Below are 57671 nucleotides of genomic sequence, written 5' to 3' on the forward strand. Positions count from 1 at the left end.
ACATTTCGAAGAGGCGCTGAAGGAAGCCTACGCGGCGGGCCTGCTGGGCAAGAACATCCAGGGTACCGGCATCGACGTGGACATTTACGGCGCGCTCGGCGCCGGCGCCTACATCTGCGGCGAGGAAACCGCCTTGATGGAGTCGCTGGAAGGCAAGAAGGGCCAGCCGCGCTTCAAGCCGCCGTTCCCGGCCAACTTCGGCCTGTACGGCAAGCCCACCACGATCAACAACACCGAGACCTACGCCTCGGTGCCGGCGATCCTGCGCAACGGCGCGGACTGGTTCCTCAATCTCGGCAAGCCGAACAACGGCGGCCCGAAGATTTTCTCGGTCTCCGGCCACGTCAATCATCCCGGCAACTTCGAGATCCGCCTCGGCACCTCGTTCAAGGACTTGCTGGAGATGGCCGGCGGCGTGCGCAACGGCAACCGGCTGAAGGCGGTGATTCCCGGCGGCTCCTCGATGAAGGTGCTCAACGCCGAGGAAATGATGGCCAGCACCATGGACTACGACTGCCTGCAGAAGGCGGGTTCGGGCCTGGGTTCCGGTGCCGTGATCGTGATGGACGAGACCACCTGCATGGTCAAGGCCTGCCACCGCATCGCGCGCTTCTACAAGGCCGAGTCCTGCGGCCAGTGCACGCCATGCCGCGAAGGCACCGGCTGGATGTACCGCGTGCTCAGCCGCATCGTGGAAGGCAAAGGCACGCAGGACGACCTGCATCGCCTGAAGGCCATCGCCGGCCAGATCGAGGGCCACACCATCTGCGCGTTCGGCGAAGCCGCCGCGTGGCCGGTGCAGGGCTTCCTCGCCAAGTTCTGGAACGAATTCGAATACTACGTGCAGCATGGTCGCTCGATGACTGAAGACCAGCTTGCCGCCAACCGTGGAGTCGCTGCATGAGTGCGCAGCCCACCAGCACCGCCCCCGACGTCGTCAACATCGAGGTCGACGGCAAGCCCGTGCAGATCCGCAAGGGCGCGATGATCATCGAGGCGGCCGACGCCATCGGCATCGCCATCCCGCGTTTCTGCTACCACCGCAAGCTCCCGATCGCCGCCAACTGCCGCATGTGCCTGGTGGACGTGGAGATGGGCGGCCGCCCGATGCCCAAGCCGCAGCCGGCCTGCGCCACGCCGGTAGGCGAGGGTATGAAGGTCACCACGCGTTCGGACAAGGCGCTGAAGTTCCAGAAGGACGTGATGGAGTTCCTTCTGATCAACCATCCGCTGGACTGCCCGATCTGCGACCAGGGCGGCGAGTGCGAGCTGCAGGACGTGGCCCTGGGCTACGGCCGCAGCGTGTCGCGCTACACCGAGCGCAAGCGCACCATCGCCGACGAGAACATCGGGCCGCTGGTCGCCACCGAGATGACCCGCTGCATCCAGTGCACGCGCTGCGTGCGCTTCACCAGCGAGATTGCCGGCACCTACGAGCTCGGCGGCATGAGCCGCGGCGAGAACCTGCAGATCGGCACCTACATCGGCAAGACGGTGGAGACCGAACTGTCGGGCAACATCATCGACGTCTGTCCGGTCGGCGCGCTGACCAACAAGCCGTTCCAGTTCCAGGCGCGCGCCTGGGAGCTGGTGGCCAAGCCGTCGGTCGGTTACCACGACGCGCTGGGTTCCAACCTGTGGCTGCACACCCGCCGCGGCGAGGTGCTACGCACGGTGCCGCGCGACAACGAGTCGATCAACGAGTGCTGGCTGTCCGACCGCGACCGCTACAGCCACCAGGGCCTGTACGCTGCCGACCGCATCGGCCGGCCGGAAGTGAAGCGCAACGGCCAGTGGCAGCAGACCACCTGGGAAGACGCGCTTTCCGTCGCCGCCGAAGCGCTGAAGGGCGTGCCGGGCAGCGAGCTGGGCGTGCTGGTGCACCCGGCCACCACGAACGAAGAAGCCGACTTGCTGCTGCGCCTCGCGCGCGGCCTGGGCAGCGCCCACGTCGATCACCGCCTGCGCCAGCTCGACTTCGCCGACAACGCCGTGGCCGCCAGCTTTGGCCTGCCGGTGGCCGAGGTGTCGCAGGTGCGGGCCGCGTTGCTGGTCGGCTCCGACCTGCGTCGCGAGATGCCGCTGCTCAATCACCGCCTGCACCAGGCCGCCAAGCAGGGCGCCAAGGTGTACGCGGTCAACCCGGCGGCGTTCGAGTTCAACTACAAGCTGGCCGGCGCCGCGATCGTGCCGCCGCAGGGCATGGTCGACGCGCTGCTGGCGCTGGCCCGCGCCGCCGTGGCCGAAGGCGCCGCCGCGCCGGCCGCACTGGCCGATGCGATCAACGCCGCGGCCAGCGATGAGGGCGACCATGCCGCCATCGCCGCGCTGAAGGCGGGCAGGGCGGTGGTGATCCTCGGCGAAGCCGCGGCCACCCATCCGGAAGCCTCGTGGCTGCGCGCGATTGCGCGTTTCATCGCCACGGCCACCGGCGCCGGCTACAACGAACTGCCGGTGGGCGCGAACGCGATCGGCCTCGGCCAGCTCGGCGTGGTGCCGGGCAACGGTGGGCTGGACGCACAGGCCATGCTGGCGCAGCCGCGCAAGGGCTATGTGCTGTACGGCGTGGAGCCGCCGCACGATTTCGCCGATGGCGCGCAGGCGCTCAACGCTCTGCGTGGCGCGCAGCAAGTGGTGGCGTTCAGCGCCTACGCCAGCCCTGCGCTGCGCGAGGTAGCGGACGTGATCCTGCCGATCGCGCTGTTGCCGGAAAACGACGGCACCCTGGTCAACGTGGATGGGCTGGCGCAGGCGGTGCAGGCCGGTGCCAAGGCGCCGGGCGAAGCCCGTCCGGGCTGGAAGGTGCTGCGTGCGCTGGGTGGCTTGATGAAGCTCGCCGGCTTCGAGTTCGACGACCTCGCCGGCCTGCGTGACGGCATCACGGCGCGTGGCGCCACGGCACGTGACGCACTGGCGACGCGCAAGCCGGCCGCCGGCCTCGCCCGTCTCGCTACCTGGCCGATCTACCGCGGCGACGCGGTGCTGCGCCGGGCCAGCGCGCTCAACGCACATCCGCTGAACCGTGCGCCGGCCGCTCGCATCAACGCGGACGAAGCCGCGCGTCTGGGTCTGGCCAACGGCGCCCCGGTGCGCGTTGGCGACGCCTCGCTGCCGGTGGCCATCGATCGCAGCGTGCCTGACGGCGCCGTGTGGATCGAGGCCGCGCAAGACATCACCGCCACGCTGCCGCCCTACGGCGCAGTAATCACCTTGAGCAAGGCGTAAGGCACATGGGCGAACAGCTACTCAACCAGGTCGTCTGGCCGGTCATCCACATCCTGTGCGTCGTGCTGCCGCTGGTGGTCACGGTGGCGCTGTACGTGTGGTGGGAGCGCAAGGTGCTCGGCTGGATGCACGTGCGCATGGGGCCGAACAAGGTTGGTCCGTTCGGACTGCTGCAGGCCTTCGCCGACGTGACGAAGCTGCTGCTGAAGGAAGTGATCCTGCCGAGCAAGGCGAATCGTGCGCTGTACTATCTCGCGCCGTTGCTCGCGCTGATACCGGCGCTGGCGGCATGGGCGGTGATCCCGTTCGGCACCAAGCTGGTGCTGTCGAACGCGAACGCGGGCCTGCTCTACCTGCTGGCGATGACCTCGCTGGGCGTGTACGGCATCATCCTCGCCGGCTGGGCCTCCAACTCGCGCTACGCACTGCTCGGCGCCATGCGCTCGGCGGCACAGGTGATCTCCTATGAGCTGGCGATGGGCTTGTGCCTGGTCTGCGTGCTGGTGCTGGCCGGTTCGCTGAACCTCACCGACATCGTCAACGCGCAGGCCGGCGGCAAGGGCATCTTCAGCTGGTACATGTGGCCGCTGCTGCCGGTGTTCGTCGTCTATTTCATCTCCGGCGTGGCCGAGACCAACCGCGCCCCGTTCGACGTGGCCGAGGGCGAGTCGGAGATCGTGGCCGGCTTCCACGTGGAATATTCCGGCTCGGCGTTCGCGCTGTTCTTCCTCGCCGAGTACGCCAACATGATCCTGGTGAGCTTCCTCGCCTCGATCCTGTTCATGGGCGGCTGGCTCAGCCCGTTCCCGGAGAGCTGGGGCCTGATCGGCCACGGCGGTTTCCTGTGGCTGATCGCCAAAGTCTTCTTCTTCGCCTTCCTGTTCCTGTGGTTCCGCGCGACCTTCCCGCGCTACCGCTACGACCAGATCATGCGGCTGGGCTGGAAGGTGTTCATTCCGATCGCGATCGTCTGGGTGCTGGTGGCCGGTTGCATGAAGTACTACGGCATCGCGGGGGTCTGAGGTTCCGATGAAACGCGTAATCAGTTATTTCAACAGCCTGCTGCTGGCCGAGCTGCTCAAGGGCATGGCGCTGACCTGGCGCTACATGTTCAGCCCGAAGTACACGATGCGCTACCCGATGGAGCACATCCCCAAGTCGAACCGCTTCCGCGGCCTGCATGCGCTGCGCCGCTACGCGAACGGCGAGGAGCGCTGCATCGCCTGCAAGCTGTGCGAGGCGGTGTGCCCGGCGTTGGCGATCACCATCGATTCCGCGCCGCGTGAGGGCGACGGTCAGCGCCGCACCACGCGCTACGACATCGACTTGTTCAAGTGCATCTTCTGCGGCTTCTGCGAAGAGAGCTGCCCGGTGGATTCCATCGTCGAGACGCATGTGCACGAGTACCACTTCGAGCACCGCGGCGAGAACGTGGTGACCAAGCCGCAGCTGCTCGCGATCGGCGACCGCTTCGAGGCGGAGATTGCCGCCGCCCGTGCGCAAGACGCAGCCTACCGCTGAGGACGGAACGCCATGATTGATCCGAATCTGTTCCAACTCGCCTGCTTCTACGCATTCGCTGCCGTCACGGTGGTCGCGGCGCTGGCGGTGATCACCCTGCGCAACTCGGTGCACGCGGTGCTGGCGCTGGTGCTGACCTTCTTCAGCACGGCCTGCATCTGGATGCTGGCCGAGGCGGAATTCCTCGCCATCGCGCTGATCGTGGTCTACGTGGGCGCGGTGATGGTGCTGTTCCTGTTCGTGGTGATGATGCTGGACATCGACCAGGAGAAACTGCGCGAGGGCTTCGTGAAGTTCCTGCCGGTGGGCCTGGTGGTGGCCGTGGTGATGCTGGTGGAGATGATCGGCCTGATCGGCGTGCGTGCGATGCATGCGCAGACCATGGGCGCGAACCCGGCCGGCGACTCCAATACCGCATGGCTGGGCAAGGCGTTGTATACGCAGTACCTGCTGCCGTTCGAGATCGCCGCGCTGATCCTTACCGTGGGCGTGATCGCCGCGGTGGCGCTGACCCTGCGCGAGCGCATCGGCGTGAAGCGCCAGTTGGCCAGCCAGCAGGTCGCGATCAATCCGCGCGACCGCGTGCGCGTGGTGAAGATGGCGGCCGAGCGCCCCGCCGATGCAGCACCGGCTCCGGAGTCCAAGCCATGATTACTCTTTCGCACTTCATCGTGCTCGGCGCGATTCTGTTCTGCATTGCCGTCGCCGGCCTGTTCATCAACCGCAAGAACGTGATCGTGCTGCTGATGGCGATCGAGCTGATGCTGTTGGCGGTGAACATCAATTTCGTGGCGTTCTCCCGCTTCGGCCACGACGTGGCGGGGCAGGTGTTCGTGTTCTTCATCCTCACCGTGGCCGCGGCGGAATCCGCGATCGGCCTGGCGATCCTGGTGCTGCTGTTCCGCAATCGCAGCACGGTCAACGTCGCCGAAATCGACAGCATGAAGGGTTGATCCGATGCCTTTGTCCACTTCAATCCTGCTGATCATCGCGCTCGCGCCGCTGGTGGGCTGTGTGCTGGCCGGTTTTCTCGGCAAGCAGATCGGCCGCGCCGGTGCGCACAGCGTCACCATCCTCGGCCTGCTGATTTCCTGCGGCCTGTCGTTCTACGTGCTGTACCAGCTGGTCTGGGGCGGCGCGCCGAACTTCAACCAGAACCTCTACACCTGGTTCGAGATCGGCAGGTTCAACGCCAGCGTCGGCTTCATGATCGACCGCCTCACCGCGATGATGATGGTGGTGGTCACCTTTGTGTCGCTGCTGGTGCACGTCTACACCATCGGCTACATGCACGAAGATCCGGGCTACCAGCGCTTCTTCAGCTACATCTCGCTGTTCACCTTCTCGATGTTGATGCTCGTGATGAGCAACAACTTCCTGCAGCTGTTCTTTGGCTGGGAAGCGGTGGGCCTGGTGTCGTACCTGCTGATCGGCTTCTGGTTCAAGCGTCCGACCGCGATCTTCGCGAACCTCAAGGCCTTCCTGGTCAACCGCGTGGGCGACTTCGGCTTCCTGCTGGGCATCGCCGCGGTGCTGTACTTCCTCAACACGCTGGACTACGCCACCGCGTTCGCTGCGGCGCCGTCCCTGGTGGGCAAGACGCTGGCGATCACCCAGAACGTGCAGTGGGATGCCGCCACGGTGATCTGCATCCTGTTGTTCATCGGTGCGATGGGCAAGAGCGCCCAGGTGCCGCTGCACGTGTGGTTGCCTGATTCGATGGAGGGCCCCACGCCGATCTCCGCGCTGATCCATGCGGCGACGATGGTGACCGCGGGCATCTTCATGGTGGCGCGCATGTCGCCGCTGTTCGAGCTGTCGCAGTCGGCGCTCAGCTTCGTGATGGTCATTGGTGCGACAGGAGCCTTGTTCACCGGCCTGATCGGCATCGTGCAGAACGACATCAAGCGCGTCGTCGCGTACTCCACGCTGTCGCAGCTGGGCTATATGACGGTGGCGCTGGGCGTGTCGGCCTACGCCGGCGCGGTGTTCCACCTGATGACCCATGCCTTCTTCAAGGCGCTGCTGTTCCTCGGCGCGGGCTCGGTGATCATCGCCATGCACCACGAGCAGGACATGCGCTACATGGGCGGCCTGCGCAAGTACATGCCGATCACCTGGATCACCATGTGGATCGGTTCGCTGGCGCTGGTGGCGGTGCCGTTCACCTCGGGCTTCTATTCGAAGGACGCGATCATCGAGGCAGTCGGCGAGTCGCACCGCTGGGGTGCGGGCTACGCCTACTTCTGCGTGCTGGCCGGCGCCTTCGTTACCGCGACCTACACGTTCCGCCAGATGTACCTCACCTTCCACGGCAAGGAACGCTTCACCGTGGTGCACAACCACGGCCATGGCCACCACGTCGAACACATGGACGACCACGGCCACCACGAGCAGGGCATCATGCACGAGACCCCGAAGGAGTCGCCGTGGGTGGTCACGCTGCCGCTGGTGCTGCTGGCGATCCCGTCGCTTCTGGTGGGCTTCTTTGCCGCCAAGCCGATGCTGTTCGGCGGCTGGTTCGGCAGCGCGATCCACGTGAACGAAGCGAACGACGTGCTGGGTGAGATGGGCAAGGAGTTCCAGGGCGCCGTGGCAATGGCCTTGCACGGGCTCAACCCGGTCGGACCGTTCGGCCTGGTGCTGCTGGCCTTCGCGATCACCACCTACATCTACCTGTTCAACCCGGCCGTGGCGGACAAGCTGAAGAAGGCGCTGAATCCGCTTTACCAGGTGCTCAACCACAAGTACTGGTTCGACGCGGTGTACTTCGTGCTGTTCGCCCGCGGTGGCGTGAAGCTGGGCTGTCTGTTCTGGAAGGCCGGCGACGCCGCGGTGATCGACGGCGTGATGATCGACGGCACCACCGCCATGACCCGCCGCATCGCCTCGGGCATGCGCCGGCTGCAGTCGGGTTACCTCTACCAGTACGCCTTCGCGATGATCATCGGCCTGATCCTGCTGCTCGGCGGGTACTGGCTGTTCGGTCCCATGCTGGCTGCGCAATAAGGGAAGCAAGCACTCATGTTCAATCACTTGCTCAGCCTGCTGATCTGGCTGCCCATCGCCGGCGCCGTGCCGGTGTTGCTGGCCGGCTCCGCCCGTCCCAATGCCGCGCGCTGGCTCGCGCTGCTGTTCATGGTGCTCACCTTCGTGGTGAGCCTGTTCCTGCTGCCGCAGTACGACGCCGCGCAGGGCGGCATGCAGCTGGTCGAGAGCCACCTGTGGATCGCCTCGCTGAACGTGCACTACGGCCTGGCCGTGGACGGCATCTCGGTGGCGCTGATCCTGCTCACCACCATCGTCGGCATCCTCGTGGTGGTCGGCGCGTGGGAGGTGATCCAGAACAAGCCGCACCAGTACATGGCGGCGATGCTGGCGCTAGAAGGCCTGATGATCGGCGTGTTCTGCGCTACCGACGCCTTGCTGTTCTACGTGTTCTTCGAGGCGATGCTGATCCCGATGTTCATCCTCATCGGCATCTGGGGCGGCCCGCGGCGCGTGTATGCGACGCTGAAGTTCTTCATCTACACGTTCCTCGGCTCGATCTTCATGCTGATCGCGCTGCTGTACCTGTACCACAAGGCCGGCACGTTCGATCTGCGTACGCTGGCGGCGCTGCCGCTGAGCTTCACCGAGCAGGCGTGGGTGTTCTTTGCCTTCCTGCTCGCGTTTGCGATCAAGGTGCCTATGGTGCCGGTGCACACCTGGCTGCCGGACGCCCACGTGGAGGCGCCGACCGGCGGCTCGGTGGTGCTGGCGGCGGTGATGCTGAAGGTCGGCACCTACGGCATGTTGCGCTTCATCCTGCCGATCGTGCCTGATGCCGGCAAGCACTTCGCCTGGCTGGTGGTGTTGTTGAGCCTGATCGCGATCGTCTACATCGGCTACGTGGCGCTGGTGCAGGAGGACATGAAGAAGCTGGTGGCGTATTCATCCGTGGCGCACATGGGCTTCGTCACCCTGGGCATCTTCGTCGCCTTCATGCTGGCGCGCGGGCTCGGCGACGTCGACTCGGCGCGTCTGGGCATGCAGGGTGCGATGGTGCAGATGATCTCGCACGGCTTCGTCTCCGGCGCGATGTTTACCTGCATCGGCGTGATGTACGACCGCCTGCACACCCGCATGATCAAGGACTACGGCGGCGTCATCAACGTGATGCCGTGGTTCGGCTTCTTCTACGTGCTGTTCGCGATGGCCAACTGCGGCCTGCCGGGCACCAGCGGTTTCGTGGGCGAATTCATGGTGGTGCTGGCCAGCTTCAAGGCCAACCCGTGGATCGCGCTGTTCGCCGCGTTCACCCTGATCATCGGCGCGGCCTACACGCTGTGGCTGGTCAAGCGCGTGCTGTGGGGCGACATCCACAACCCGCACGTGGCGGAGATGAAGGACATCAACGGCCGCGAGACCTTCGTGCTGTTTGCCTTCGCCGCGCTGACGGTGGCGCTGGGCGTCTGGCCGGAGCCGCTGATCCGCCTGATGGACAGCTCGGTGACGCAGCTGGTGCAGCAGCTGGCCATCCACAAGATCTGATCGGGATAGAACATGATTACCTTCAACGACATCCTGGTCCTGTTGCCCGAGTTCTACCTGGTGGCGGCGGCGTGCTTGCTGCTGCTGCTGGATGCCTTCATGAAGCCGGAGCAGCGTGGCTGGCTGCACTGGCTCTCGATCCTCGTGCTGCTGTTTGCCGGCTACATGGTGGTCGCGGGCCAGCCCGACGTCACCGTGACCGCGTTCGGCGGCATGTTCGTGCGCGACCAGGCCTCGGAAATCCTCAAGGCGTTCGCGTTGCTGTGCACCGTGCTGGTGTTCATCTACGCGCGGCCGTACCTGCTCGAGCGCCGGCAGTTCGTGGGCGAGTTCTACACGCTGATGATCTTCGCGGTGCTCGGCGTGATGCTGCTAGTGTCGGCCGGCAATCTGGTGATGATTTACCTGGGCCTGGAACTGCTGACGCTGTCGTCGTACGCGCTGGTAGCGCTGAACCGCGACTCCCCGCTGTCCTCCGAGGCGGCGATCAAGTACTTCGTGCTGGGCGCGCTGTCCTCGGGCATGCTGCTGTACGGCATGTCGATGGTGTACGGCGCCACCGGTACGCTGGACCTGGCCCAGCTGCACGGCGCGGTGCCGCACAGCGCGATGCCGCACCTGCTGGTGTTCGGCCTGATCTTCATGCTGGTGGGCATTGCCTTCAAGCTCGGCGCGGCGCCGTTCCACATGTGGATCCCGGACGTCTACCAGGGCGCTTCCACGCCGGTCACCACCTTCATTGCTTCCACCTCGAAGCTGGCCGCGTTCGGCATGGCCTGGCGCCTGCTTGAAACCGGCCTGGGCGACCTGTCGCAGCACTGGCAGCTGATGCTGTCTGCAGTCGCGGTGCTGTCGATGGCGATCGGCAACCTGGTCGCGATCGTGCAGACCAACCTCAAGCGCTTGCTGGCCTACTCGACCATCTCGCACATGGGCTATCTGCTGATGGGCCTGGTCAACGCCGGACCGGAGGGCTACGCCTCGGCGATGTTCTACGCGATCAGCTACGCGCTGATGAGCACGGTGGCGTTCGGCGTGATCCTGGCACTGGCCCGCGCGGGCTTCGAATGCGAAGAGATCGCGGACCTCAAGGGCCTGAACCAGCGTTCGCCGTGGTTCGCCGCGCTGATGGCGCTGGCGATGTTCTCGCTGGCCGGCGTGCCGCCGCTGTTCGGCTTCTACGCGAAGTACCTGGTGCTGCAGGCGGCCATCGATGCGCACATGCTGTGGCTGGCGCTCACTGGCGCGGTGTTCGCGATCATCGGCCTGTACTACTACCTGCACGTGGTCAAGGTGATGTATTTCGACAAGCCCGTCGAAGGCGGCGCCGACCAGCCCACGCCCGATACGTCGATGCGCGTGGTGCTGTCGCTGAATGCGCTGGCGCTGCTCGTGCTGGGTGTGTACTGGGGCCCGCTGCTGGGCTGGTGCCGCCACTCGTTCGGTCTTGGTTGAGGAATTCCATCGAACGATTCGATGGAAATTCCGATAGCGACGCTTGCAGTCAATCGCAGGTGTCGCTACAATCTCCGGATTCTGATGCGGGGTGGAGCAGTCTGGCAGCTCGTCGGGCTCATAACCCGAAGGTCGCAGGTTCGAATCCTGCCCCCGCTACCAGCTTCGAGTGACAATCCGATGCGGCGATCTCTGCGAAGAGGTCGCCGTTTTCGTTTGCGCGCACGACGTACGAGTGGCACATTCGCCGTTGCCCGATGGATCTATTTGACCGATCTGGAAAGCCGGTACCACAGGTATTGGCCGAGGGTAGGGTGGTACCAGAGCCTGGACGGAGCAACGCCGTCGCGGCTGACCAGGGTGCCGTCCAGGACGTCGCGCAAGGCCTTCTTCATCAGCGGGATCCCCGCGGCAAGCTGATGCAGCGGGTAGGTATTGAATCCGTCGCTGCCCTCGGTGTGGATCCGCTGCTGGTACAGCACGCCGCCGGTATCCACGCCGGCATCGACCAGATGGACGGTGACGCCACAGTTCTCGCTATCGCCGTGGACCAGCGCCCAGTAGCCGCCATGCACGCCGCGGTAGCGCGGCGTGATGCCGGCGTGGGTGTTGATGAAAGGGCGGGGGATACAGCCGATCACGCTGCGCGAAAGGATGCGCGTACCGTTCACGACCACGGCATCGGGTTTGAGCTTTTTCAGCAGGCGACGCACCGCTGCCGTGTTGACGCTCTCCACCCGGTGGAGGATGCCTGCGGGAGGCAACCTGGCCTGCAATCCAAACCGAAGGATCAACTCATCGACGCGGCGATGCTGCAGCCGCGCCAACAGCCGGTTGAACAGAAGGAAGGCGAGCTGGCCGGTGACCGTGAGCAGGCCCAGCATGCGCAGGCGGTGCCGGATCATCGCCCGCGCCGACGGCTTCTGCTCCACCACGACGGCGAGGACGTCGACCTCGGCCGCCAGCGCGTTGTACATGAACCAGGAGCTGGGTCCATCGCCGCATAGCATGACGATGCGTGGAGTTCGCTGGTTCATCCTGCAACCAACGCTTCGGTGAGTTCGGCCATGCCCAGCGAGCGCATGCCTTCATGCTCCCGCAGGTATTCGAACTCCTCGATCACCCGCTCGAGGAAGCCGATGTTCTGGTCGATGTCGACACCGAAATTGTGCGGGTGCCACCACAAATGGAATACCTCGTGGTGCCGGGCTGCATGGCGCATCGCACGCGTGATCCGGCGTAGCTTCAACCCCTCCAGCCAGGCAAGCCGCGGGTTATAGGGACGCAGGAAACGGCTGGCCGGAAAGTTGAACGGCAGCTCGCCGGCGCAGCTCTCCAATGCATACGTGTGATGCCCGCTGAGATTGACGTAGCTGTCGAACAGCCGGCCCATGCGACGCACGGCGTTCTGTCCGCCGCGATCGGTAGCGGCGTAGAGCCAGCCGTTCTCGTTGCCGCGATAGGCGGTGATGCCGTGTTCGGCCAGCACGGCCAGATAATCGGGATTCCACTGGTTGCGGGGAAAAACCAGGCTGCGTGGGACGAGTCCGCGCGCCGCCGCGATGCGGATGGCCGCCTCGAGGTCGGCGCGGAACGCCGTCATCGATTGGCCGGCTTCGCGGCAGTAGTAGTGCGAAAACGTGTGGCTCGCCACTTCCTGTCCCGGCGTCGAGGCGATCAGTTCGACCAGCTCGGGTGCGAAGTGATAGCGCTCATCGAGGTCCACCGATTGTTCCAGATAGCGGTACGGGCATAGCGCAACGTTCTCGTAGCCGGGTCTTTCGGATGGGGCAGCCAGCAGCGCCGCGCCGCGATCCCGGCAGAAAAGGAGGCCCACTGTCGCCCATGTGGCGTGAACGTGATGCTGCTCGAACAGGCGCAGCATGCGCGGGATGGCCTGCCTGACGCCATCCAGACGATGGCGGAATGAATCGAGGCTGCGGGTATCCCGCACGCCCCAATACAGCTCGAAGTCGATGGAGATGACGAATGTGCTGGCGTTCATTCCAGCTCCGGGCCGATACATGTCCTGGAAGCGTAGCAACTTGCAGGTGAACGGGAATCCGCCGGCCGTGGATCCACCCGACACATGAGCTCGAATGAATACGTGGTGTCACCGAAGTTGCCGCAATCGCCCCGTCGGGAACGTATGTCATAGCCGGCAGGCGCGCCGTGCGCCCGGATGGGCGGGGGATGTGTGTTTCGCCGGTCAGCGAGTCTGTGCGCCAGGGCAGGGCTTTATGCGGGTCTTCCGGTGCCCGGCACCGAGACAGGCCCGAGCGAGGAAGGTCGTGTCGCCGGAATGCCGTGGGATCAGTGGAGGATGCCCATATGAAACATCGCCCAGCCGGCCACCGCGCTGATCGTCAGGCAAACAAAGAGCCAGAATCCCCGGGAATTTTTCCCCCAGAATGGCTTGTTCTCGTTGTTTTCCATGTGGTCTCGCATCCGTAACAGGCAGCTGGACAGTCAGCTGAGGACTCTCAACTGAAGCCAGTATCGTGCCAAACGGGAGCGTTGGCGCGGATCGCGCGCGCCGGCCGGAATTTCCGGCATGGATTTGCGATCGGGGTCGCGGTTTGTTGCGAGTGCCACGGGCAGCGGCGAGGCGCGGCCCACCCCGGTTTGACATGTGCATTCCCGGGAGGCGCGACGCGCCCCGAACGCGTGCCGCAGGCGTCGGACCAGTGGTGGCGCAGTGAGTCAGCCAATGACAAAAATTGCCAGCAAGAGGCCGGTGTCGGGGCTGCGGCGGATGCATCCGCCGCGGCATCCGGCGTGAGGTTCGGAGGTCGAACCATCTCAAGATTTTTACGCGCCGGATCCAGCGCTGGCGCGCAACAGCGGGGCGCGATGACGATGGGGATCATCCGGGTTTTGCTGCATGAAGCATGCGCGATTCGCTGCATTTTGCGCGCAGTCGAGCGTGCAATGAGGTGTACGGTTTCTAAACGCGATTGTCGCAAGTGATGTATTTTTCACGCCATATGTGGCATTTCTTTCTTCCCCCTCCAGCGGCTGATTTCCGCCGCGGCTATTAAACGATCAGATTCAGTTGACCACCCCCCGATAAGCGAATTCGCTATTCGGTGCATGGATCGTGTGGTCGAAAATCCGGATTCGCAGAATTGCGCGTGCCGCTGGTTGGCGGCTGCAGATGTGGCCGGCAGATTGCATCCACGAGGACCTTTTGATCATGAAAAAGACTTGCGCCTTTGTTGTTCTTGGATCGGTGCTGCTTGTCAGCGGCTGCGTATGGGCGCCTGGGCAGGAAATGTCCGAAAAAGGCCTGGTTCGCGGCACGCCATCGGATAACAGCCAAGTCCAATTGGTGACGATTACCCCGCAGTTATTGGCGGAAAAGCAATCGCCGATAATGAACGCATCGGTACCGGAGGCGCTGCTTTCGTATCAACCAGGGGCTTACCTCATTGGGCCGGGCGACTCGCTATACATCACGATCTGGGATCATCCGGAGTTGACATCGCCGGCGGGCGCACAACAGCAAACAGCGGCGAACGGGCGCCTGGTGCGTTCGGACGGCACCTTGTTCTATCCCTATGTGGGGTCGATCAAAGTGGCGGGAATGACGATCGAACAGGTGCGTCAGACCATTGAGGGCAAGATCGCGAAATTCGTGGAGAAGCCGCAGGTGGACGTCAGCATCGTCGGCTACAACAGCCAGCACGTGACGTTCCAGGGCGCCTTCATGAAGACGGACCCACAGTCGATCACCTCGGTCCCGCTGACCTTGGGGCAGGCGCTTGGAACGGCGACCATCAACGCCGACCAGGCCAACATGTCCAACCTGATACTGAACCGCGACGGCCACGACTATCACCTGGATCTGGCCGCCTTGTACGACAGTCGGGGCTTGGCGAAGGACATCTACCTGAAGCCAGGCGATCGCCTGTTGCTCGGCTACAACGATTCCGAAGAGGTATATGTGATGGGCGAGGTCATGCGCCCGCAGGCGGTCACCTTCAGGGCGCTTCCTTACGTGACGCTGACCCAGGCGCTGGGTCGCGTCGGAGGCCTCAATCCAGTCACTGCCAATGGCAGGGCGGTCTATGTCATTCGTGGGGCGAGCGATCTGGAAAACGCCCCGGCCAAGGTCTTCCAGCTTGATGCCCGTTCACCTTCGGCGTTTGCGCTTGGAGACGACTTCAGGCTGAAGCCGGGCGATGTGGTGTTCGTGGGTGCGGCCGGCATAACCCGCTGGAACCGTTTCCTGAGCCAGTTGCTGCCTTCGGCGACGCTGGTTACCAGTGCTGCTGCCGCGAATTACAGCGCAACCCACTGATTGTCATTGCAAGTCCGCGCCATGGCCAGGTGCCATGGCGCGTGTGAATCCCTGTCGCCGTCGCATGCACGCCAAACAGCGCGTGATGGCGACGGGAGATATCAGGTCATGCAACATGGTCGTGACCATTGAGGTCATGACAACGACCTGTATGTGGCGGATACGCCAATTCAATCGCAGATGCATTTGAAATGCCTGTTGCGATTCTCATTGAAAATGAGTGTCCGGCTCAATGGCGAGTCGGCGTCTGCTGGAACAATTATTTAGGCGATTGACGTGGAATTGTGCTGAAAATTGATTCAAGGAACAGCCAGTTTTTACGGAACGTAATTTGAACATTCGATTCATGTGGCGCTCATATAAACGGGTTGTGGCTGAATAGATATTCGCGCTGTACCAGAATCGACATCCAAAAGTGATAGGTTCAAAAGCCTGACGTTAGCGCCATGTTTTCCACGCACTCATTGTCGAGCCGACGGTTGGTCCGGGATTGATCCAGGCAGGAAAAAGTATCCGTCAGGCGAATCCACTCTCCGGAGACGTAAGCCAACGAGGCATTTGCCGATTGTTGGTCGAACCACTCACACATTGAGCTCGCTCGGACCTTGGGGGATTCGATCGAGACAGGTAGGAGGCTAAAGTCCCATGCAGGAACTGCGATTGCTCCTCGATGGTTTGATTGCCGCGTGCACATCAGCTGTAGCCATCGTCGTTATGCGCCGGGTCGCCATGGTGCTTGGCTTGGTAGATCGTCCCGATCAGCGCAAGCAGCATCTTGGCGAGGTACCGCTGGTGGGCGGCCTGGCGATTTTCATGGGACTGATCGTGGGTGCGGCCTGCTACGGGGCCTTCCGGAAGTTCGAAGGGACCTTGCTTGAAACTGCCGCCGTGCTTGCCTTGCTTGGTGCGCTGGACGATCGCTTTGGCCTCAGCGTGCGGGATCGCCTGTTGACCCAGACCATCGCGATACTGACGGTGATCGCCAGTACCGGCGTCTACGTCCACACGCTGGGGCAGATCTTTGGCCACGAGGTGGCGCTCGGCTGGCTCGGCGTGCCGGTAACGGTGATCGCCGTCATCGGCCTGGTGAATGCGTTCAACATGATGGACGGCATCGATGGCCTTGCCGGCAGCCTGACCCTGATCAGCATTGCCGCCGTCCTGCTGTTCGCCTTGCCCACGCCCTTGCACCGGGTCGTCGCATTGCTGGCCTTGCTCGGCGCGGCGACGCTCCCTTACCTGGCCGCAAACCTCGGCTTCATGGGCGGAAAGATTTTCCTCGGCGACGCCGGAAGCACGCTGGTCGGCTATCTGCTGGCCTGGGCGCTGATCCGCATGAGCCAGATACCCGAAACGCATTTGTCGCCCGTCGATGTGTTGTGGTGCGTGGCGCTGCCGGTGTGCGACACGCTTTCGGTGATGTACCGGCGCATGCGCGAAGGCCAGTCGCCCTTCAGGCCGGATCGCGGCCATATCCACCATATGCTGCTGGGGTCCGGCCTGAGCCCCCGCGCCACCTTGATGGCGCTCGTCGTGCTCGCCATGGCGCTCGCGTCGATCGGCGCCATTGTCAGCGGCGTGGTGCATTCGGCAGGGGCCAACCTCGCGGTGTTTTGCCTGATCCTCGGCCTGTACATGGTGATGACCAGGCGCATGTGGCTGCGCCAGGAAGCGCGCCGGCAGGACGAGAGCCGCAACGAGCGGCATACCCTCTCGTCCGGTTTCGCCGTACCGCGGAGAGAGCATGCGTGCGAGACAAGTGGTAGCGGAGCCAAGGTGCTCCGTTCGGCGGAACATTCGAATCGCCAGTGAGTCTACGCGGCAAGCCCTGAGGCAAACCCGCAGGAGTCCAAGATTCGTTAGTGCGGGGAAGGCGGGAGCGTTGCAATCACCGCCGCCCGCGCGGTGCGGTCATCTGAGCCCTTCGAGCTGGATCGTCGCGCCGTTCGCGATGTTCCGTATGTCGTCCTCGATGTCGTTGGCGTATTCGATGGAGCGCTCCACCACCAGATGGCCCCGGCTGATGCGCATCTGGTTGCTCGTACTCAGGAACGACATGGCGGCGGCGCCCGGCGCCGCGTTCGCGCTGCGCCTTATCTTGTTTCCGGAGATGATCACCGCCTCGATCTCCCTGGAGTTGTCGGGCGTATTGCCCTCGGCGAAGTTGATGCAGGAGCCGTGGATGTCGACGAAGACATTGCCCGCGCATACCAGCCCGTTGGCGCCAAGCACCCCGATCGCACCCATCTGCGGGCGTATGGCGATGAAGGTGTTTCCGGTGATGATCGTGTCGATGGCGTTTTCGCTGGTCCGGTAAGCGAAGGACCCCAGCCTTATCGCGTCGCCGCCCGGGCCGGAACCCGGTGGCGAACGCTGGAAGGTGCAGCCGCTGACCTGCGTGCCGCTCAAGCCATTGACTGCGATGTCGACGCGAACCGAGTTGAGGAAGTGGCAGTTGCGCACGGTGAGGTTGTCGGCCACGTCCGCGGGAGCCTTGGCCCTTGTCGCGGTATCGATGCCCCAGTAGCAGTTGGTGAACTGGCAGTCGGAAACGAGCCAGTCATGGATATTGTCGCCCGCCTGGTGCCCATTGAAGAAGGTGATGCCCGCGGTGTTCACCGTATCGATATCGATGAACTTGCAATGGGCGATGGTCACGTCGCGGTACACGCTCCAGTTGTGATCAGGCTCGAAATCGATGCCGCCCACCGAATGCGACAACTTCGCGTTGCCGATGTTCTGGAAGACGCAGCCTTCGACGGTCAGGTGGTCGCAGTCGATGATGGACAGGCCGTTGCGGTTGTCCTTGACCGCGCCGTCGAACAGGCAGTTGCGCACGACGATGCGCTGGTTGTGGCGTTCGGTGTTGTGGAGCGTTCCCGATCCGACGTACATGCCGTCGCCGCGGAAACCGTAGAACGTCACCCGCTCGACGGTCATGTCCGAAGTGGCATTGACGGCCAGCAGGTAGAAATACTGCTGGTAGCCGAACTCCGCCACCCGTCCGTTGAGCTTCAGGTCGTGCAGATGGATGTTGCGCATGTTGCCCGCCGGATCGCTGCTGCCACCATCGCGGACGTAGGTGGCGAGCATGAATTCGCAGCTCGGCGAACTGTCATACGCCTTCAGCTCGCTGGCATTGCCCTCGCCGCACAGCTCGATGCCGGACTTGAGGCTGAGCTGTCTTACGGGATAGACCCCGGCCGGCACGAATACCTTGCGTCCAGCCATGTCGATGGCCGCCTGGATGCCACTGGTGCAGTCGTGCGAGCTGTTGCCGTTGCGGATGGCGGCGTGTTCCGCCGCGGGCAGGAAGTCGAGGACATTCGTTACTTGCGACGAGGATGGCATGGCACAGTCTCCGGTCGTGTGCGGTTTCCGCGGCGCTGCCGCGATTCCTATGGATTCCCGGTCGATTCCATCGCGGATGGATGCGGCTCTCCGAACGGCACATGGCGTGTGTTGCGCCAGGCACGCATGGCCCGGCAGATGGATGCCTACAGGGACGATTCGACCGGCGCCGTCGCCGGGTCGCACAATTCCGCGTAAACCTCCAGGGTGTGCTGGATGACGATGCGCTCGTCGAACTGCGACCGCGCCTTGATGCGGGCCGCATCGCCCAGCCGGCGCGCAAGCGCCGGGTCGTCCCGCAGTCGCCGGATGGCGTGCGCCAGCGCCTTGCTGTTTTGCACCGGGACCAGCAGGCCATCGACGCCGTCGGACACCACCTCGCGGCAACCGGGGACGTCCGTGGTGATCAGCGGAAGTCCGCAGGCCGCCGCCTCGACCAGTGTCCTCGGCAATCCCTCCCGATAGCTCGGCAGCACCACGACATCGACCGAACCGAGCAGGCTGGCCATGTCATCGACATGGCCTAGCCAGGTGACCAGTTTTTCGTCCACCCAGCCGCGTATCGTCGCTTCCGGAACCGCGGCCGGGTTGCCGGGATCCGGAGTGCCGGCGAGCAGCGCGTGGATGGTGCAGCCCTGCAGGCGCAATTGCCGGATCGCGGCGATGAATTCGTCGAGGCCCTTGTCCCAGAGCAGCCGGCTCGCCAGCAGCACGCGCATGCGCCCGTCGCCGGGCGGTTTCGTGTGGGCCTGGCTGGCGAACTGCGCACAGTTCACGCCCGAACCGCGGATCAGGCGGATATGTGCCTGATCGACGAGGCCGGCCTGCTCGAACAAGGCCACGTCGTCCGCGTTCTGCAGAATCAGGCGGGCGTCCTCGCCGCCCAGCGCCAGCCGCATCAGGCCGCGCACCACGGGGCGCAGCAGCCGGGCCTTCAGGTCCGGGCTGATGAACACGTAGCCCATGCCAGCCACGGCATTCACCCGGGCCGGAACGCCGGCCAGTCGCGCCGCCAGCGAGCCATACACCGCGCACTTGATGGTGAAGCCATGCACCAGCATCGGCCGTTCGCGCCGCAACAGCCGGACCAGATGCCACAGCAGCGCCAGTTCACGCAGCGGGTTGAGGCTGCGCCGCTGCATCGGCACCGGTTCCCAACGCAGGCCCAGTGCGCGCAACTTGTCGCCGTAAGGTCCGGGTGGGGAAATCAACAAGACCTCGTAGCCCGCCCGTTGCAGGGACATCGCCAGCGCGCGGCGGAAGTTGTAGAGGTACCAATCCGTGTTGGCGAACAGGACGGCTTTCATGGGGACACCCTCCAGCTTTCTTCCAGCCACGCCTGGAACATGAGCACCGTCCACAGCGGGTACTGCCAGTTGCGTCGGCCGCTCAGATGCTCGTCCCACTTTTGCCGGATCGGTTTCGGGTAGAAATAACCTTCCCGGCGCAGCCGACCCTCGTCGAGCAAGGCTTCCGCCCAGTCGCGCAGGGGGCCGCGCAACCAGCTGTCCAGCGGGATGGCGAACCCCATCTTGGGTCGTTCGACCAGTGTCCTGGGCACGTGCCGGTACAGCACCTGGCGCAGCAGCCACTTGCCTTCGCCGTCGCGGATCTTCCGGTGCAGGGGGACGCGCCATGCCAGTTCCACCACGCGATGGTCGAGCATCGGCACGCGGGTCTCCAGGCTGTTGGCCATCGCGGCGCGGTCTACCTTCACCAGGATGTCGTCGGGCAGGTAGCTCTGTGCATCCATCGCCATCATCCAGTCCGCCAGGTTGCCGGTGCGCGGCCACGCGCTGGAGTCGGTCAACAAGGTCGACGGCTCCCGCGCGCCGATCACGATGCTGCCGGGGTCCTTCCACTGGCTGGCGAGATTGAGGAAGAAGTCATGCCCGCTGGACTGCGCGAGCACGTCCGCCAGCTTCTGCGCCTTGTCGCCCGGCGTGGCCAGGTGCCAGCGCTTCGGCAGCAGCGGCTTGGCGCGCTCGAACCATTTGTCCCAGGTCGCCGGTGACATGGCGCGCAGCGCGCCGGCACCGGCATGCCGGACGAAGGAGGGCAGGCGCTGCATCTGCTCCCATGCCGTGCGCGCTCCGAGGTAGCGGTTGTAGCCGCCGAACAGTTCGTCGCCGCCGTCGCCGCTCAAGGCCACGGTCACTTCACGGCGGGTCAGTTGGCTGATCAGGAAGGTGGGGATCTGCGAGCTGTCGCCGAACGGCTCGCAGAAGATCGAGGGCAGCCGCGGAATGAGCGCCAGCGCATCCTCGGGGCGCACGTACAGTTCGGTGTGCTCGGTGCCGAGATGCGTGGCCACGGCCTTGGCATGCGCGGCCTCGTCGTAGTCGTTCTCGCCGAACCCCATGGTGAATGTCTTGATGGGGCGGCGGCTGCGCGCCTGCATCAAGGCCACGACCGTGCTGCTGTCGATGCCGCCGCTGAGGAACGCGCCAAGCGGCACGTCGGCCAGCATCTGCGCGCCGACGCTGGCGCCGAGCTGCGTCTCAAGCGCGTCGATGGCCTCCTCGTCCGTGCCGTCCAGCGGATGGTCCAGGCCTGCTCCGACCGCGTCGTTGTAGCGCCAGTACGGCCGCGGTTGTGCGTCCTGCGGCGCATCGGCGGGGATGCGCAGCAGATGCCCCGGGCGCAGCTTGGTGACGCCACGGTGGATGGCGTAGGGCGCAGGGATGCAGTTGTGCCGCAGCAGCAGCGCCAGCGCATCGCGATCGATCTCGGCGCGGAACTCCGCATGCGCCCGCAGTGCCTTGAGTTCCGAGCCGAACAGCAAGGAGTCGCCCTGCCAGCCGTAATACAGCGGCTTCTCGCCCAGGCGATCGCGGGCCAGCGTCAGCGCCCGCTGTTGCCGGTCCCACAAGGCGAACGCGAACATGCCGACGCTGGCCTGCAAAGTATGCTCGACGCCCCAGGCGACGAAGCAGGCGACCAGGGTCTCGGTGTCGGAATGCCCGCGCCATTTCGGCGCACCGCCTTCGGAATCCAGGCGTGCACGCAGCTCGAGGTGGTTGTAGATCTCGCCGTTGAACACGAGCACGTAACGTCCGCAGGCCGAGTGCATGGGCTGGTGACCGGCGGCGCTCAAGTCGAGGATCGCCAGGCGCCGCTGCGCCAGCGCGATCCCGGCCACCTCGTCGCACCACAGACCGCCGTCGTCGGGGCCGCGATGCGTCAGCCGCGCCGACATGGCCTGCACCTGTCCCTGCAGCGCTTCGCGCGTGGCGCCGCGCCATTGCCAGAAACCGGTCAGGCCGCACATCGGCGTTGCCCCGCGTCGTGCAGCAGTTGCGCCAGCCGTGGCGCTTGCGCGGCCACGCTGTATTCGTCCTCGACGTGCGCGCGGCCCGACCGGCCCATGCGTGCGCGCAAGGACGGGTTCGCGATCAGCCGTTCAAGTCCGTCGCGCCATGCGGGAGCGCCCTCCGCCAGGAAGCCGTCCTCGCCGTGGCGCACGATGTCGAGGTTCGCGCCGACCGCAGAGGCGACCACGGGCAAGCCGCAGGCCATGTACTGGATGATCTTGTAGCCGCACTTGCCGCGCTCCCACGGGCCATCGCGCAGCGGCATGATGCCGATGTCCATGCGGGCGATCGTCGCGGCCTCGCTGTCCTCGGACCAGGCCGCCACCTCTGGCACGATGCTGCCGAATTGTTCGGCGACCTCGGCCCGCGGCCCCACCAGCAGCAGTTGCGCACCATGCTTGGCGCAGACCTGCTCCAGCACGTCGCGGCTGTCCAGCAGGTACTCCTCGGTGGCGGGCGAACCGATCCAGCCGATGATCGGCTGGCCGCCGCCGGTGTGCGTCACCGTCGCGTAGCGCCGGCCGTCGACCACCGTCGGAATGATCTCGACCCGCGCCGCGCCCGCCTGCGAAGCGCGTGCGGCCAGATAGCGGTTGCCGGCGATCACACAGGCGGCGCCACGCATGACCCGGTCGATCTTGCGGCCCAGCATGCGCCGCACCAGCGGGTTCGGCGACAAGTCGTACTTGTGGAACAGCGCATCGTCGTAGTCGACGACGTATGGCCGGGTGGATCGCGCCAGCATCGACTCGATCGGGTAGGGCAGGTAGGGGAACAGCTCGCCTTCGATCCAGGCGAGGTCGTGCTCGTCGCGGCGGAGCAGCTGCGCGACCCGTCGGCAGCAGTAGCGCCATGCCAGATAGCGGGTGCTTCCGGGGCGGTTCCCGTACAAGGTATCGAGGTAGTCGTCGGGGAACAGTGCATGCACCTGCACGTCGATGCCGTGCTCCTGCAGCTGGGGCAGGTATTGCAGGCTGCGCAGCCGCGAACTGGGGCCGAGCCGTGAATACCTGGAAAACAGCAACACCCGGAGACGCTTCATTCCGGAACCCGCCGCAGGCTTGCAGGGTAGTCGACGAACAGCGCCACCATCGGGACGACATACATCCACTGGAACGAGAAGGCTTCGATGTAGGGATTCGTGTTGGTCGCGAGGAATGCGCAGAAGAAACCGCAGAACATGAACTTGTGCACGGGCGGCAGGCGGCATGCATACGCCAGCCGCAGCACGGCGATCATGTAGATCACGAACGGCAGCGCGTAGACCAGCGCGCCGACGATGCCGACCCGGTAGATCGTGGCCAGCCACACCAGCTCGTAGCGCCAGGGGTGGATCGGGTCGCTGATGAAGCTGACGCCGACGCCGTGGCCGGAGCCGATGCCGTTGTCACCCAGGATGCCGGCGTACAGCGAATGGCCCATCTGCACGCGTGCTTCGCCACCGCCCGAGGCGAGCTTGGTGGTGACGACGTCGATCACCTTCGACAAGCTGATCTGCGTGTAGGCCTGCAGCAGAAACAGCGCGGCCACCACCGCGATCATCGTCGGCAGGCCGTACCGGATGATGCGGGTGATCGCCGACTTGTGCGGATGCTGGGTCGTGCGCGGTGTCAGCATCAGGCCGAGTAGCCAGCCTATCGGTACCGCGAGGATCAGCGCCGAACGGCCGGAAGTAAGCGCGCAGACCAGCAGCGCCGCCAGCAACGCAAGCCGCAACAGCCGGCCCTTGATGAGTTCGGGCGAGCTGAAGAATCCGCCGCACAGGAAGATCAGCGAACCATAGACGTGCATGGTGGCGCCGGAGAATCCCTCGTTCTGGTTGATGTTGGCGCCCTGGAAGAAGAAGGCCACGGCCGCCGCACCATGCCTGAGGTAGAGATAGAAGAACAAGGCGACGCTGACGGCACACAGCAGGCTGAGCATGGCGAACCAGTGGATCAACCGGTCGGCGCCAAGCCGCCTGACCAGGGCTTCGGCGATGAACGTCCACAGCAGGGGCGAAAGTATGTAGATGGCACCCACCTGGACCGTGGCGACCAGCGGCGCATCGTGCATGCCGCCCACGATCATGTAGACGATCGTCACGATCACCGAACAGGCGTACATCGTCAGCAGGTTCCTGAAACCGGGGCCGATGCGCAGTCCCGGCAGCGCCAGCAGGAACGCCAGCCCCATCACCGCCGCGGTGGAGATGGGCATGGAATTCGGTATCACCACGGAGAGGAACAGCAGCAGCGAGGCCGTGCCCAGGAACATGTGGCCCACGGTGAGCCGGTACCTGCCTGTATCCTCGAGCGCGTCCAGCGGCAGGAACGGGCCAGCCGGTGCGGTCGGCGACGGAGCGTTGCCGGTACTCATGGCAGCACCATTTCCGAAAGCCAGCGATCCAGCATGCCGGCTTGCGCGGGCTTGCTGTAGGGGCTGACGTCGCGGTGCGCTGCAAGTGCAGGCGACGACAAGGCGATCCGCAAGGCATCGGCGGCCGCTGCCTGTTCGCCGGTGAGCAGGCTACGTCCTGCTCCCGTCTCGGCGAGGATGGCGGTGGCCGCGTTGCGCACTCCCGAGATGCAGACGATGTCCGCTCCGGCGGCGAGGTACTCGAACAGCTTGCCGGTGGCGCAGCTGGCCCGCGAACCGGTCAGCAGCAGCAGCTGGTCGCAGCGCTGCATCAGCTGCAGCGCCAGCGGGCGTTCCACCGGTCCGATCGCGCTGACGGAAAACCTGGCACGCTGGAGTGTGGCCTGCTCCGCGGCCGTCAGCTCCCCCACGAACATCACGTGCTTGTTCGCCGCGGTTTCGGGGGATGCATTCAAGGCATCGACGAAGAAGTCGAGACTGTTCGACGCCGACCCGTCGCTGGCGCCGATGCGCCCGAAATGCCCGATCAGCGAGGCGCCGGGCGGAACGTGCCGGGCGAGGATGGTAGCGGCGCGGGTGTCGTCGCCGGTGGTGCCGCCGGAGGCGGCGAAGTCGGCCGGGTCGTAGCCGTTGGGCAGGGTCGCCGTGGCCTTGTCCGGATAGCGCCGCTGGAAATCCGCCACCAGGGGCGGGCTGACCGAAGTGACCAGGCCGGCCGCGGCCACCACGCGCGCCTCGATCAGCGTGCGCATCCAGGTCCGCAACCGGCCGGGTTTGCCCAGCGGCTCGAAGACCAGCCCATCCCGGAAATCCTGCAGGCAGCCGATGCGATGCCGGCTGGCCAGGCTGGCGGCGGCGACCAGGGAGTCGATCGGCGAATACGTGCCGATGGCTACACAACGCTCGCCGGCGGCCAGTTTCTCGACACACAGCCGATCGGCCTCGGCCAGCGCCTGGACCAGCCAGGGCCGCTCGCTTCCACCGCCGCTGGCAACCAGGAACGGTAGCGGACGCACGAAGGCCGCCGCCAGCGTCAGCAACGACGCTGCGGTAGAGGATTCGCTCCCCACGCAGCGTCCGGGCAAGGGGAAGATGGTGACGCCCGCGGTCGATGCGGTGGTCGCCATGGGCGCGCCCGCCGCAGGTTCGCGGGCGAACACGAAGATCCGGTACTTCGTCGTGTCCAGGTATTTCAGCAAGCCCTTGAACCGCTGCGCGGCGATGTTGCCGGACAGGTGGTGCGCCGCGAACACGAACAGGTTGATCTTGGTCATGGCCGCACCTCCGACTCACCCGCCATCGCGCCGGCGGGGATGGCGACGCTGCAGAGGGACGCGGCTTGCGCCCGGATGTCTCCGCGCCGCCGGCGACGTCCGACATGGCGATGCGACCTGCAGCAGGGCACGGTCCGGCTCATGGCAGGCTGCCTGGAACCTCTTCCGGCTCCGGTTCCGGGTAGGCGCGTTCCGACTTGAGTGCCTGGCGCAGCGACGCGTGCATAGCGGCCCATTCGACGCGGAAGCACCAGATCACGACCGGCAGCAACGCCAGCCAGACCAGGCCGACCTGGACCGGGGCACGCGGACCGAGTACCAGCGTGGCGATGGAAAGGCCGACCATGGCGGTGACGAACACATACAGCCGTGCGCGCGGAAACGGTCGCCAGACGTGGGCCGAGGCCTCGGTTCGCGCCACGAAGAAAGCGAGGAACGCGATGGAGTTGGCGACCACCGCGCCGGCGGCGCCATAACCCGGTACCAGCCACACGCTGATGACCACATTGACGAGCAGCGCGGCCACGGTCGACCACAGCGACAACATGGAGCGGCGCGTTATCCCGATGCCGACGCAGGTCACTTCGGAAAGCGTGTAGAGCAGCGGCTCGCCGATGCAGCACAGCATCAGGTACTTCACCTGGTGGTAGTGCGCGGGCAGGATGAAGTCGATCAGCCAGGACATGGTCCCGCTCAGGACCCAGAGGGTGCAGACCACGGCCAGTGCCTGGTGGGCAATGTGGTCGACCCGTCGCATGTCCACGCCGTTGGCCACCCACTTGTAGACCATCGGCGCCCACAGCACGGTGAAGATCGTCTGGAACACCACGCCGACGCCGGCGAAACTCATGGAAACCGAATAGATCGCCAGCTCCGGCAGGCTGGACAGCGAGCGCAGGGCCAGCGTGCTGGTGGCGTCCAGTCCCCAGTAGGCCACGCCGGCGAAGATCAGCGGCGCACCGTAGTTGATCAGGCCACGGACCTGTGCGCGGGAAACCGGGGCCCGCAAGGCCGGGCTCCACTCGCGCCAGGTATTCAGGCTGTAAACGAACAGGACGGACAGCAGCGATGCCAGGTAGGCCGCTTCCAGAGCGCCGAACGACCGGGAAAAGACCGGCAGCGCCAGCACGCCGACGGCCAGCAGCAAGATCACCTTGGGCAGGATCTGGCTCATGGAAAACGCCATGCCGCGATCCTGCATGCGCAGGATGAGCGACAGGAACCGCGAAATGAAGCTCACCACCACGCAGGCCACGAGCGTCCAGTAATACGCGGTATGCCCCAGCCCGAACAGCCAGTCGGCCAGCTGCTTGTCGATCGGCATGGTGAACAGCATCGCCAGCAACATCAACGCAAGCCCCGGCGCGAAGCAGGCCTTCAGCAAGGCGCCGCGATCGTTCCACTCGTGGTATTCCCGCACATAGGCGCGGTCCAGTCCCAGGTTGAACAGCAGCACGCCGAACGACACCGCGATCTGCACGATGTTCAACCGGCCCACGTCGGCGGGAGGGAATACCCAGGCGATCACCGGCACCGTCACCAGGCCGAGCCCGGCGGTGGCGATGGGGCCGATGGCAAATGCCAGCACGGTTCGAATGTTCACCCGTTGACCTGTCTAGTTGAGTCACTGTCACGTTCACCGTCTCGCCGCTTGCCGGGTCCGGTACGCCGCCCCGGGGGCAGCCTGGGCCGGTTGCTTGTCGCCGGACGCACCGATGGCGACCACACTCGCTACGAAATCCTGATAATTCCTGGCAGCATCGAAACCGGCCTCGATCGCCTGCCGCGCCTGCGCGCGCCGGTCATCGCGCCGGTCGTCGAACGCCACCTGCGCCATCGCCTCGGCGATGTCACGGCCATTGGGGCAGGGGCTCAGCAGCGCGCCGCAGCGATCGGACACCAGGCTGGAAACGCCGCCCACGTCGGGAGCAACGGCCGGCACACCCGCGCTCATCGCCTCCATGATGGAAACCGGGACGCCTTCGGATTCGCTGGCGTTGACCAGCACGTCCACCGGCGTGCCGAGGTAAAACGCCTTGACGGCAGCATTGGGCAAGTCGCCGGCGAAGGTGCAGGCGACGTTTGCCAGGCCACCCAGTTCGACCCTTGCCAGCGCCTTGATCTCGTCCAGCAACGGGCCGTCGCCGATATGCGTCCAGCTGATGCCGACGTCCGGATGGCGCTGGCCGAGCAGGCCGATGGCGCTGACGATCTTGTCCAGCCGCTTCACGCGCAGGCAGAAGGAAACCGACACGATATGCAGGCGTCCGTCGGCGCTCGGGCGTGCGAGTGCGCCGGCCAGCGGCACGCCCAGCGGGCTGATGCGAATCTTGCCCGGCGGTGCGCCGTAGGTCCGCTGCAGGTAGCTCTGCGCCTCGCGCGACAGTGCGAAGATCGCGTCGTAGCCGGCGATGAACTGTCGCTTGAGCGGCATGTAGCCATCCCTGCGCCGCGCCTCGTACAGATCGAAGCCATGCACGCGCGAGACGACTTTGCGGACCGCACCGTACTCCTTGGCCAGCAGTGCAGCGCAGGCCTGCGTTTCGTTCCAGTAGCAGTAGGCCACGTCGATCGGGCCATAAACCCTGGCGTACCGCCGTAGCTGCGCAGCCTGTTCGAGCACCTTGGAGGTGTGCAGCAGGGCGCGTGCAGCGGTGTGCAGGTTCATCTTCCGCGAGCGCCGCAGATAGCCCAGCTCGCGGCGGAAAATTGCAGAACACAGCGCCAGCAGCATGAACCACAGCCGCCAGGCTTTTGCGGAGCGCGCCAGGTCGAGATCGACCGCGATGCCCGCGGGCACGGATCGCGGCGTTCCCGTGGCCAGCGCCGGCAGCAAGGCCACGCTGGCGTCGGTGCGCGCGGCCCAATAGCCGATCTCGTCCTCGATGAACTGCTCGCCGGGGAGGTAGGGATAGGCGTTGGTCAGGATGGCGACGTTCACGGTCATGCAGCCATACCCGTGACGACGATGTCGGTCACGCTGTCCTGGTAGACGGCATGATCGACCTCGAAGGGAACGCTGATCTTGAAGCAGCCCACCGCGGCCAGGCTCGTCGTAAGCACCCGCCGCCAGTTCGCGGTCACTTCCTCCATCGTCAGCATCGCGGGGCGCGCGGTGGCCAGCGCGTTGTATTTCTCCCAGTAGAGGTGGTCGTGGAAAACGCTGTATTCGGCGCTGATGACGGCGATCGTCATTTCGATGGCGTTGGTCAGGCCCAGCTCGGACACGCATATCTCGGGCACGTCCTCGCGCACCACGTAGTACAGGCGGGACAGCGGCGCCGAAGCGGATTCCACGCGGTGGTACAGCCGGTCGGGCGACATCTTGCGTCGCACGTTGGCGGAATTCATGTGGTTCTTGATGTTGAAGTGCGCGCGGTCGATCCACCCGCGTCCCGCGAGGATCTCGTTCTTCATCGCGTTGCCGACGCAGTTGTAGCCGTAGATCTTCGGCCACGCCATGTTGCCGTTGACGCGGGCGGTGTCGGACATGATGACGATGTCGTCGCTGACGAAGCCGACGTTCTCGCTGCCCCTCAGCGCGAGCAGGGCCGACGACTTGCCGACGCCGGCGGTGCCGGCGAGCAGGCAGGCACTGCCGCCGATCGTCACGGAGGCGGCATGGATCGGCACCACATCCTTGAAGAAATAGACCGACGGCACCAGCACGAACTCGTGCAGGATCTGCTCGAAGGTTTCGTTCTCGCGCGAGTACTCCATCGACAGCAGCTTGTGGACCGTGCGCCGGAGGCCGCGTCGCGGCTTGACGATGACGTCCACCTCCAGGCGGTCGCCGCTGGCGCGCTCCCAGTACACGTCGACCGCGGGAAACGAGGTCAGCATCCCGTGCTCGAATGTCTCGTGCACCCTGGGATTGATCGAGGAAGGTTTGTACGCAGGTACGGCGTGGCCGATGCGGATGTTCACCATGGGTTCGCGGTCGCCGGCGTCCGCGTACAGCGCCAGGCTTTCCGCGAGCAGCGCTTCCAGCGCCGCGTCGCCGGAAAACGCATAGCATTTGCCGAAGATGATCTTCTTCATGGGCGCACATCCTGTATCGGTTGCCATGAAGGACGGGGCGCGTCGACTTCGCCTCCGTGTCGATGCGCCAAGCGCTGCCATGTCTTGAAGCCATGGCCGTCGCCACGCGGCTTGCGCGGATAGCCGGAAGTGTGGGTCAACACCTGCATGTCATCGCTCCCTGATCACCCTTGCCGGCACGCCGGCAATCACCTGGTTGTCCGGTACCGAGCGCGTCACCACGGAATTGGCGCCGACGATCACGTTGTTGCCCAGCGTGACGCCCTCCCGGATGTAGACGTTGTCGCCTATCCAGCAGTCGTCGCCGATGACGATGTCGCGCTCCAGGTGGACGATCGGGCCGGCTGCGTTGTTGGTCGGCTTGTCCTGCGAGTGCGTGATCGCCTTGATCGACACGTTGTAGCCAATGGCGCAGCTGCGGCCGATGATCACTTTGGAATGTGCGCCACATGACAAGTGCGCCTGGTTGAGATAACTCTGCTCGCCGATCAGGAAATGCTGCTTCGGGCCGATCAGCTTCGATCCCAGACCGATCGTGGCGCGCGGCGATATGCCGTCGTACTTCCGCATCCGGCGGGCGTGACTCCTGCGCTGCGCCCAATCGACGGAGCCGCTTATCAGCCTGGCGAGCAGATCGAGCATGCGCAGGCCTACCTCACCGGCGCCATGGCGAGGTTTTCCACGACCAGGCTTAGCTGCGATTCCGTCAGGTAGGGGTGCATGGGCAAGCTGAGCACCCGCCTGGCGGCTGCGTCGCCCACTGGAAGCTGTGCACCGGCATCCGCCACCGCCGGTTGCTTGTTGATCGGAATCGGGTAATGCACCACGGTGGGAATGCCGGCGTCCTTCATGCGCGCCTGCACCGATTCGCGGTCGTCCACGCCAACGGTGTATTGGGCGTAGACGCTGGTGTTGTGCGGTTCGATATAGGGCGGGGCGGCAACGTCGCTCTCGGCGAGCAGCGCGCCGTAGCGGGCGGCCACCCGCTGCCGCAACTCGATTTCGTCCTCGAAAATCTCCAGTTTGGCCAGCAGGATGGCCGCCTGCAGCGTATCCAGTCGGCTGTTCACGCCGACGCGGGCATGGTGGTAGCGGCGATCCTGGCCGTGGCGCGCGATCTGCCGCATCGCCACGGCGAGCTGGTCATCGTTGGTGAAAATCGCGCCGCCATCGCCATAGCAACCCAGCGGCTTGCTCGGAAAGAAGCTGGCGCAGGCGATCATGCTCAAATTGCACGAGCGTCGTCCCTTGTAGCGCGCGCCGAAACTCTGCGCGGCATCCTCGATCACCGGAATGCCATGCCGGTCCGCGATCGCGTTGATGGCGTCGAAATCCGCGCACTGCCCGTAGAGCGACACCGGAATGATCGCGCGTGTCCGCAGGGTGATCGCCGCTTCGAGCTTGGCGGGATCGAGGTTGTAGGTGCGCGGATCGATATCGACGTACACCGGCCGGGCACCAAGCAAGGCCACCGTCTCTGCGGTGGCGATGTAGGTGAAGCCCGGTGTGATGACTTCGTCGCCAGCGCCGATGCCCAGCGCCATCTGTGCGATCTGCAAGGCGTCCGTGCCGTTCGCGCAGCTGATGCAATGCCGGGCGCCGACGAAGGCGGCAAGTTTCTCTTCCAGCTCGGTCACTTCCGGCCCGAGAATGTACTGACCATGCGCCAGCACGCGCTGGATGCCGGCATCGATCTCCTGCCTGATGCGGGCTTGCTGCGCCTTGAGATCGATGAAGTCGATCATTCGGCCGCCTCCTGCCTGCGCAGCGTGCGGCCATCCAGCACATAGCGTGCGCCGCTGTGCGCGCAGACGTCCTCGGCATGGCCTTCCAGCGGCAGCTTCAGTCGTTCGCCGAACTCGCTCATCCAGCCGACCTGGCGGGCAGGCACACCCACCATCAGGGCATAGGCCGGTACGTCGCGATTGACCACCGCGCCGGCGCCGATGAAGGCGAACTCGCCGATGGTGATGCCGCAGATGATGGTGCAGTTGGCGCCCAGGGTGGCGCCGCGGCGGACCACGGTGTCGCGGTATTCGTCCTTGCGTTCGATCAACGAGCGCGGGTTGTAGACATTGGTGAACACCATGCTGGGACCGCAGAAGACCCCTTCCTCCAGCGTCACGTTGTCGTACACCGACACGTTGTTCTGGATCTTGCAGCGGTCGCCGATGACGACCTTGTTGCCGACGAATACGTTCTGGCCCAGCGAGACCTCCCGGCCGATGTGCGCGCCGGCGCAGACGTGCACGAAGTGCCACACGCGCGAGCCGGCGCCGATCCGGGCGCCTTCGTCGACAATGGCGGAAGGGTGAAGGTAGTAGTCCATGCGGTTCACTCTTCAGGCTTGTCGTTTCAGGAAGGGGTGGGCGTTGTCCGCGGATGGGGCGGCCTGACTGTTGCGGATCGCCGCCACGGTATCGATGGCAGTGCGGCTTTCTTCCGGGCCAAAGCCGTGGCCGGCGAGGATTTCCTCGTAACTGCGGTTGTGCAGGTCGGTGAAACCGCCGGAAAACTCGATCTCCTCGCCGTCCACCGTGATCGAGCGGAAGGTGCGCTGGCCGGCAACGCGTTGCGCGGCGGGCATGTCCTCGACGTCCACCGAAAGGAACCAACGCACGCGGGCATTCTCGTATTCGAGGTAGCCGGCCGCTTTGGTGTCGTCGCACAAGTGCACTACGTTGATCTGCAGCGCCCCGAAGATGTAATGCAGCATGTCGAAGAAATGCACGCCGATGTTGGTGGCGATGCCGCCGGACTTCTTCGTGTCGCCCTTCCAGCTCTGCAGGTACCAGTGGCCGCGCGAGGTGACGTAGGCGAGGTCGACCTCGTGCTTGCCGTGTGCCGGTCCGTTCCGGACTTTGTCGCGCAGGGCGATGATCGCCGGGTGCAGGCGGAGCTGCAGGATGGTGTTGATGCGCTTGCCGGTTTCCCGTTCCATCTCCACCAGTCCGTCGATATTCCACGGATTGAGCACCAGCGGCTTCTCGCAGATCGCATGCGCGCCGGAGCGCAGGGCGAAACGCATGTGCGAGTCGTGCAGGTAGTTCGGCGAGCAGATGGCGACGTAATCGATCTGGCCGCCGTTCTTCGCACGCCGGCGCAGATCGACGTGCCGGTCGAAGCGCTCGAATTCGGTGAAGAAGTCGGCATCCGGAAAATGGCTGTCGATGATGCCCACCGAATCGTTCGGGTCGAACGCGGCCAACAGCCGGTTGCCCGTGGCCTTGATGGCCTGCATGTGGCGTGGGGCGATATAGCCGGCGGCGCCGATGAGGGCAAAGTTCTTCAGGCTTGGCATGACGCTGATCCTGCGTGGGTCCGGGGGGCGTTGGCGGCGTCGCGCCGATCGATCGGAGGCGCAGCCGTCATGCGTTCTCCCGGTGCATGACGCCCGCCTCGCCGCGAGCCGCGCGGGTACTGCCGCGGGCCGTCATTGGAGTGCCTTGCCGACGCCGTAGTAGGCGTAGGTGTAGTAGCCGCCGCTGCGCTTCTCTACGGCGTTGAAGATGGCTCCCTTGATCGGGACGCCGTTCTGTTCGAAACGCTGCCTGGCCAGCGCGATCTCGCGCGGCTGGTTGAGCCCGAAGCGCACCACCAGCAGGGCGGTGCCGGCGTGGTGGCCGATGACGGCCGCATCGGTCACCGCCAGGATCGGCGGCGTGTCGATGATGATCAGGTCGTACATCAGCTTCAGATGGTCGATCAGCGCGGAGAACCGGGCGTTCATCAGCAGCTCGGAAGGATTCGGCGGCACCTTGCCGCGTGCGATGAAATGCAGGTTCTCCAGCGGGCCGATCTGGTGCGTCGCCTCGGCTAGGTCCGCCTGGCCGGAAATCAGTTCGGAAAGGCCGACCTCGGACCTGCTGCCCACGATCCTGTGCAGCGTGCCCATGCGCATGTCGCCGTCGATCAGCAACACCCGCTGGTTGCTTTGCGCGATGACGGCGGCAAGGTTGGCGGCAACGAAGGTCTTGCCGACATCCGGGCTGGGCCCGGAGATCATCAGCACGTTGTTCTTCGCTTCCAGGCGGGCGAAATGAAGGCTGGTACGCAGGCTGCGCAAGGCTTCGGCGGCCAGGTCCGCCGGCGCGTCCACAACCAGCAGGCGCTGCTTGCCGCTTCCGTGCAGGCGTTTGCCTTGCAGTGACTGCTCGCGCAGGCTGACCGGGATGGTGGCGTACACCGGCAGGCCGATCCGTTCGATGGCGGCCGGGTCCTCGATGCTGCGATTGAGCATGCGGCGGACGAAGACGCATACCAGGGCCACGAACGCGCCGAGGAACGCGCTGCCCATCACCACGATCAGCTTTTTCGGCCACACCGGTCGAGTGACGTCCACGGCGGCGCTGTCCACGATGCGCACGTTGCCCACCGTGCCCGCGCGGGCGATGTCCAGCTGCTGCGCCTGGTTGAGCAGGCCGGTGTAGGTGTCGTTGCTGACCTGCACATCGCGATTCAGCTTCAGCAGCTCTTGTTGGGTGTCCGGCAGGCTGCCCACCTTTTTGTCGATCGCACCTTTCTGCGCTTGCAGTTGGCCGATCTGCTTCATCAATGACTTGTAGGCAGGGTGCTCAGGCGTGTATTGCCGTTGCATGTCCGCTTGCTGCAGCTGCAGTTGCTGCAGGTTGGTCTGGATGGCGACTTCCTGGTTCAGCAGGCTCTGGGTCTGCATGCTGATGTCGACCGAGTGCGCCTTGATCTGATAGGCGTTCAACGCCGCCGTGGCCTGTTCCAGGGCCTTGCGCACATTGGGGAGCTGCTCCCGGACGAATTTCAGGCTGTTCGCCGCCTCGGCAGAGTTGCGGTCCACATCCTGCAGCACGTAGAGCTCGCCGACCTGGCCGAGCAGCTTGGTGGCCAGCGCGGGATCGGAATTGTCGTAGGTCATCTGCAGGATGCCCGAATCCTTGCCCTGCTCGGTGACGTTGATGGCCTGCTGCAATCCGTTGATCACGGTCAGCTGGCGGTGGCGGATGACACGGAAGCGCATGCCCGGGTTGGCGAGCAAGGTCTTGATCTGGATGGTTACGCCGCGACCGCTGGCGGATTGCCCCGCCTTGCCGCTGAGCAGGACGTCGCCGTTGTCGTCCAGCAGAACGTAGCCGCCGTCTTCGCCGGCGATAAGGTTCAGCGGCTTGTCCAGCAGGGCGTCAGGCACATCCAGCTGGAAAATGTCCAGTTTCGAGCCGCCCCAGTCATAGCCGTTCATCCCGAACCAGGGTGCGGCCACCTTGCCGGGGTTGTGCGAGGCATAGAGACGCGCAATGAAGTTTCCGAACAGGGGGAAGCGCTTAGGGCCACTTTCGATGGTGAGTCCTAGCTTGTCGACCGCGGCGCCGAGCACCATGCGCGAGGTGATCAGCGCGGATTGGGTGGTTGCCTCGGGATCTTCCGCCCCGAGCGTCTGGCTGAGTGCGCTCAAGCCAGGCAGGTCCGGGACCTTCTGCTCTACCTGTACTGTCGAGCTGGCCTGATAGACAGGCGTGGCCACGATGGCATAGATAATGCCGAGAGCCACGAAAAAGCCAATGATGCGGCCGATAAGCCATTTGTGATCGCGAAGTGTTCCCAGCAATTCGCCAAGGTCGATTTCGTTATCACGTTGCACGGGTTCAAGGGCGTTAGTCATATGGATTGCCATCTGATGACATGAAAACAGGATTCACAGATAAGTTTTCCAGCTGTCTACTCCTCTCGCGATCATTTCGTGGACATATTCGAAAGTGCTGCGATTCTGTCGATAAGGGTCGGGGATGTCGTCTTCATCCACCCATTTGTCCAGTAGATAGACCTTGCCGCGAATTTCCGGCGCAAGATGAATCATTGCCGCGACTTGGCTCTTTTCCATGCCCAATACCAAATCGGCTTCACGCAGCATCAACGGAGTGAGCTGACGGGCGCGATGCATTGCCCCGTCAATGCCGCTTTCGGCGAGCAGCTGCAGGGCGGTTGCGTCCATGGGCCTTCCGACGGGCGCGCAAAGCCCCGCGCTGCTGAAGGCAGCTTGACGTGAACTCATGCGCTGTCGAAAAAGGTATTCCGCCGTAGGGCTGCGGCAGACATTACCCATGCAGACGATCAATATCCGATCAAACACAGCGCCGTCATACTCCCGAATCCCGAGTCAGCGTCGATCCAAGGATGCTAGAAATGGCGGTCTCTACCTCCGGCAAATTTTCAGTAAACCCACACATGGTGAGTTTCGTGGCCCTGTTTCGAATTAAATTGCGCCTCTCAATGAGAGGATCGATAACGAGCGACAGGCCGGTAGTGGTGGCCTGCTTGTTATTTCGTTTCCGGCGTTACACGGGAGTGCTGGTGTGGCGATTACACGAGCCGGAAATGGTCTGACGTCGACAGACCTAAATGAGGAGGACCGATGATTGCACGTTCGGATTGCAAGTCAGTGAACAGCAGCCAAATGCTCCGCCCCATGACCGCTAATCGCGCGCAGGCATTGGATTTATGCCGTGTGTCGCGTGGCGGTCGTTAATGTGAAATTTCACGCCGGCTTATCTTGTGCGTGGGAGTCGCGAACCGGACATCGTTCGGGCTCGCGGGTCCGGTGCCGTCGCGGACGGTCGCGTGGACGATCCATCCGCGTACGTATCGCCTCGCCGCAGGCGTATCGTCGTGCAACTGAAACAGTCTCGCAGTTTGGCGTGTTGCGAAGACTTGTGTGAGGAGGTATCGCCTGGTTCGTCGCGTCGTGCGCAGTGGACTGCCGAGCCGTTTCGTCCCGCGATGCAGAAGGCAGTCCCGGTTTGGCTGCGCGGGCCCGACGCGCGCGGGCGCGGCGGGGTGCCGCCTTGCGATGCGATGCCGTTCCAGTTATGCTTCGCGAACTCTGATGCGGCCAAGCGGCGGTTTGAGGGTCTCGATTGATCAGATGGAGACCGCATCCTGCCCCCGCTACCAGATCTTTCTTGGACAAGAAAGCCTCCTCGTGAGGCTTTTTTGTTGGGCGCAGGATGCGCCGTGCCTGCTGCGGCTCACGTCGCGCGCAGGCGCCGGAGGGGCTGCCTGGAGTCGGGACATCGGCGAGGACGCTCCGGCAAGGAGCAGGGAATGGGCCGCTTGAGCCCATTTTTTGTTTTTGCGACCTGGAATCGTATTGCTGGAATCGTATTGATGGACACGCACGCACTCGCACAACGCTTCAGCACCGTCCTGGCCGATCTCGGCCTGGAATGCCTGGGCGTGGAATTCACGCCGTCGCAGGGGCAGAGTACCCTGCGTGTCTATCTCGACATTCCCGCGGGCGCTGCCGATGCCGATGGCGAGCGCCGCGAGGTGGGCATCGAGGATTGCGAGGCAGCCAGTCGCGAGCTTTCCGCGCTGCTGGACGTGGAAGATCCGATCCCCGGCCATTACACGCTGGAGGTCTCTTCGCCCGGCCTCGACCGTCCGCTGTTCACCGCCGCGCAGTTCGCGCGAGTGATCGGGCAGGAGGTGAAGCTGCTGCTGCGCGCGCCGCTGGAAGGGCGTCGTCGCCTGCGCGGCAAGCTGCTGGCGGTGGAGGGCGAGCACATTTCGCTGGAGGCCGAGGGCAAGGTGTTTGCCTTCGAGCATGCACAGGTGGAAAGCGCACGGGTGGTGCCGGACTGGATGGCGCTGGGCTACGCGCCCAAGCCCAAGCCCGGCAAAGCCCCCAGCAAGAAGCGGGTTGATTGAAGCGTCATTGAAGAGTGCGACCATGGATGGTCGCTTCTTGACCTTCGCGTTCAAGGACGAACGCAAAAGTAATTGAAGAGTGCGGCCGTGGGTGGCCGCTTGGTGATTCTCGCGTTCCAGGGACGAGCGCAAAAATTCAAGTTATCGAGCGGTCGCCGGTGGGCGCCCATGGAGTTGCTGCAATGAGCAAAGAGCTTTTGCTGGTGGTCGACGCGGTTGCCAACGAGAAGGGCGTGCCGCGCGAGGTGATCTTCGAAGCGATGGAGGCTGCGCTGGCTTCCGCCGCCAAGAAGCGTTACCCCGACGAGGAGCCGGATATCCGCGTGGCGATCGACCACGACACCGGCGACTACGAGACATTCCGCCGCTGGGAGATCATCGCCGACGACGGCGAGATGGAGTCGCCGTTCTACCAGCTGCGCCTGATGGACGCGGTGGACGAGCGTGCCGACGCCCAGGTGGGCGAGTACATCGAGACGCAGATCGAGAACGCCGAGTTCGGCCGCATCGCGGCACAGGCCGCCAAGCAGGTGATCGTGCAGCGCGTGCGCGAGGCCGAGCGCCAGCAGGTGGTGGATGCCTACAAGGATCGCGTCGGCGAGCTGATCACCGGTATCGTCAAGCGTGTCGAGCGCGGCAACATCTACCTCGACCTCGGCGGCAACGCCGAGGCCTTCATCCCGCGCGACAAGACCATTCCGCGCGAGTCGGTGCGCGTGGGCGACCGCGTGCGCGGCTACCTGTTCGAGGTGAAGTCCGAGGTGCGCGGGCCGCAGCTGTTCGTGTCGCGCGCGGCGCCGGAATTCATGATCGAGCTGTTCAAGCTGGAAGTGCCGGAAGTCGGCCAGGGTCTGGTCGAGATCAAGGGCTGCGCCCGCGATCCGGGCGACCGCGCCAAGATCGCCGTAGTGGCCCACGACAGCCGCACCGATCCCATCGGCGCCTGCATCGGCATGCGCGGTTCGCGCGTGCAGGCGGTGTCCAACGACCTCAACGGCGAGCGCGTGGACATCATCCTGTGGCACGAGAACCAGGCGCAGTTCGTCATCAATGCGATGGCGCCGGCCGAGGTCCAGTCCATCATCATGGATGAGGACAAGCACTCGATGGACATCGCGGTGGCCGAGGACAAGCTGTCCCAGGCGATCGGCCGCGGTGGCCAGAACGTGCGCCTCGCCAGCAAGCTCACCGGCTGGCAGCTCAACGTGATGACGCAGGACCAGGTCGCCGCCAAGAGCGAGGCCGAGCAGGAGGCCGCGCGCCAGCTGTTCATGGACAAGCTCGAAGTGGACCAGGAGATCGCCAACATCCTGGTGCAGGAAGGCTTCTCCAGCGTCGAGGAAATCGCCTACGTGCCCAGCGCCGAGCTGCTGGCGGTCGAGGGCTTCGACGAGGACATCGTCGAGGAACTGCGTGCCCGCGCCCGCGATGCGCTGCTCACCGAGGCGCTGGCCGTCGAGGAGACCATCGACGAGCACCAGCCCAGCGAAGAATTGCTTGAGCTGAAGGGTATGGACGAGACCACGGCCTATGCGCTGGCGGCTCGCGGCGTGGTCACGGTCGACGATCTTGCCGACCAGGCGGTGGACGACCTGATCGATATCGAAGGCATGACCGAAGAGCGTGCCGCGTCACTGATCATGGCGGCACGTGCGCCGATGATCGAACAACTGGAGAAGGGCGGCTAACCGCGAACGGCCGCGCCCGGGATGGGCGCGCCGAGGAAGGCCGAAAGCCTTCCACCAGGGATGGCGGTGTACGTGCAGGCCAGGCCGCACGGACGACAAGCGCGGGAACGGCGGAGAAAGAACACGATGTCGGATGTCACGATCAAACAACTCGCCCAGGTGCTGGGCATGCCGGTCGACAAGCTGCTGGGTCAGCTTGGCGAGGCAGGCATGAAATTCTCCGATCCGGAGCAGGTCATCAGCAGCACCGAGAAGGTGAAGCTGCTGGGCTTCCTGCGGCGCACCCACGGCAAGAACGAGCCGGCCGTGGAAGTCGCCGACAGCGCGCCGCGCCAGATCACGCTGCGGCGCCGTACCGTGGGCGAGCTCAAGGTTTCCACGCCGGGCGGCCGCGGTGCAGCCAGCACGGCCAAGACGGTCAACGTCGAGGTGCGCGCCAAGCGCACTTACGTCAAGCGCAGCGTGATCGCCGAAGAAGCGAGCGCCGAGCCCGAGCGCGAGGAGGCCGTGCGCAAGCTCGCCGAATCCCGCGAGCAGCGCAAGCAGGAAGAACAGGATCGCCACGAGGCCGAGCAACGCAAGCAGGAAGCGCAGCAGCGCGCGCTGGAAGAACAGCAGCGCGCCCAGGAAGAAGCCGAGGCGCACCGTCGCCAGGTCGAGGCCGAGGCTGCCGCCGCTGCTGCCGAAGCCGCGAGCGAACCCGAGGAAGTCGCCGAGCCGGCGCCGGAAGCCGTTGAACCGGTCGCCGCCCCAAGCGGCAGCCCTGCGCCCGCCATCGAAGCGCAGCCTGTGGTGCAGCGCCTCGATACGCGCGGCCTTGGCATGATCGTTCCGCAGGTGCACGAGCCGCGCAAGCGCGAAAAACTGGTCAAGCCGGCGCCTGCGCCCGCTCCCGCGCCGGCACCCGCGCGCCCCGCCGCGCCGGCGGCGTCTGGCGATGCGCGCGGCAAGGCCCGCCACGGCAGCGGCACCGGCCGTGACCGCGACGACGTGGTCGGCGGCAAGCGTTTCGCCGGCGGCGAGCTGCACCTGAGCGATGCCGACCGCGCCCGCCGTTCCAGCGGCAAGCGTGGCAAGCCCGGCAAGGGCGCCGTGCGCGAAGTCGCGCGCGGCGGGTCGCCGGCTGCCGGTGCGCATGGCTTTACCCGTCCCACCGCCGCGGTGGTGCGCGAAGTCGTCGTGGGCGACGCCAACGTGGTCGCCGAGCTGGCGCAGAAGATGGCGGTCAAGGGTTCGGAGGTGGTCAAGGCGCTGTTCAAGATGGGCGTGATGGCTACCATCAACCAGACCATCGATCACGACACCGCTGCGCTGGTGGTGGAGGAGCTCGGCCACAAGATGGTCGAGGCCAACGCCAACAACGCCGAAGCCGCACTGGCCGCGCACACCCAGAGCGCGGAGCTGGATGGCGAGAAGGAGCCGCGTCCGCCGGTGGTCACCATCATGGGCCACGTCGACCACGGCAAGACCTCGCTGCTGGACTACATCCGCCGCACCAAGGTCGCCTCGGGCGAAGCCGGCGGCATCACCCAGCACATCGGTGCCTACCACGTGGAGACGCCGAAGGGCGTGATCACCTTCCTCGACACCCCCGGCCACGCCGCGTTCACCGCGATGCGTGCCCGCGGCGCGCAGTCCACCGACATCGTGGTGCTGGTGGTCGCGGCCGACGACGGTGTGATGCCGCAGACGGCAGAAGCCGTGCAGCACGCGCGCGCCGCCAAGGTGCCGCTGATCGTCGCGCTCAACAAGATGGACAAGTCCGACGCCAATCCGGACCACGTCAAGCAAGGCCTCGGCAACCTGGAAGTGATTCCGGAAGAGTGGGGTGGCGACACGCCGTTCGTGCCGGTGTCGGCCAAGACCGGCATGGGCGTCGACGAACTGCTCGACGCCATCTCGGTGCAGGCCGAGGTGATGGAGCTCACCGCCGTGGTCGACGGCCCGGCTTCGGGCGTGGTGATCGAATCCAGCCTCGACAAGGGCCGCGGTCCGGTCGCCACCGTGCTGGTGCAGCAGGGCACGCTGAAGCGCGGCGACTTCGTGGTCTGCGGCATCGAATACGGCCGCATGCGTGCGCTGGTCGACGAGACCGGCAAAACCGTGCAGGAAGCCGGTCCCTCGATCCCGGTGCAGGTGCTGGGCCTCTCCGGCGTGCCGGAGGCGGGCGACGACTTCGTGGTGGTGGCCGACGAGAAACTGGCCAAGCAGGTGGCCGCCGAACGCCAGCAGAAGCGCCGCGAGACGCGCATGGTCAGCAAGGCCAACCGCCTCGAGGACATCATGGCACAGATGGGCCAGGGTGCCGGGCAGCAGACGCTCAACATCCTGGTCAAGGCCGATGTGCAGGGTTCGGTCGAGGCGCTACGCGAGTCGCTGGGCTCGATCGGCAACGAGAACGTCAAGGTCAACGTGATTTCCGCCGGCGTCGGCGGCATCACCGAGTCCGACGCGACGCTGGCCGCGGCCTCCAAGGCACTGGTGATCGGCTTCAACGTGCGTGCCGATGCTTCGGCGCGCAAGGTGATCGACACCGCCGGCCTGGATGTGCGCTACTTCTCGATCATCTATGACGTGATCGACCAGGTGAAGCAGGCGGCTTCGGGTCTGCTGGGCGTGGAGATCCGCGAGGAAATCATCGGTATCGCCCAGGTGCGCGAGGTGTTCCGCAGCTCCAAGTTCGGTGCGGTCGCCGGCTGCATGGTCGTCGAAGGCCACGTCAAGCGCAGCAAGCCGATCCGCGTGCTGCGCGACAACACCGTGGTGTTCGAGGGCGAGCTGGAGTCGCTGCGCCGCTTCAAGGACCTGGTCGACGAAGTGCGCAACGGCATGGAGTGCGGTATCGCCGTGAAGCAGTACAACGATGTCAAGGTCGGTGACCAGATCGAGTGCTTCGAAAGGATCGAAGTCGCCCGCACCTTGTAATGTCTTGACCCCCTCTCCCTTCGGGAGAGGGGGTGGGGTGAGGGTTCAGGGCTTGCATGGAACTTCGTGCAGGGCCGTGAACCCTCATCCGCCCTTTATTCGCACCATCCGTGGTGCTCACCCCTGACGGGGCCGGCTTAAGCCGTTCCGCAAACGCTCCAGGCGTTTGCAGGTCGGGGCACCTTCTCCCGAAGGGAGAAGGGATTTCGTCTTCGGAGTTTCTGATGCCCTCCCGTGACTTCAAACGTACCGACCGCGTAGGCGCCGAACTGCGCCGCGAGCTGGGTCTGCTGGTGCATGCCGCGGTGCGCGACCATGGCTTGCCGTCGTGCAGCGTGTCGGACGTGGAAGTGAGCCGCGACCTCGATTTCGCCTCGGTGTGGGTGACCGCGCTGCTGCCCGACCAGTCGGCGGCAACGGTGAAAGCGCTCAACACGCTGGCGCACGAATTCCGTCGCTCGCTGTCGCGCAGCATGCGGTTGCGGCGGGTGCCGGAGCTGCGCTTCAAGTACGACGACTCGGTGGACAAGGGCGAACGCATCGACGCGCTGCTGCGCAATGCGGGCGACATGGCGTCGTCGGACGACGAGTCGTAACCCGAGTTCCATGCCCCGCGAACGCAAGCTCCCCCGCATCGCCTGGCGCGATCTGCACGGCATCGTGCTGCTCGACAAGCCCGAAGGCCTGAGTTCCAACGAGGCCCTGCAATCGGTACGCCGCCTGTTCCGCGCCGCCAAGGGCGGCCATACCGGCGCACTCGATCCGATGGCCACCGGCCTGCTGCCGCTGTGCTTCGGCGAGGCCACCAAGCTGGCCGGCAACCTGCTCGGCGCAAGCAAGGCTTATCGGGCCGAGTGCCGGCTGGGCGTTACCACGACTACGGCCGACCGCGAAGGCGAACCGCTGCTGCATCGGCCGGTGCCGGCGCTGGACGACGCGGCCGTCGAGGCGGCACTGGCGCCGTTGCGCGGCCGCATCGTCCAGGTGCCGCCGGTGTATTCGGCGCTGAAGCAAAGCGGCGAACGGCTCTACGTCAAGGCGCGCCGCGGCGAGGCGGTGGAGGCGCCGCCGCGCGAGATCGAAGTGCACCGGTTGGAACTGCTTTCCCGTACGGCGGATACCTTGGTTTTCGAGGTGGAATGCGGCTCGGGTACCTATGTGCGCTCGCTGGCGGTCGATCTGGGCGAGGCACTGGGCTGCGGCGCCCATCTCACCGCCCTGCGGCGGCTGTGGGTGGAGCCGTTCCGCGAACCGCGCATGGTCACGCTGGCGCAGCTGGAGCAGGCGGCCGGGCAGGGCGACGAGGCCTTGCTGGCCTGGCTGCTGCCGGTGGCGGCGGGGCTGAGCGACTGGCCGAAACTGCAGCTGGACGAGGCGCAGAGCCAGGCCATCGCACGGGGCCAGCCCATCGTGGTGGCCGGGGGCGCCGGGCGCCGCGCCGCCTTTGCCAGCGACGGCGGCTTGCTGGCGCTGCTGGAGCTGGATGCGGACGGGCGCAGCCGCATCCTGCGCGGTTTCAACCTGCCGCCGCCGTGAGCCAGCCCATTTCGGCCCCTTTCGCCCTTGTTGCAAGGGCCTTGCCGCCGCTAGAATAAGCAAGTTATTCCAGTACTTTCATCCATCAGGCGAAGCTTGCGCTTGCGTCACTCCCGGTGGCGCAAACGCAAGCTTCGCATCGCATTTTCAAGGAAACAGGTATCACCATGTCCCTTACCGCAGAACAGACCGGCAAGATCATCACCGACTTCGGCCGCGTGCCGAACGACACCGGCTCCACCGAAGTGCAGGTGGCGCTGCTGTCCGCCCGCATCGACCACCTCACCGACCACTTCAAGTCGCACAAGCAGGATCACCACTCCCGCCGCGGCCTGCTGAAGCTGGTGAACCGCCGCAAGAGCCTGCTCGCCTACCTCAAGGACCGCGACCTGGCCCGTTACCAGAGCCTGATCGAGCGTCTCGGCCTCCGGAGGTAACTTTTGCGTTCGTCCTGAACGCGAAAGTAAAAAGGGCGGCCATCCGTGGCCGCACTCTCCAAAGGTTCTGCGTTCGCCCGTGAACGCAAAGATCAAGAGGCGGCCATCCATGGCCGCACTCTTCAAAAAGGCAGGAAATCATCGTGGCGAAAGTAACCAAGTCATTCCAGTACGGTAATCACGAAGTCACGCTGGAGACGGGCGAAATCGCCCGCCAGGCATCCGGCGCGGTCATGGTCAGCATGGGTGGCACCGTAGTGCTGGTCACCGCGGTGGCCGCGGCCAAGGCGAAGGAAGGTCAGGATTTCTTCCCGCTCACCGTCGATTACGTCGAGAAGTTCTACTCGGCCGGTCGCATCCCGGGCGGCTTCTTCAAGCGCGAAGGCCGTCCGACCGAGAAGGAGACGCTGACCTCGCGCCTGATCGACCGTCCGGTGCGCCCGCTGTTCCCGGAAGACTTCAAGAACGAAGTCCAGGTGATCGCCCAGGTCATCTCGCTCAACCCCGAGATCGACGGCGACATCCCGGCCCTGCTCGGCGCCTCTGCCGCCCTGAGCCTCGCCGGCATCCCGTTCAAGGGCCCGATCGGCGCCGCCCGCGTCGGCTACGCCAACGGCCAGTACCTGCTGAACCCGACCGCCACCGAACTGGCCAGCTCGCAGCTGGACCTGGTCGTCGCCGGTACCGCCGGTGCGGTGCTGATGGTGGAGTCCGAGGCCGAGCTGCTGTCCGAGGATGTGATGCTCGGTGCCGTGGTGTTCGGTCACCAGCAGATGCAGGTCGCGATCCGTGCGATCGCCGAGCTGGCCACCGAAGCCAGCCGCCCGTCGATGGACTGGCAGCCGCCGGCCCGCAACGAGTCGCTGGTTGCCGCGCTCAAGGGCGCCGTCGGCGACAAGCTGGAAGCCGCCTTCCAGGTGCGCGACAAGCTGCAGCGCCGCGACGCGATCGCCGCGATCAAGGCTGACGTGATGGACTCGTTGAAGGCCGACGTCGAAGCGAAGGGCTGGGACAAGGCCGAGCTTGCGAAGGAATTCGGCGAGCTCGAGTACCGCACCCTGCGCGACAGCGTGCTGAAGACCAAGGTGCGTATCGACGGCCGCCAGCTCGACGACGTGCGCGCGATCACCGCCCGCGTGGGCGTGCTGCCGCGCACCCACGGCTCGGCGCTGTTCACCCGCGGCGAGACGCAGGCGCTGGTGGTGGTCACCCTGGGCACCACGCGCGACGCGCAGATCATCGACGCGCCCGGCGGCGAGTCGAAGGATCCGTTCCTGTTCCACTACAACTTCCCGCCGTTCTCGGTGGGCGAGGCTGGCCGCTTCGGCGCGCCGAAGCGTCGCGAGATCGGCCACGGCCGCCTCGCCAAGCGCGGCGTGCAGGCAGTGAAGCCGTCGCTGGACCAGTTCCCCTATGTGCTGCGCGTGGTGTCGGAAATCACCGAGTCCAACGGCTCTTCGTCGATGGCTTCGGTGTGCGGTTCCTCGCTGGCGATGATGGATGCCGGCGTGCCGCTGAAGGCGCCGGTGGCCGGTATCGCGATGGGCCTGGTGAAGGAAGGCAGCGACTTCGTCGTGCTGTCGGACATCCTGGGCGACGAGGATCACCTCGGCGACATGGACTTCAAGGTGGCCGGTTCGTCCGAGGGCATCAGCGCCCTGCAGATGGACATCAAGATCGACGGCATCACCGAGGAGATCATGAAGGTGGCGCTGGCCCAGGCCAAGCGCGGCCGCCTGCACATCCTCGGCGAGATGGCCAAGGCCCTCAGCACCGCGCGCACCGAGATGAGCGAGTACGCGCCGCGCCTGATCACCATCAAGATCCACCCGGACAAGATCCGCGAAGTCATCGGCAAAGGCGGCGCCACCATCCGCTCGATCACCGAAGAGACCGGCGCCACCATCGACATCAACGACGACGGCACCGTGATCATCGCCTCGGTCAACCGCGACGCGGGCGAAGCGGCGAAGAAGCGCATCGAGCAGATCGTCTCCGACGTCGAGCCGGGCCGCATCTACGAGGGCAAGGTCGCCAAGCTGATGGATTTCGGCGCGTTCGTCACCATCATGCCGGGCAAGGACGGCCTGGTGCACGTGTCGCAGATCTCCAACGAGCGCGTCGAGAAGGTTTCCGACAAGCTCAAGGAAGGCGACATCGTCAAGGTCAAGGTGCTGGAAGTGGACAAGCAGGGTCGTATCCGCCTGTCCATGAAGGCGGTGGCCGAGGGCGAGGGCTGAGCAGCCCAAGTCTGAGTCGCATGCGACGCGAACGAGGCCCGGCATTGCCGGGCCTCGTTCGTTTCTGGAGGCGGTCACGGACGGCCGCACGTTCGGCCCCCACGACCAGGGACGATGCAGCCGAGGATGGTTGCCCGTTCGATTCCCACGATCAGGGACGATCGCACAAGCCATGCTGCAACACGCTTTTGCTACGATGCGAACGTCGGTGGACGAGGATGCGTGATGAGCGGACAGACAGGCGATTTCATCAAGGACTGGCAGGTGCTCGCCCAGCAATCCTGGGATGCATGGCTGCGCCAGCTGCAACCGCCACCCGCCGCCGCGCCGCCGCCGGCCGGCAATGAAGCGCTGGAGCGCACGCTGGCCGGTTTGAGGGGATGCTTCGACTGGATGCAGGGCGTGGCGGCAGCCGGTGCCAGCCAGCCCGGTGCGGACTGGCAGACCTTGCTGAAGGCATGGGCGGGCTCCGGCAACCAACCGTTCACCCAGGCTTTCAACGGCATCGACAACGCTGCCGCGCAGGGCTTCGTGCAGCAGTGGCAAGCTTGGCTGCAATCGGTGCAAGCCGGCGGGTTCGCGATGCCGGGTGCTGCGAATGGCCCGGTACCGGGCTTTGGCCTGCATCGCGAGCAGCTGATGCAGCAGCAGGAGCTGGCGGCCGCGATCCAGGCGGCGCTGGAGGCGAACGCGCGCTACCAGGATCTGATCCAGCGCGCGAACGCGCAAGGACTGGAGCGCCTGCAGGCACGGCTTGCGCAACGCAATGCGGCGAGTCCGCCGATCGAATCGCTCAAGGCGCTGTACGACCTGTGGGTGGACGCCGCCGAGGAGGCCTATGCCGAGGTTGCGCTGTCCGACGAGTTCCGCGCGGCTTACGGCGAGATGGTCAACACGCAGATGCGCGTGCGTCAGCTGCAGCAGCGCCAGACCGGCCAGCTGTGCCGCGAGCTGGGCCTGCCCACTCGCGAAGAAGTTTCTTCGCTGGGCGAGCGCCTGCAGCAGGTGCGCCGCGACCTGCGCAAGCAGGGCGCAAGCGACGCCGGTGCGGAAATCCTCGCGCTGCGCCGCGAGGTGGCGGCATTGAAGCGCGACCTGGCCGCCATGACGGCGCAGCCGGCGGTATCGACTGCGAAGCCCAAGCCGGCGGCCAAGCGCGCAGCGGTTGCCGTGAAGACGCCGGCGCGCGGCAAGCCGGCTTCGTCCACCACCCGTTCGCGCAAGCGCTGAGGCGTGCCCATGGATACTCCGCTCCATCTCGATCCGGCCCGGCTGATGCAGGAGATCGGCGCGTTCCAGCGCAAGCTCAGCGCCGGCATGGGCCAGTTGCGCGGCATGAGCGAACCCGGCTATGCCAACACGCCGCGCGAGCTGGTCTACGCCGAGGACAAGCTGAAGCTTTGGCATATGCGGGGGGACCGCGCGCCGACCGCAAGGACACCTACGCTGATCGTCTACGCGCTGGTCAACACGGTGTGGATGACCGACCTGCAGCCCGACCGCTCGCTGGTGCGCAACCTGTTGGCGCAGGGCGAGGATGTCTACCTCATCGACTGGGGCTACCCCGACGGCGCCGACCGCTGGCTGACGCTGGACGACTATCTCAACGGCTATCTCGACCGCTGCGTGGATGCGGTGCGCGGGCGCCATGGCCTGGGCGCGATCAACCTGCTCGGCATCTGCCAGGGCGGCGCGTTCTCGCTGTGCTACGGCGCGATGTATCCGGACAAGGTGAAGAACCTGGTCACGATGGTCACGCCGGTGGACTTCCAGACGCCGGACAACATGCTTTCGCACTGGTGCCGCGAACTGGACGCGGACTTGTTCGTCGACACCCTCGGCAACGTGCCGGCGATGCTGATGAACTGGGTCTACCTCACGCTCAAGCCAGTGCGGCTGAACCAGCAGAAGTACGTAGGCCTGGTCGACATCCTCGACAAGCCGGTGGAGCTGGAGAATTTCCTGCGCATGGAGCGCTGGATCTTCGATTCGCCCGACCAGGCCGGCGAGGCCTTCCGCCAGTTCATCAAAGACTTCTACCAGGGCAACAAGCTGGTGAAGGGCGGCCTGGTCATCGGCGGCCGCGAGGTGGATCTGGGCATGCTCAGCCAGCCGGTGCTGAACATCTATGCCGAGCAGGATCACCTGGTGCCACCCGATGCCTCGCGCGCGCTGGGTCGGCGGGTGGGAACCACCGACTACACCGAGCTGGCGTTCAAGGGCGGTCACATCGGCATCTACGTCTCCGGCCGTGCGCAACGCGACGTGCCGCCAGCGATCCACCAGTGGTTGCGCGCGCGCGACTGACCCTCTTTCCACCAGGATTCACGAGCATGGAAAAACGTCTCTGCCGTTCCCGCCAGAACCGCATGCTGGCCGGTGTCTGCGGCGGCATCGCCGAATACCTTGGCTGGGACCCGACCCTGGTACGGGTAGCCTGGATCATCCTCACCCTGCTGGGCGGCTCGGGCATCCTGATCTATCTGATTTTCTGGCTGGTGATGCCGGAATCGCCCTGATTTCCCACCGTTTCACGATACGAACATTCCGATGGATTACGACCGTTACGACCGCGTCCGCGCCGTGCAATGGCGCGGCGACCACCTCCGTTTGCTCGATCAGCGCCTGTTGCCGCAGGAGGAGCGCTGGATCGATTGCCGCGATGCCGCCGCCGTGACGCAGGCCATCAGGGATCTCGCCGTGCGTGGCGCCCCGGCCATCGGCATCGCCGCAGCGTGGGGCGTGGTGCTGGCGGCGCAACAGGGCGCGCCGTTGGATGCCGCACTGGCGCAATTGCGCGCGGCGCGGCCTACCGCGGTGAACCTGATGTGGGCGCTGGATCGCATGAAGGCGCGTATTGCCGCGGGCGCCGATGCGCCTGCGCTGGAACGCGAGGCGCAGGCGATCCAGGACGAGGATCTGGCGGCGAACCGCCACATGGGCGAGCTGGGCGCTGCGTTGATCGCGTCAGGCTCGGGCGTGCTCACCCATTGCAACACCGGCTCGCTGGCTACCGCGGGCTTCGGCACCGCGTTGGGCGTGATCCGCGCCGGCGTGGCGCAGGGGCGGATTGCCAATGTCTTCGCGGGCGAGACGCGGCCTTGGCAGCAGGGCGCGCGGCTCACCATGTACGAGCTGGTGCGTGACGGTATTCCCGCCCGGCTGATTGCCGATTCGGCCGCCGCGCACCTGATGAAGTCGGGGGCGGTGCAGTGGGTGATCGTGGGCGCCGACCGGATTGCCGCGAACGGCGACACCGCGAACAAGATCGGCACCTACCAGCTGGCGATCGCGGCGAAGCACCACGGCGTGAAGTTCATGGTCGCGGCGCCGTCCTCCACGGTGGACATGGCGACGGCCTCGGGCGAGGCGATCGAGATCGAATTGCGCGACCCGGCCGAGTTGCTGGGTATCGGCGGCCGGCGCGTGGTGGTCGAAGGCGCCGAAGCGTGGAACCCGGTGTTCGACGTCACGCCGGCCAGCCTGATCGACGCCATCGTCACCGAGCGCGGCGTGATCGAGCGGCCGGACGAAGCCTCGATGCGGGCGCTGTTCGGCGCTTGAAAACGGCCTCCGCGGCGTGCCGGCGGAGCCGTGCGCACGCGGGTCTTGCACGGCATGCGCAATCATTGCGCAAGGTGTTGAAACATAAAGCTTAGTTTTCGCCTTTCGGCGGGCGGAAATGGTGGGGTCGTGCTACACTCGACCGGTTGATTTTCATGCGCCCGCGGGCATGCGTGCGGTGCGCTCCTCCTCGCTCATCAGGGAAGCCGATTGATGGCAGAACTCGCCAAAGAAGTCATCCGCGTCAACATCGAAGACGAGATGCGCCAGAGCTATCTCGACTACGCGATGAGCGTGATCGTAGGCCGCGCGCTGCCGGATGTGCGCGACGGCCTGAAGCCGGTGCACCGCCGCGTGCTGTTCGCGATGAACGAGCTGGGCAACGCCTGGAACAAGCCCTACAAGAAGTCGGCCCGCGTGGTCGGCGACGTGATCGGTAAATACCACCCGCACGGCGACTCGTCGGTCTACGACGCCATCGTGCGCATGGCGCAGCCGTTTTCGCTGCGTTACATGCTGGTCGACGGCCAGGGCAACTTCGGTTCGGTCGATGGCGACAATGCCGCCGCCATGCGTTACACCGAAGTGCGCATGTCACGCCTCACGCAAGAGCTGCTGGCCGACATCGACAAGGACACTGTCGACTTCGGTCCGAACTACGACGAGAGCGAACACGAGCCGCTGGTACTCCCCACCCGCGTGCCGAACCTGCTGATCAACGGTTCGGCGGGTATCGCAGTGGGCATGGCGACCAACGTGCCGCCGCACAATCTCAACGAGGTGGTTTCCGCCACCATCGCGCTGATCGACGAGCCGACCCTGTCGATCGCCGATCTGATGCACTACATCCCGGGTCCGGATTTCCCGACCGCCGGCATCATCAACGGCTCGTCCGGTATCGTCGAGGCTTACCGCACCGGCCGCGGCCGCATCCTGGTGCGCGCCAAGACCGAGATCGAGACCGAGAGCAATGGGCGCGAGACCATCCTCGTCCACGAGCTGCCCTACCAGGTGAACAAGGCGCGGCTGATCGAGAAGATCGCCGAACTGGTCAAGGAAAAGAAGCTCGAAGGCATCAGCGAGCTGCGCGACGAGTCCGACAAGGACGGCATGCGCATCGTCATCGAGATCCGCAAGGACGCGATGGCCGACGTGGTGCTGAACAACCTGTTCCAGCAGACCCAGCTGCAGGTCACCTTCGGCATCAACATGGTGGCCTTGCTGGACGGCCAGCCGCGCCTGCTGAACCTCAAGGACATCCTCGAGGCCTTCATCCGCCACCGCCGCGAGGTGGTGACCCGCCGCACCATCTTCGAGCTGCGCAAGGCCCGCGCCCGCGCCCACATCCTGGAAGGCCTCACTGTCGCGCTCGCCAACATCGACGAGATGATCGAGCTGATCAAGACCTCGGCTTCGCCGCAGGAAGCGCGCGAACGCATGCTGGCGCGCAAGTGGCAGCCGGGCATGGTGGGCGCGCTGCTCGCCGCCACCGGCGCCGAGGCTTCGCGGCCGGAGGACATGGACCCGCGCGACGGCCTCAAGCCCGAGGGCTACCAGCTCTCCGAGGTGCAGGCCCAGGAAATCCTGGCGATGCGCCTGCACCGCCTCACCGGCCTGGAGCAGGAGAAGCTCTCCGACGAATACCGCGAGATCCTGGAAACCATCCGCGGCCTGATCGAGATCCTGGAGAACCCCGAGCGCCTGCTTGCGGTGATCCGCGAGGAACTGGAGACGGTCAAGAACGAGTTCGGCGACGCGCGCCGCACCGAGATCCAGCATTCGCAGGAGGACTTGAACGTCCTCGACCTGATCGCGCCGGAAGACATGGTCGTCACGCTGTCGCACAGCGGCTACATCAAGCGTCAGCCGGCCAGCACGTACCGCGCCCAGCGCCGTGGCGGCAAGGGGCGTTCCGCCTCCGCGCTGAAGGACGAGGATTTCGTCGAGCGGCTGTGGGTGGTGAACACCCACGACACGCTGCTCACCTTCACCAGCACCGGCCGCGTGTACTGGCTCAAGGTCTACCAGATGCCTGAGGCGGGTGCGGGCGCGCGCGGCAAGCCCATCATCAACCTGCTGCCGCTGGCCGCGGGCGAGAAGGTGCAGGCCGTGTTGCCGGTGCGCGAATACGGCGAGGACCGCTACGTGTTCTTCGCCACCAGGCAGGGTACGGTGAAGAAGACCCCGCTCAGCGAATTCGCGTTCCAGCTGCAGAAGGGCAAGATCGCGATCAACCTCGACGAGGGCGACGCGCTGGTCAACGTGGAACTCACCGACGGCAACAGCGACGTGATGCTGTTCGCCTCCAACGGCCGCGCCGTGCGTTTCGCCGAGGGCGAAGTGCGCGTCATGGGCCGCACCGCCACCGGCGTGCGCGGTATCCGTCTTGCCGAAGGGGCGCAGGTCGTGTCTCTGCTCGTGGTGGAGCATGCGGCCGAGCAGGCCGCTGGCGACGACGAGGCGGACGAGGCGGAGGATCTGGCCGAAGGGTCCGTGTCGCCGTCGGAGACCTACGTGCTTACCGCGACCGCACGCGGCTACGGCAAGCGCACACCGTTGTCGAAGTATCCGCGCAAGGGCCGCGGCATCCAGGGCGTCATCGGCATCCAGTGCTCCGAACGCAATGGCAACCTGGTCGGTGCCGTCTCCCTCGACGAAACGCACGAGATCATGCTGATCTCCGACCAGGGCACCCTGGTGCGCACGCGCGCTGCGGAAATCGCCAAGGTCGGCCGCATCGCGCAGGGCGTCACCCTGATCCGCCTGCCGACCGAGGAGTCGCTGGTCAGCGTGGTGCGGCTGGAGGCCGAAGAAGAGAACGGCGAGGAAGCCGGGGAGGCCAACGGGGATGCATCGCCCGAAGGTACCGCGGCGCCGGAAACGGGCGCGGACGAAAGCTGATCCCGTCCGGCAGCGCAAGGCACGACGAAAAGCCCCGGCCTGGTCCGGGGCTTTTCGCATGAAAAGCGGGTGATCGCACCCCGGGCATTTCAATTTTCATGGCCGCAAACGTCCTGTAGCTGACGTAATTGATGCGGGTCGATGATCTTGGACAAAATGCAACCCTCCCTGCGCGATGCGGCCAGCGTCGTGCCGATGGCCGACTGGCTGGCGAAGCGGCATGCTGCCGCTCCTGAGCTGCTGGTCATCCATCGCGACTGGTACCGCCACGAGCCGACGGAATCCGCTGGCTCGCTGATGGCGGCGAGTCTGTTTCGTTCGCTGCGTGACCGCTTCGACTGGCGCGGCGACGTGGGCAAGCGTGCGCTGCTGGCGGCCAAATACATGGCCCGCAGCCTGCTGATGTTCCGGCAACACACCAAGCATCTGGCTTTCATCGAAAGCCAGCCGGCGTTGCAGGCGTTCCGGCGCCGCGATCCGCGCATGCTGGAACGCCACCTGCACCGCTATATCAACCTGAGCTGGGGGCGCCAGCAGCGCCTGCGAGCGATCCAGCAGCATTACCGACACTTGCTCGCGGTCATGCCCGTGCCGCTGTTTCGCGCCATCTACGCCGAGGGCGGCGCGCCGCTGGGCTTGCTCGAGCTGAAGGACGGCAGCCGGCTGATCCTGAGCCTGCGGCCGCCGATCTTCCTTGGTTGCGAGGGCGAGCTGTGCATCCAGCTCGCCGACGAACTCGGCAATCCGCTGTACCGCATCGTGGTCACGGTGATCGACGAGCACCCGACCCTGGCGATCGGCTGCATCCAGGGGCCGGTTGGCGCCACGGCCAAGGAAGCGGTGCGCGAGTTGACGCGCCATATGCACGGCATGCGCCCGAAGTGCCTGATGCTGGCGCTGGTCCAGGAGCTGGCGCGACACTGGGGCATGACACGGTTGCTGGCGGTCGGGAATGCAGTACACCCCCTGTGCAATGCACGCCGCCGCTTCGTGGCGGATTACGATGCGTTCTGGCAGGAGCAGCAGGGCAGGGCGGTCGACGGCGGCTGGTACGAGTTGCCGGTGCAGCCGGAGCGCAAGACCGTGGCCGACGTGCCGAGCCAGCACCGTTCCGCGTTCCGCAAGCGCGAAGCTTTGCGCATGGACGCCGAACGCATGCTGCTCGAGGCGCTGGGTACGCCGCCGGAGCTGCATCGATTGCGTGTGCAACAGCCCGAAGTATCGGGTTCCCGTCATCTGTTCCAGGGAGTTTGTGTGGAAGCCTCATGAACCAAACAGACCCCATTGCCGACGTCGCAACGCTGCCCGGGCATGCGTCCCGGGTCGCTGCGCTGTTCCGCGAACACAACCGCGCGCTGCTGGCATTCCTGCAATGCCGGCTCGGCTCGCTGGCCGACGCGCAGGAGTTGGCGCAGGAAGCCTACGTACGCATGCTCACGCTGGAACATCCCGAACAGATCGATTCCCTGCGTGCCTTCCTGTTCCGCATCGCGGGGAACCTCGCGGTCGACCGGCTGCGCATGCGCAAGCTGCGCGAGGGGGGCCCGGTCGAGCACCTGGAACCGGAGCCGGAACTGCACCTGGCGCCAGTACCCGAGCGCCAGGTCGTGGTGGCCGAACAGTGGCGTGAACTGCACGCGGCGCTGCGCGAATTGCCGGCCAAGACCAGCCGCGCGTTTGTGTTGCACGCGATCGAGGGGCGCGATTTCGAAGCAATCGCGCAATCCATGAAACTCAGCGCCCGCATGGTGCGCTACCACGTCACGCGCGCATTGGCTCATTGCCGCACGCGGGTCGAAGAAAGGGAGATGCCGTGATGGCCAACACCCCCCAACATCCTGACGAACAAGTATTGCTGGCCGCAGCCGACTGGTGGACGCGCCTGCGCGATCCGCACGGTGCCGAGGCCACCACGGAGCAATGGCTGGACTGGACGGCGCAGGATGACCGCCATCTGGCGGCCTTCGAATACGTCAGCGCGTTCGGCGAACGGCTGGGCACGCTGGACACGGCCGCGCGTCGCCGGCTGCTGGACGAATTCGCATTCGCCGCCACACCGCCCCGGCGCTGGCAGCCGCTGGCCGCAGCGGCTGCCGTGGTGGCGGTGGCGGTCGGTGCGGGTTTCCTGGTCTGGGGACGCCTTGCGGGCGATATGGCGGCGCCGGCGATCTATGCGAGCGCGACCGGACAGAACCGCGACATCGTGCTGGCGGACGGCAGCAAGGTGGCGCTGGGTGGCGCCAGCCGCCTCAGCGTGCGCTTCAGCCGCGACCAGCGCCACGTGGTGCTGGAGGCAGGCGAGGCGTACTTCCAGGTGGTGCACGATGCACGGCGTCCCTTCGAGGTCGGTGCCGGCGACATCACTGTGCGCGACATCGGCACGGCCTTCGACGTGCGCCGCACCGGGCGCGAGGTGGCGGTGGCGGTGACCCAGGGCGAGGTACGCGTCACCGGGCAGGGCGGCGCGGCAACAGGCCGCGGCGTGGATGCCGGAGCCGGTCAGCGCGTGGCCTGGGATCCGGTTGCGCAAGCGTTGAGCGTCGGTACGGTTACGCCGGAGCAGGCAACCGGCTGGCGCAGCGACCGGCTGGAGTTCGTCGGCGAACCGCTGGCCGTGGTGATCGCCAACGTCAATCGCTACAGCCGCCGGCCGGTGCGGCTGGACGGCAGCGGCCTGGCCGGTTTCAGCTTTACCGGCACGGTCAGGACCGACGAGATCGATAGCTGGCTGCACGCCTTGCCCCAGGTGTTCCCGCTGCAGGTGGACATGGGCGAACACGCCGTGACGCTTTCCGCCAGCAAGGCCTCGCCACGGCGCTGATCGGGGCGGCCGCTGCGGCTTGATCGGCAGCGGCCCCTCCGGCGAAAAATCCGCTGCATTGGCACTCGGCCCATGCCACACTTGTCGCTTTCATTCGGGACAAGCGGATGCCATGAGCCGGCTCGGCCTGCTGCCAGCCATTGGGTGCCTTTTGCCGATGGCTGCGCTCGGTGCCGTGGCCACGCCGGGCCATGCCGCCGCCGCGGCGAGCCTGCGTTTTGCGATACCGCCGCAGGCGCTTTCCACGGCGCTGATCGCGTTCGGCCAACAGGCGAACGTGCAGGTGCTCACCGCCGGCGGCGTAGTCGACGCCGTGCGTTCGCCGGGAGTCAGCGGCGACAGCACGGCGGCGGCGGCGCTCGAACGCCTGCTGCAGGGCACCGGGCTCACCTACAGCTTCGTCGATGCCGGCACGGTGGTAGTGAAACCGCTGCCTGCCGGCACGCAAGCGGCGGGACATGCCAAGGCGCCGGCCGACGTCCGGCAATTGGCACCGGTGGTTGCCATCGGCGTGGTCGACGCTGGCGGTTACCTGGTCGATGTGGGCCGGGGAGCCACGCGCATCGACACCGATCTGCTCGACTTGCCGGCCTCGGTAAGCGAGGTGCCGCACGACCTGCTGGATTCGCAGCAAGCCCGCACTGTGGCCGAGGCCGTGCGCAATGTGGCCGGCGTGGAATACCTCGACGGCTCGGATGCGTTGCCGGTGTTCCTGGTGCGCGGCTTCCAGGTCGGCAACGGCATGATCGACGGTTTGCCGAACAGCATCGTGTCCTACGGCGATTTCCCGCCGCTGATCGGCATCGAACGGGTGGAAGTGCTGAAAGGCCCCCAGGCGATCATCGGCGATGCCTCGGTCAGCAACAATTTCGGCGGCCTGATCAATCTCGTCATGAAGCAGCCGACGGCGCTGCCGGTGCGACGTCTCGATGTTTCGTTCGGCCAGTACGGCGACAGCCAGGTGGGCGTCGACCTCGGCGGCCCGCTCGGCGGGAGCGGGCACTGGACGTATCGCCTGGTCGCCTCTGGCGAATACGCCGATCGCAGCAGGCAAGGCCGGCATGGCCAGCGCGATGGCTACCTGGCGCCGTCGATCGGCTGGCGCGACGGGGCGAACAAGCTGGTGGTGTCCGTCGAGCAGATCGTGCGGCGCCAGCCGATTCCGGACTATGCGGTGATGCTGGATGGCTCGCTTTCAAGCATCACGCCACCCGGCCTGATGATCGGCAACCCGGACGATCGTTCGCTGTTCCGCACCACCCGTTTGTCGTATGCGTTCGAGCATCGCTTCGACTCAGTCTGGACGTTCCGCAGCCGCGGCCAGTACGTGCGCCAGGACTCCAGCGTGCGGGAATGGAACCTCTTCGATTTCTCGCCGAACGGCGACGCCAGCGCGATGGCCGAGCGGTACCGCTACAGCGACGCGTTCTATACCTTGCAGAACGATGTCGTGGGGCGCTTCGGCAGCGATGCGGTCCGCCACGTGCTGGTCGCGGGTTTCGATTATTCGCGGGCCATGTCCGGCGCCGTCGACGATATATTCGGCCAGCTTCCGCAATCCAGCTACAACCTGTTCACCAGTCCGCCGTTGCCGCCGGTGGCGTCGGTAACCGGCCCGGGCGCGGGTTTCCCCTCCCATGCGCCCGGCGACCCGTGGGCGATCGACCATGCGTTGTTCGTGCAGGATCAGATCGCCTTGGGCGGGCGCTGGAATGCGTTGCTGGCCTTGCGGCGCACCACGTACGAGATCATCGCCCTGAATGCCGCCGGTAACGCGACGACCGAGCACAAGTCGCAGTGGGTGCCGAACGCCGGCCTGCTTTACCGGCTCACGCCGGCCTTGTCGCTGTATGCCAGCGCCACCAGCGGCTTCCAGGCGGACACGGTGCTGGACAAGAACGGCCAGCCGCTGCTGCCCACCCGCTCGCGCCAGCTGGAGGCGGGAGCGAAGCTGATGCTGTTCGACCAGCGGGCGATGCTCACTGTCGCGGCCTACCGCATCATGCTCAATCACAGCACGGATCTCAGCTCGCCCAAGCCGCCGTACTACGGCATCCCCGGCCCGGGGCAGACCAATCGCGGCGTCGAACTGGAGTTCAACGGCAACCCTGTGCCAGGGCTGGACTTGAGCGCCGCCTACACCGACGCGATGGTGCGCAACCACGACGGTTCGTTGCCCACCGGTACCCCAAGGCAGCATTTCAACCTGTGGACCAGCTACCGTTTCCAGGGCGGCATGTTGCGCGGCTGGGGCATTGCCGGCGGTGTGTTGGCGCGTAGCGCCAGCCGCGGCCAGCTATCGGACGGCTCGGCGTATTTCGCCATACCGGGGCAGGCCCGCACGGATGCGAACGTGTCCTACCAGGCCACGCGCTGGCGCGTGACGCTGGGTGTGCGCAATGTGTTCGACCGCAAGCTGTATGACGCCGATTTCAACGAAGTTTTCGTGCCGCTGCACCGAGGGCGCAGCGTGCTGCTGAGCGGCAGCCGGGATTTCTGAGCGTCCT

General features: G+C 65.5%; 45 protein-coding genes and 1 tRNA gene (1 of these 46 only partly in view). 28 read left to right on the plus strand and 18 right to left on the minus strand.

Features of this window, described 5'->3' with window-relative positions:
* The 10 genes from nuoF to ISP14_RS11010 all read left to right on the plus strand — a co-directional run.
* Positions 1 to 904: the 3' portion of an NADH-quinone oxidoreductase subunit NuoF gene (nuoF, locus tag ISP14_RS10965; protein ID WP_404539495.1), read on the plus strand. Its footprint begins 434 nt before the window's first position; 904 of the gene's 1338 nt are visible here — the last part of the coding sequence; the start codon falls outside the window, past its left edge; its stop codon occupies positions 902 to 904.
* On the plus strand, positions 901 to 3225 hold the full coding sequence (nuoG, locus tag ISP14_RS10970) for an NADH-quinone oxidoreductase subunit NuoG (protein WP_404539498.1): 2325 nt from the start codon (positions 901 to 903) through the stop codon (positions 3223 to 3225). Before nuoF ends, nuoG begins: the two co-directional genes overlap by 4 nt.
* Before the next feature lie 5 nt (positions 3226 to 3230).
* The gene (gene nuoH / locus ISP14_RS10975; protein ID WP_404539501.1) at positions 3231 to 4247 is read left to right on the plus strand and encodes an NADH-quinone oxidoreductase subunit NuoH; all 1017 of its coding nucleotides are present in this window, start codon (positions 3231 to 3233) and stop codon (positions 4245 to 4247) included.
* A gap of 7 nt (positions 4248 to 4254) precedes the next feature.
* A complete protein-coding gene (nuoI, locus tag ISP14_RS10980; RefSeq protein WP_404539504.1) occupies positions 4255 to 4746 on the plus strand; it encodes an NADH-quinone oxidoreductase subunit NuoI in 492 nt (163 codons plus the stop codon).
* 12 nt (positions 4747 to 4758) lie between these two features.
* The gene (locus ISP14_RS10985) at positions 4759 to 5397 is read left to right on the plus strand and encodes an NADH-quinone oxidoreductase subunit J (RefSeq protein ID WP_404539507.1); all 639 of its coding nucleotides are present in this window, start codon (positions 4759 to 4761) and stop codon (positions 5395 to 5397) included.
* Positions 5394 to 5699 carry an NADH-quinone oxidoreductase subunit NuoK gene (gene nuoK / locus ISP14_RS10990; RefSeq protein WP_077483669.1) on the plus strand — a complete coding sequence of 102 codons (306 nt, stop codon included), beginning with the start codon at positions 5394 to 5396 and terminating at the stop codon, positions 5697 to 5699. Before ISP14_RS10985 ends, nuoK begins: the two co-directional genes overlap by 4 nt.
* Positions 5700 to 5703: 4 nt before the next feature.
* Entirely contained in the window at positions 5704 to 7755 is a 2052-nt protein-coding gene (gene nuoL, locus ISP14_RS10995; protein ID WP_404539510.1) for an NADH-quinone oxidoreductase subunit L, read from the plus strand.
* A gap of 15 nt (positions 7756 to 7770) precedes the next feature.
* A complete protein-coding gene (locus ISP14_RS11000) occupies positions 7771 to 9279 on the plus strand; it encodes an NADH-quinone oxidoreductase subunit M (protein ID WP_404539512.1) in 1509 nt (502 codons plus the stop codon).
* Between the two features lie 12 nt (positions 9280 to 9291).
* The gene (nuoN, locus tag ISP14_RS11005) at positions 9292 to 10734 is read left to right on the plus strand and encodes an NADH-quinone oxidoreductase subunit NuoN (protein ID WP_404539515.1); all 1443 of its coding nucleotides are present in this window, start codon (positions 9292 to 9294) and stop codon (positions 10732 to 10734) included.
* 85 nt (positions 10735 to 10819) lie between these two features.
* Positions 10820 to 10896: transfer RNA gene (locus ISP14_RS11010), tRNA-Met, on the plus strand.
* 101 nt (positions 10897 to 10997) lie between these two features.
* Here ISP14_RS11010 and ISP14_RS11015 read toward each other — a convergent pair.
* The 3 genes from ISP14_RS11015 to ISP14_RS11025 all read right to left on the minus strand — a co-directional run bounded on the left by ISP14_RS11015 (position 10998) and on the right by ISP14_RS11025 (position 13170).
* Positions 10998 to 11711 carry a formyl transferase gene (locus tag ISP14_RS11015; protein ID WP_404539518.1) on the minus strand — a complete coding sequence of 238 codons (714 nt, stop codon included), beginning with the start codon at positions 11709 to 11711 and terminating at the stop codon, positions 10998 to 11000.
* Positions 11712 to 11767: 56 nt separating this feature from the next.
* Positions 11768 to 12739 carry a polysaccharide deacetylase family protein gene (locus ISP14_RS11020; RefSeq protein WP_404539520.1) on the minus strand — a complete coding sequence of 324 codons (972 nt, stop codon included), beginning with the start codon at positions 12737 to 12739 and terminating at the stop codon, positions 11768 to 11770.
* A 308-nt stretch (positions 12740 to 13047) separates the two neighbouring features.
* Positions 13048 to 13170: a hypothetical protein gene (locus tag ISP14_RS11025; protein ID WP_404539522.1), complete on the minus strand. Its 123-nt coding sequence runs from the start codon at positions 13168 to 13170 to the stop codon at positions 13048 to 13050.
* A gap of 838 nt (positions 13171 to 14008) precedes the next feature.
* Here ISP14_RS11025 and ISP14_RS11030 point away from each other — a divergent pair.
* On the plus strand, positions 14009 to 15037 hold the full coding sequence (locus tag ISP14_RS11030; protein ID WP_404539874.1) for a polysaccharide biosynthesis/export family protein: 1029 nt from the start codon (positions 14009 to 14011) through the stop codon (positions 15035 to 15037).
* Between the two features lie 732 nt (positions 15038 to 15769).
* Entirely contained in the window at positions 15770 to 16849 is a 1080-nt protein-coding gene (locus tag ISP14_RS11035; RefSeq protein ID WP_404539876.1) for an undecaprenyl/decaprenyl-phosphate alpha-N-acetylglucosaminyl 1-phosphate transferase, read from the plus strand.
* Between the two features lie 99 nt (positions 16850 to 16948).
* Here the strand turns inward: ISP14_RS11035 and ISP14_RS11040 are convergent, their stop codons facing one another.
* The 15 genes from ISP14_RS11040 to ISP14_RS11110 all read right to left on the minus strand — a co-directional run bounded on the left by ISP14_RS11040 (position 16949) and on the right by ISP14_RS11110 (position 35475).
* Entirely contained in the window at positions 16949 to 18574 is a 1626-nt protein-coding gene (locus ISP14_RS11040) for a glycosyl hydrolase family 28-related protein (RefSeq protein WP_404539525.1), read from the minus strand.
* The gene (locus ISP14_RS11045; RefSeq protein WP_404539527.1) at positions 18535 to 19695 is read right to left on the minus strand and encodes a glycosyltransferase family 4 protein; all 1161 of its coding nucleotides are present in this window, start codon (positions 19693 to 19695) and stop codon (positions 18535 to 18537) included. The genes ISP14_RS11040 and ISP14_RS11045 overlap by 40 nt, the downstream gene beginning before the upstream one ends.
* Positions 19692 to 21659: an asparagine synthase (glutamine-hydrolyzing) gene (gene asnB / locus ISP14_RS11050; RefSeq protein ID WP_404539530.1), complete on the minus strand. Its 1968-nt coding sequence runs from the start codon at positions 21657 to 21659 to the stop codon at positions 19692 to 19694. The genes ISP14_RS11045 and asnB overlap by 4 nt, the downstream gene beginning before the upstream one ends.
* Entirely contained in the window at positions 21647 to 22744 is a 1098-nt protein-coding gene (locus tag ISP14_RS11055; protein WP_404539533.1) for a glycosyltransferase family 4 protein, read from the minus strand. The genes asnB and ISP14_RS11055 overlap by 13 nt, the downstream gene beginning before the upstream one ends.
* Entirely contained in the window at positions 22741 to 24060 is a 1320-nt protein-coding gene (locus ISP14_RS11060) for a hypothetical protein (RefSeq protein ID WP_404539535.1), read from the minus strand. Before ISP14_RS11060 ends, ISP14_RS11055 begins: the two co-directional genes overlap by 4 nt.
* Positions 24057 to 25334 carry a glycosyltransferase family protein gene (locus ISP14_RS11065; protein WP_404539538.1) on the minus strand — a complete coding sequence of 426 codons (1278 nt, stop codon included), beginning with the start codon at positions 25332 to 25334 and terminating at the stop codon, positions 24057 to 24059. The genes ISP14_RS11060 and ISP14_RS11065 overlap by 4 nt, the downstream gene beginning before the upstream one ends.
* Before the next feature lie 139 nt (positions 25335 to 25473).
* Positions 25474 to 26937, minus strand: coding sequence for an oligosaccharide flippase family protein (locus ISP14_RS11070; RefSeq protein WP_404539541.1), 1464 nt, complete (start codon positions 26935 to 26937; stop codon positions 25474 to 25476).
* A gap of 33 nt (positions 26938 to 26970) precedes the next feature.
* On the minus strand, positions 26971 to 28281 hold the full coding sequence (locus ISP14_RS11075; protein WP_404539544.1) for a glycosyltransferase: 1311 nt from the start codon (positions 28279 to 28281) through the stop codon (positions 26971 to 26973).
* Entirely contained in the window at positions 28278 to 29375 is a 1098-nt protein-coding gene (locus ISP14_RS11080; protein WP_404539546.1) for a hypothetical protein, read from the minus strand. The genes ISP14_RS11075 and ISP14_RS11080 overlap by 4 nt, the downstream gene beginning before the upstream one ends.
* A 150-nt stretch (positions 29376 to 29525) precedes the next feature.
* Positions 29526 to 30017, minus strand: a complete 492-nt coding sequence (locus tag ISP14_RS11085; RefSeq protein ID WP_404539548.1) for an acyltransferase — start codon at positions 30015 to 30017, stop codon at positions 29526 to 29528.
* 8 nt (positions 30018 to 30025) lie between these two features.
* Positions 30026 to 31120 carry a DegT/DnrJ/EryC1/StrS family aminotransferase gene (locus ISP14_RS11090; RefSeq protein ID WP_404539550.1) on the minus strand — a complete coding sequence of 365 codons (1095 nt, stop codon included), beginning with the start codon at positions 31118 to 31120 and terminating at the stop codon, positions 30026 to 30028.
* The gene (gene wbpD / locus ISP14_RS11095) at positions 31117 to 31704 is read right to left on the minus strand and encodes a UDP-2-acetamido-3-amino-2,3-dideoxy-D-glucuronate N-acetyltransferase (protein WP_404539553.1); all 588 of its coding nucleotides are present in this window, start codon (positions 31702 to 31704) and stop codon (positions 31117 to 31119) included. The genes ISP14_RS11090 and wbpD overlap by 4 nt, the downstream gene beginning before the upstream one ends.
* A gap of 12 nt (positions 31705 to 31716) precedes the next feature.
* Complete coding sequence (locus ISP14_RS11100) at positions 31717 to 32676, minus strand: Gfo/Idh/MocA family protein (RefSeq protein ID WP_404539556.1); 960 nt, start codon at positions 32674 to 32676, stop codon at positions 31717 to 31719.
* Positions 32677 to 32808: 132 nt separating this feature from the next.
* Entirely contained in the window at positions 32809 to 35007 is a 2199-nt protein-coding gene (locus ISP14_RS11105) for a polysaccharide biosynthesis tyrosine autokinase (RefSeq protein ID WP_404539559.1), read from the minus strand.
* Between the two features lie 33 nt (positions 35008 to 35040).
* On the minus strand, positions 35041 to 35475 hold the full coding sequence (locus ISP14_RS11110) for a low molecular weight protein-tyrosine-phosphatase (RefSeq protein WP_404539562.1): 435 nt from the start codon (positions 35473 to 35475) through the stop codon (positions 35041 to 35043).
* Positions 35476 to 36509: 1034 nt separating this feature from the next.
* Here ISP14_RS11110 and ISP14_RS11115 point away from each other — a divergent pair.
* The 16 genes from ISP14_RS11115 (at position 36510) to ISP14_RS11190 (ending at position 57664) form a co-directional block, all read left to right on the plus strand.
* Positions 36510 to 37052, plus strand: a complete 543-nt coding sequence (locus ISP14_RS11115; RefSeq protein WP_404539565.1) for a ribosome maturation factor RimP — start codon at positions 36510 to 36512, stop codon at positions 37050 to 37052.
* A 182-nt stretch (positions 37053 to 37234) separates the two neighbouring features.
* Positions 37235 to 38740 (plus strand): transcription termination factor NusA, encoded by a 1506-nt coding sequence (gene nusA, locus ISP14_RS11120; protein WP_404539568.1) that lies wholly within the window; start codon positions 37235 to 37237, stop codon positions 38738 to 38740.
* 126 nt (positions 38741 to 38866) lie between these two features.
* On the plus strand, positions 38867 to 41665 hold the full coding sequence (gene infB / locus ISP14_RS11125) for a translation initiation factor IF-2 (RefSeq protein WP_404539571.1): 2799 nt from the start codon (positions 38867 to 38869) through the stop codon (positions 41663 to 41665).
* 224 nt (positions 41666 to 41889) lie between these two features.
* Entirely contained in the window at positions 41890 to 42261 is a 372-nt protein-coding gene (gene rbfA, locus ISP14_RS11130) for a 30S ribosome-binding factor RbfA (RefSeq protein WP_404539574.1), read from the plus strand.
* Positions 42262 to 42271: 10 nt separating this feature from the next.
* Complete coding sequence (truB, locus tag ISP14_RS11135) at positions 42272 to 43201, plus strand: tRNA pseudouridine(55) synthase TruB (protein ID WP_404539576.1); 930 nt, start codon at positions 42272 to 42274, stop codon at positions 43199 to 43201.
* Positions 43202 to 43368: 167 nt separating this feature from the next.
* On the plus strand, positions 43369 to 43638 hold the full coding sequence (gene rpsO, locus ISP14_RS11140) for a 30S ribosomal protein S15 (RefSeq protein ID WP_404539579.1): 270 nt from the start codon (positions 43369 to 43371) through the stop codon (positions 43636 to 43638).
* A 143-nt stretch (positions 43639 to 43781) separates the two neighbouring features.
* Positions 43782 to 45878 (plus strand): polyribonucleotide nucleotidyltransferase, encoded by a 2097-nt coding sequence (gene pnp, locus ISP14_RS11145; RefSeq protein ID WP_404539581.1) that lies wholly within the window; start codon positions 43782 to 43784, stop codon positions 45876 to 45878.
* A 225-nt stretch (positions 45879 to 46103) separates the two neighbouring features.
* Complete coding sequence (locus ISP14_RS11150; RefSeq protein ID WP_404539584.1) at positions 46104 to 47108, plus strand: poly(R)-hydroxyalkanoic acid synthase subunit PhaE; 1005 nt, start codon at positions 46104 to 46106, stop codon at positions 47106 to 47108.
* 9 nt (positions 47109 to 47117) lie between these two features.
* Positions 47118 to 48185, plus strand: coding sequence for a class III poly(R)-hydroxyalkanoic acid synthase subunit PhaC (gene phaC, locus ISP14_RS11155; RefSeq protein ID WP_404539587.1), 1068 nt, complete (start codon positions 47118 to 47120; stop codon positions 48183 to 48185).
* 26 nt (positions 48186 to 48211) lie between these two features.
* Positions 48212 to 48397 (plus strand): PspC domain-containing protein, encoded by a 186-nt coding sequence (locus ISP14_RS11160; RefSeq protein ID WP_404539590.1) that lies wholly within the window; start codon positions 48212 to 48214, stop codon positions 48395 to 48397.
* 31 nt (positions 48398 to 48428) lie between these two features.
* On the plus strand, positions 48429 to 49442 hold the full coding sequence (gene mtnA / locus ISP14_RS11165) for an S-methyl-5-thioribose-1-phosphate isomerase (RefSeq protein WP_404539592.1): 1014 nt from the start codon (positions 48429 to 48431) through the stop codon (positions 49440 to 49442).
* A gap of 213 nt (positions 49443 to 49655) precedes the next feature.
* Positions 49656 to 52343: a DNA gyrase subunit A gene (gene gyrA, locus ISP14_RS11170; RefSeq protein ID WP_404539595.1), complete on the plus strand. Its 2688-nt coding sequence runs from the start codon at positions 49656 to 49658 to the stop codon at positions 52341 to 52343.
* Between the two features lie 141 nt (positions 52344 to 52484).
* Positions 52485 to 53612 carry a VirK/YbjX family protein gene (locus ISP14_RS11175; protein ID WP_404539597.1) on the plus strand — a complete coding sequence of 376 codons (1128 nt, stop codon included), beginning with the start codon at positions 52485 to 52487 and terminating at the stop codon, positions 53610 to 53612.
* The gene (locus tag ISP14_RS11180) at positions 53609 to 54160 is read left to right on the plus strand and encodes an RNA polymerase sigma factor (RefSeq protein ID WP_404539599.1); all 552 of its coding nucleotides are present in this window, start codon (positions 53609 to 53611) and stop codon (positions 54158 to 54160) included. The genes ISP14_RS11175 and ISP14_RS11180 overlap by 4 nt, the downstream gene beginning before the upstream one ends.
* Positions 54160 to 55164 (plus strand): FecR family protein, encoded by a 1005-nt coding sequence (locus ISP14_RS11185; protein ID WP_404539602.1) that lies wholly within the window; start codon positions 54160 to 54162, stop codon positions 55162 to 55164. The genes ISP14_RS11180 and ISP14_RS11185 overlap by 1 nt, the downstream gene beginning before the upstream one ends.
* Before the next feature lie 112 nt (positions 55165 to 55276).
* Positions 55277 to 57664, plus strand: coding sequence for a TonB-dependent siderophore receptor (locus tag ISP14_RS11190; RefSeq protein WP_404539605.1), 2388 nt, complete (start codon positions 55277 to 55279; stop codon positions 57662 to 57664).
* Positions 57665 to 57671 lie beyond the last annotated feature (7 nt).

Origin of the sequence: Dyella agri, from assembly GCF_044904705.1 — a bacterium.
Classification (GTDB): Bacteria; Pseudomonadota; Gammaproteobacteria; order Xanthomonadales; family Rhodanobacteraceae; genus Rhodanobacter_A; species Rhodanobacter_A agri.

Bases quoted from the DNA above. Each gene is read 5' to 3' on its own strand.
- infB (WP_404539571.1), top strand. From the start codon at position 38,867: ATGTCGGATGTCACGATCAAACAACTCGCCCAGGTGCTGGGCATGCCG.
- nuoK (WP_077483669.1), top strand. From the start codon at position 5,394: ATGATTACTCTTTCGCACTTCATCGTGCTCGGCGCGATTCTGTTCTGC.
- ISP14_RS11185 (WP_404539602.1), top strand. From the start codon at position 54,160: ATGGCCAACACCCCCCAACATCCTGACGAACAAGTATTGCTGGCCGCA.
- ISP14_RS11030 (WP_404539874.1), top strand. From the start codon at position 14,009: ATGTCCGAAAAAGGCCTGGTTCGCGGCACGCCATCGGATAACAGCCAA.
- ISP14_RS11100 (WP_404539556.1), bottom strand. From the start codon at position 32,676: ATGCCAAGCCTGAAGAACTTTGCCCTCATCGGCGCCGCCGGCTATATC.
- asnB (WP_404539530.1), bottom strand. From the start codon at position 21,659: ATGTGCGGCCTGACCGGTTTCTGGCAATGGCGCGGCGCCACGCGCGAA.
- ISP14_RS11015 (WP_404539518.1), bottom strand. From the start codon at position 11,711: ATGTACAACGCGCTGGCGGCCGAGGTCGACGTCCTCGCCGTCGTGGTG.
- nuoI (WP_404539504.1), top strand. From the start codon at position 4,255: ATGAAACGCGTAATCAGTTATTTCAACAGCCTGCTGCTGGCCGAGCTG.
- ISP14_RS11085 (WP_404539548.1), bottom strand. From the start codon at position 30,017: ATGCTCGATCTGCTCGCCAGGCTGATAAGCGGCTCCGTCGATTGGGCG.
- ISP14_RS11105 (WP_404539559.1), bottom strand. From the start codon at position 35,007: ATGACTAACGCCCTTGAACCCGTGCAACGTGATAACGAAATCGACCTT.
- mtnA (WP_404539592.1), top strand. From the start codon at position 48,429: ATGGATTACGACCGTTACGACCGCGTCCGCGCCGTGCAATGGCGCGGC.
- ISP14_RS11000 (WP_404539512.1), top strand. From the start codon at position 7,771: ATGTTCAATCACTTGCTCAGCCTGCTGATCTGGCTGCCCATCGCCGGC.
- rbfA (WP_404539574.1), top strand. From the start codon at position 41,890: ATGCCCTCCCGTGACTTCAAACGTACCGACCGCGTAGGCGCCGAACTG.
- ISP14_RS11025 (WP_404539522.1), bottom strand. From the start codon at position 13,170: ATGGAAAACAACGAGAACAAGCCATTCTGGGGGAAAAATTCCCGGGGA.
- ISP14_RS11065 (WP_404539538.1), bottom strand. From the start codon at position 25,334: ATGACCAAGATCAACCTGTTCGTGTTCGCGGCGCACCACCTGTCCGGC.
- nuoL (WP_404539510.1), top strand. From the start codon at position 5,704: ATGCCTTTGTCCACTTCAATCCTGCTGATCATCGCGCTCGCGCCGCTG.
- truB (WP_404539576.1), top strand. From the start codon at position 42,272: ATGCCCCGCGAACGCAAGCTCCCCCGCATCGCCTGGCGCGATCTGCAC.
- rpsO (WP_404539579.1), top strand. From the start codon at position 43,369: ATGTCCCTTACCGCAGAACAGACCGGCAAGATCATCACCGACTTCGGC.
- phaC (WP_404539587.1), top strand. From the start codon at position 47,118: ATGGATACTCCGCTCCATCTCGATCCGGCCCGGCTGATGCAGGAGATC.
- ISP14_RS11060 (WP_404539535.1), bottom strand. From the start codon at position 24,060: ATGAGTACCGGCAACGCTCCGTCGCCGACCGCACCGGCTGGCCCGTTC.
- ISP14_RS11180 (WP_404539599.1), top strand. From the start codon at position 53,609: ATGAACCAAACAGACCCCATTGCCGACGTCGCAACGCTGCCCGGGCAT.
- ISP14_RS11020 (WP_404539520.1), bottom strand. From the start codon at position 12,739: ATGAACGCCAGCACATTCGTCATCTCCATCGACTTCGAGCTGTATTGG.
- ISP14_RS11150 (WP_404539584.1), top strand. From the start codon at position 46,104: ATGAGCGGACAGACAGGCGATTTCATCAAGGACTGGCAGGTGCTCGCC.
- nuoG (WP_404539498.1), top strand. From the start codon at position 901: ATGAGTGCGCAGCCCACCAGCACCGCCCCCGACGTCGTCAACATCGAG.
- ISP14_RS11190 (WP_404539605.1), top strand. From the start codon at position 55,277: ATGAGCCGGCTCGGCCTGCTGCCAGCCATTGGGTGCCTTTTGCCGATG.
- wbpD (WP_404539553.1), bottom strand. From the start codon at position 31,704: ATGGACTACTACCTTCACCCTTCCGCCATTGTCGACGAAGGCGCCCGG.
- ISP14_RS11075 (WP_404539544.1), bottom strand. From the start codon at position 28,281: ATGACCGTGAACGTCGCCATCCTGACCAACGCCTATCCCTACCTCCCC.
- nuoN (WP_404539515.1), top strand. From the start codon at position 9,292: ATGATTACCTTCAACGACATCCTGGTCCTGTTGCCCGAGTTCTACCTG.
- ISP14_RS11160 (WP_404539590.1), top strand. From the start codon at position 48,212: ATGGAAAAACGTCTCTGCCGTTCCCGCCAGAACCGCATGCTGGCCGGT.
- nuoH (WP_404539501.1), top strand. From the start codon at position 3,231: ATGGGCGAACAGCTACTCAACCAGGTCGTCTGGCCGGTCATCCACATC.
- ISP14_RS11115 (WP_404539565.1), top strand. From the start codon at position 36,510: ATGGACACGCACGCACTCGCACAACGCTTCAGCACCGTCCTGGCCGAT.
- ISP14_RS11055 (WP_404539533.1), bottom strand. From the start codon at position 22,744: ATGAAGCGTCTCCGGGTGTTGCTGTTTTCCAGGTATTCACGGCTCGGC.
- ISP14_RS11080 (WP_404539546.1), bottom strand. From the start codon at position 29,375: ATGAAGAAGATCATCTTCGGCAAATGCTATGCGTTTTCCGGCGACGCG.
- ISP14_RS11090 (WP_404539550.1), bottom strand. From the start codon at position 31,120: ATGATCGACTTCATCGATCTCAAGGCGCAGCAAGCCCGCATCAGGCAG.
- nusA (WP_404539568.1), top strand. From the start codon at position 37,235: ATGAGCAAAGAGCTTTTGCTGGTGGTCGACGCGGTTGCCAACGAGAAG.
- ISP14_RS10985 (WP_404539507.1), top strand. From the start codon at position 4,759: ATGATTGATCCGAATCTGTTCCAACTCGCCTGCTTCTACGCATTCGCT.
- ISP14_RS11045 (WP_404539527.1), bottom strand. From the start codon at position 19,695: ATGAAAGCCGTCCTGTTCGCCAACACGGATTGGTACCTCTACAACTTC.
- gyrA (WP_404539595.1), top strand. From the start codon at position 49,656: ATGGCAGAACTCGCCAAAGAAGTCATCCGCGTCAACATCGAAGACGAG.
- ISP14_RS11175 (WP_404539597.1), top strand. From the start codon at position 52,485: ATGATCTTGGACAAAATGCAACCCTCCCTGCGCGATGCGGCCAGCGTC.